Below are 57,671 nucleotides of genomic sequence, written 5' to 3'. Positions count from 1 at the left end.
TGGACGAATTTGGAGACGGCCTGGTACCCACCTCCACGCTCCGATGCCAGTGCCTGCAAGCGCAGGAACTCGCGCTGCTTGCGCTGCCAGCGCTTGTGCGTGTCACGCAGCATGCCCATGGACTCGATCACTTCGGCATTGCGCAAGGCGCCATCCGCATACTGCTGAGCTGCAATGGCCTGGCTGTTGGCCTGCATCAGTGGCGGCTTGGTGGCACGCTCATTGAACCAGGCCACTGCGACCTGGATGATGCCGAACACCAGGGAAGCCCAGCCCAGCCAGGGGCTGATCATGAAGAGCAGCACCATCATCACCAGCGCGATGGGCGCCTCCATGACCGCCAAGAGCACCGGGGAAAAAAGAAAATCGCGTATGGATCGAAAGTCGTTGAGCGGCTGCGCCGTAGCGCCTGGAATGCGCCGGAGATTGGCTTCAAAGATGGCGCTGAAGATACGGCCACTCATGGTGCGATCCAGTTCCACGCTGGCGGCACGCATGACTTCGCTGCGCGCCCACTCCAGCACCTCCATGACCACATAGGCGCCCAGAATGAGCAGCGTGAGCATCACCAGAGTGGTGTGGTTGCGCGTGTTCACCACCCGGTCATACACCTCCAGCATGTAACCCGAAGGTGCCAGGACAAGCAGACTCGAAAACACGCTGAACCACCCCGCGCGGACAAAATAGGGGCGCAAAGACGCTATCGCGTCACGCAACTCAGAATGGGGAACGTTGGGCTTCATACTGTCTCTTGAACCATGATGTATTCGGGAATTTCGCCGTTGGGCATGGACGTTTCAGCCTGGGTCTCCTTGCCATCGGGCTCATCGCCCAATAGAAAGGACAGCGCGTACACACCGTCGGAGCGGCGCGACAGCACGATCTCGCGCAGCTTCTTTTCGTGAAAGCTCGCCTCGTCCTCCGGGCGCAGCGCCAGTTCAAAGCGCATGCGGCCATCCAGGGTGAACATGGACAACTGCCCCGCCTTGACGCTCAGCGTGTGGCGGTCAAAATAAACCGGCAGCGTATCGGCGAACTGCAGCAAGGGCAGCGGCTTGTCGCCCAGGCGTGCCAGATTGAACGGGCTCGCGGGGTGCTGATAGACCAGGCGCCCCGTGCGCGATACGGAATAGATGGCATTGCAGACCATCTGCGAGCCCATTTCCGGGAATTGTTCGCGCAGCTGGCGGTAGGTGAGGTGGTGCAAGGCCACCCGGTTCCACACCTTCGTCTGCTGCACTACGGGCGCTATGGCATTGCAGACCTTGGCAAACCCCACCTGCAAGGCATGCAGCCGCTCCACCTGGTCAGGCGTCGCGTTGAGTGGAATGCGCAGGAGAGAATTCATATAGGAAACGGAGTGTACCAGTTCCTATATGAATTTTTCTGTCGCAACCGAGGACACGCATCCAGCCGGAGTGACCTGGATCACAGGCAGCAGAAGATGCGGCCCAGGCACGGGCCACCATGGGCGAAGAAAACCCGCCGTCAGGGCACCTGGCGCCCGGCGTGGTCAGGCGTAGTCAAGCCCTCGCGCGCTCAACCCCACCAGGTCGATATGGGCTGCGTTGATGTCCAGGTTGGCAACGGCCACGGCGAACGACGCATTGGTATAGGCGCCCGATTTGATCAGGCCGGCCAGTGACTGCACGGTGGCGGCGTCCGCAGAGGCTCCCACCACATTGCCGAACAGCAGTGCCACCACCTGCTCCGGCGTTGCCGAGGCGCCCAGCACCGCATTGAGGCCCAGTTGCGCCAACTGCAACTGCGACGCGCCCGAATCCACCACGCCCAACACTGCCCCCACCAGTTCTCGGCTGGCCACCCCTGCCGGACCGACCAGCGCCCCCAGCAGGCGCGCCGTCGTGCCGGCCGCACCGTCGAGGTCCAGCGCCACGGAGCGGTCCGAAAAGCGCACGCGCTCGACCTGCAGCAAGGTGTCGGTGCCGTCCCGGCCCGCCGTGCCATCCACCAGCTGCCAGCCGCCGTCCTTGCGGGTGAGTGAGTAGCCGCCCCGGGCACCGTGGGCCACCAGGGTGTCCACCCCCCCGGCGCCATTGAACGTTTCATTGGCCGGCGTGCTGGTGAACACATCCGGCCCCGCCGTGCCGCTGGGCTGGCTCGAAAAATTCAGCGTCGGGCCGTTCGTGGAATTCATGCCCCAGGTGCCGCCCAGCCCATCGCGGCCATAGATCCAGTCCAGGGCCAGCAGGTCGAACGCCTGGAACGTGGTCTTGTAAGGACCGGCGCGCGTGTACGACATGACGGTGTTGTTGGTGTTGTCCTGCGACGAAGGCAGCGGCCGCGAGGAATCGAACGGGTGCGCAAGCCCCAGTGCATGGCCTATTTCGTGCAGCAGCACCTCGTAGCCAACGCCGCCCGCCGTGGGCTGGCTGTTGATGCCGGCATGCTCCACGTTGTCCAGGTACACCACCGACTCCGCATTGAGCCGGGTCAGCGTCTGGCTGCCGTTGTAGCTGTAGTTGTAGAAGGTGGATGCCAATCCTGCCGTCGATGCCCCCGGAATATTGGTGGCCACGAAATGGAGGTCTGCCTGCGCCGAGCTGCCCACCTCGGTGAAGGTGATGCCCGTGACCGTGGCCGCGTACTGCAGTATCTGCCGCGTGGCCTGCTGCTGGGCCGCATTGAACGCCGTGATCGGACGACCCGCATCGGTAGCCGCCACGCTGCCGGGGCTGGCATCAAAGGTGTAATACAGCACCTTGCGGCCATCAGGGAAGAAGTTCCACGGCGACGGGTTGTCCAGCAAGGCATCGGCCTGCGGGTTGCCGGAGTACACGACATTCTGGAGATCGGAAACGGTGGCCATGGTCGGGCTTTCTTTCAGGCAGCCGCATCCTTCACAAACCCGATCAGCAGACCAAAGGCAGGCAGCAAATCAGGGGGCAGAAGAAGGGTCTGGCCGCAGGACAAACACGTGCTGCACCACTGTATCACCGGTGTTCATGCACCACCGATATGGAAAACCAATGGCTACCACTTTACAGTGGGCTGCCCGTATCGCATGGCCCGAAGGGCGGACTCCAAAAGCAAACGCCGCCCTCCCGCGATGCGGGCCGGCGGCGCAGGTGTGGTTTGGGCGGCTTATTTGCCAGCGGGCTTGTCGGTAGCGGCCTTGCCTTGCGGCGGGGCAGCCTTGCGGAGCAGGTTTTCCAGGTCGCTGCGCATCTTTTCAGCATCAAGACCGGATGGCGTGGGCGTAGGGGTTGGGTTCGGTGTGTTCATGCCCTTACGTTATCACCGGCGCCCCTGGCCTGCCCCATTAACCCTGTAAATGTCTCTATTAAACAGGGACTTGAGGGCCTGCATCCGGGCACCCACTTCGCGCACCAAAATCCCCGAAGCCCCTTGGAAAGCCCATACAACAGCACTGTATTGCTATCAAAAACGCACCCGCGAGCCGGGTATTGGACGGATGGGCCCTACAAACTGTCACTCCTCAGACCATCGCGACGCAATACCGCACGCCACGGCGCCCGCGCAAGGCAGCGCCTTCGCCTGCCTATTTGGTCAGATTCCGGAACACCGATGGGCTTTCCGCCTGGCCCAACCCGGTGCCTTCGGCGATCGGCAGTTCGCGCGCCACGCTGCCCGACGAGACATTCGCCATCACCGAATTGACCGGCGCCACGCCCACCGACCCGTCGGCCAGCACCGTCAGCTCGTACACCGTCCAGACGTTGTTGGCGCCGGTATAGGGCGCCGCCGGAGGCGTGAACGTGTAGGCCTGGCCATTGGAAAGCTCAAGCCGCACGTTGGCATTCGACGTGCCGAGGTTGCCCGAGCCCGCATAGTGGTGCACCGAGTAGCGGTAGACGCCCGGGCGCAACGCGCCACCCGTGCTGGCCGTGGGTGGGCAGGTCACCGTTTCCGGGCCGTAGGAGGAGATGTCGTCCACGTCCAGGGCGCACATGTCACCCGCATTCTTGGCAGCGAAGTACACATGCCAGCGCGCGGTCCCGCTGGCCGTGGGGCCCGTCAGGTGCGAATCCAGGTCGCGCGGGTTCTCGCCCCAGGTCAGTATGGTGCGGAACTGGCCGGCAGCCAGGCCGCCCGCGCTGCCGCTGGCGGGTGACAAGGCCACCGCCACCTGGTTGGGGGCAGCGCAGTTGAGCAGCACGGTCTGGTTGGCGGGCGAGTAGTTGGGTGCCGTCGTGGTCACCGTGAAGAAGCCCTGCGCCAGCCCCGCAAACGATGCCACGCCCTGGGCATTGGTGGTGGCCGAGCGCGTGCCCAGCGTCACCGACGCATTGGCCAGGGGCTGGTTCGCGCCCCGCAACGCATCAAACACCGTCACCTGGGCCGTGGCGCACTGCACCGAGCCCGACCCGCCGGTCTGCTGCAGACCCACCGGCACCAGGTGCAAGGTGACAGGGTCAAAGCGGAACAGGATGTTGTAGTTGGACTCCACCGTGGTCGTGGTGCCCGGCTGCTGCGGGTTGGCCACCGGCACCAGAAGGCGCAGGTTTTCCAGCAGCACGTCCGTCTGGTTGACGCCCGCGCCGCGGGTGCCGGAAAAATCAATGACCTGCGCCTGCGCACCCAGCGCCAGGGCGGCGGACGCAGTGACGATGGCGCCACGTGCCCAGCGGGCAATGCCGTATGTGTTCATGAAACCTGCCTCTCGTTGAATGGAACGCGAAGCGTAGGGGATATGCCTTACCCTACCCCTAGCCCACCAAATCAGCAAAGAGCGCTTTTAGAGCCATTAAGCCAACGAAGCAAACAAAACGATACAGAACCTGCATTTCAGCTTCGCTCGGTTGTTTCAACTTGATGGGTGGATCAACGATTGGGAACAATTTTGCGGCGCCCAGCCGTTCCGATTGGCCTCAACCATCAGGGCACCAGCTTGCCAGAGCGTGCTCTATTTTTACAAAGCACTTGCTTGCTAAAAATAAAGTGTTTTGCTATCGTGCAGAGCATGGAATCCCCCGCGACCCGGCGCAAACGTCCCTCCGCCCCCAAGGCCCCCGAAGCCCCCTTCACGCCTGCGACCCGCACCCGCAAGGCCCCGGCCGCTGTGGCCGCTGTGGCCGATGAGCCCCGGCGCCCCCGGGGCCGCCCGCGCAAGACGGCCGAAGAAGTCGATGACGGCAACCGCCGCCGCAAGCTCATGGACGGCGCTGCCCGGTTGTTTTTGACCAAGGGTTTTGCGGCCACCACCACGCGCGACATCGCGGCGGCAGCAGGCATGCACAGCGGCTCGCCCTTCTACCACTTCGAGAGCAAGGGGGCCTTGCTCCATGCCGTCATGAACGAAGGCATGGTCATGGCCCTGCAGAGCCAGCAGCAGGCGCTGGCCGCCCTGCCAGCGGGTGCCACGCCACATGAGCAGCTGCGGGTGCTGATCCGCCACCATTTCGAGATATTGCTCGGCCCGCGCAGTGGCTTCATCCCGGTGATGCTGTACGAATGGCGCTCGCTGACGCCCGCCCAGCGCAAGGGGATCGCCCGCGTCAAGGACGCCTACGAGGCCGCCTGGATGCCCACGCTCGAAGCCCTGTCACGGCAGGGCGCACTGCAGGCCACCCCGGCCGTGGCCCGCCTGTTTCTTTTCGGCGCACTGAACTGGGCCGTGCAGTGGTTTGCCCCCAAGGGCGGCAAGTCGCTGGACGAGCTGACCGGCGAGGCGCTCGCACTGTTCATACGGGAGGCCTGAGCCATGTACCAGAGTGTGTTTGCACCCGGCCTGCTCGCGGGGCAGGTAGTGATCGTCACCGGCGGCGGTTCGGGTATAGGCCGCTGCACGGCGCACGAACTGGCCCGGTTGGGTGCGCAGGTGGTGCTGGTCGGGCGCAAGGCCGACAAGCTGCAGGCCGTGCACGCCGAGATCACGGCGGACGGCGGACAAGCCTCCTGGCATGCCTGCGACATCCGCTCCGAAGAGGCCGTGGCCATCGTGGTGCAGCAGGCACTGGCCGAGCACGGCCGCATCGACGCGCTGGTGAACAACGCGGGCGGCCAGTTCATGGCACCGCTCGCAAGCATCTCCGCCAAGGGCTGGGAGGCGGTGCTGAACACCAACCTCACCGGCGGCTTTTTGATGGCGCGCGAGTGCCACCGGCAGTGGATGCAGGCCCAGGGCGGCGCCATCGTCAACATCGTGGCCGACATGTGGGGCTCCATGCCGGGCATGGGGCACAGCGGCGCGGCGCGCGCCGGCATGGTCAGCTTCACCGAAACTGCCGCGCTCGAATGGGCAGCAAGTGGTGTGCGCGTGAATGCCGTGGCACCCGGCTACATCGCGTCGAGCGGCATGGACAACTACCCGCCCGCTGCGGGCGACATGCTGCGCGCCATGCGCCAAACGGTACCGCAGGGGCGCTTCGGCACCGAGGCCGAAGTCTCTGCGGCCATCGTCTTCCTGCTCAGCCCTGCAGCCAGCTTCATCAGCGGAACCACCTTGCGCGTCGATGGCGCACGCCCCCAGGCGCGCCTGGGCTGGCCCATGCAGGTGCCCGACGAAGCCACGCAGCAGCGGCCCGCTGTCAAGCCATTCGAGGGCTTTCACCGCGCGCAGGTGCCACGCGTGTTTGCGGCGCAGCCACAGCAGCCATTGGAGGCAGCACCGTGACGGCCTTCGCCTCGCGTTTCAATGCCTTGGCGCCCGACGTGCAGCGGCGGCGCAGCGCCCAACTGGCGCGCCTGGAAGCCCTGCGGGCACTCGAAGACCGCGCTGCGGCCGCCTCGGCCCGCTCGCTGCCGCAGTTCGACAAGCGCGGCCAACTGTTGCCGCGCCAGCGCGTGGCGCTGCTGCTCGACACCGGAACGCCCTGGCTGCCCCTGGCCACGCTGGCAGGCTATCTGCAGGACACGAAAGACTCGGCCAAGTCCGTCCCTGGCGGCGGGATCGTGGCCGGCATCGGCATGGTGTCGGGCGTGCGCTGCATGGTGGTGGCCAGTGATTCGGGCATCGAGGCCGGCGCCATCCAGCCCATGGGCCTGGACAAGATCCTGCGCGTGCAGGAGATCGCGCTGCACAACCGCCTGCCCTTCGTGCATCTGGTGGAGAGCGCGGGCGCCAATCTCATGCGCTACCGGGTCGAGGGCTTCGTGCATGGCGGCAGCCTGTTCCGCAACCTGGCGCGGCTCTCGGCGGCCGGCATCCCGGTGGTCACCGTGCAGCATGGCTCGGGCACGGCGGGCGGTGCCTACATGCCGGGCCTGTCGGACGTGGTCATCATGGTGCAGGGCCGCTCGCGCGCCTTCCTGGCCGGGCCGCCGTTGCTCAAGGCCGCCACGGGAGAGATCGCGACCGAAGAGGAACTGGGAGGTGCCGAGATGCACACCAGCATCTCGGGCCTGGGCGAGTACCTGGCACTGGATGACCGCGAGGCCATTGGCATGGCGCGCGCCATCATCGAGGCATCGGGATGGGCGAACCCTCCTGCAACGTCTGCGGCCCCAGGCCCGACGCTGGGCGCAGATGACCTGCTGGCCCTGATGCCCGACGACCTGCGCCAGCCCGTGGACATGCGCGAGGTGATCGCGCGCCTCGTCGATGGCTCCGAACTGCTCGAATTCAAGGCGCGCTACGGCATGGCGACGGTGTGCGCGCAGGCGCGCATCGACGGCCGGCCCGTGGGCTTCATCACCAACAACGGCCCCATCGACGTGGCGGGGGCCAACAAGGCGGCGCACTTCATCCAGTGGATGTGCCAGCTGGGCCACCCGATCGTCTATTTGCAGAACACCACGGGCTACATGGTGGGCAAGGACAGCGAACAGGGCGGCATGATCAAGCACGGCAGCAAGATGATCCAGGCCGTGGCCAACGCCACGGTGCCGCAGATCACCATCCAGTGCGGCGCCAGCTTTGGCGCCGGCAACTACGGCATGTGCGGGCGTGGCTATGCGCCGCGCTTCCTGTTCAGCTGGCCCGGCGCCAAGACGGCCGTGATGGGCGGCGAACAGGCCGCACGCACCATGCAGATCGTGACCGAGGCAGCGCTGGCGCGCAAAGGCATCACGCCCGATCCCGCCGAGTCGCAGGCCCAGTTCGACAAGATCGTGGCCATGTTCGAGGCCCAGGCCGATGCCTTCTACACCAGCGGCCTGCTGCTCGACGATGGCGTGATCGACCCTCGCGACACCCGCGCCGTGCTGGCCCTGTGCCTGGCCACCTGCGCCGACGCCCAGGCGCGCAGCCTTCACCCCATGCAGTTCGGGGTCGCCCGCATGTAGACGCGCTTTCCCTTCCTCTTGCACTGGTCCACACAAAAATCAACGGAGACACACCATGCAGTTCACGCACGAGCACCGCGAGATCCAGAAGACCCTCAAGCGCTTCATCGACGAGGAGATCAACCCCCATGTGGACGAGTGGGAGGCGGCCGAGATCTTCCCCGCGCACGAGGTCTTCAAGAAGATGGGCAAGCTCGGCCTGCTGGGGCTGTGCAAGCCCGAGGAATACGGTGGCTCGGGCCTGGACTACTCCTACTCCGTCGCCATGGCCGAGACACTGGGCCATGTGCATTGCGGTGGCGTGCCCATGGCCATTGGCGTGCAGACGGACATGTGTACGCCGGCCCTCGCGCGACATGGCAGCGAGGAGCTCAAGCGCGACTTCCTCGCCCCGGCCATCGCGGGCGACACAGTGGGCTGCATCGGTGTGAGCGAGCCCGCTGCCGGCAGCGACGTGTCGGGCATCAAGACCACGGCACGCAAGGATGGCGACGACTATGTGATCAGCGGCCAGAAGATGTGGATCACCAACAGCCTGCAGGCCGACTGGATGTGCATGCTGGTCAACACCGGCGAAGGCCCCGTACACCGCAACAAGAGCCTGGTGATGGTGCCCTTGCGCGACGGCCCCGGCGGCCAGCTCACCAAGGGCGTGGAGGTGGCGCAGAAGATCCGCAAGATCGGCATGCACAGCAGCGACACGGGGCTGCTCTACTTCGACGAGGTGCGCGTGCCACAGCGCTACCGCATTGGCGCCGAGGGCCAGGGCTTCATCTACCAGATGCAGCAGTTCCAGGAAGAGCGGCTGTGGTGCGCCTCGAGCACGCTGGAGTCGCTGACCAACTGCATCGGCTGGACCATCGAGTGGGCGCAGGAACGCAAGCTCTTTGGTGGTGCGCTGGCCGACCAGCAGTGGGTGCAGTTCAAGCTGGCCGAGCTCAAGACCGAGGTGGAGGCCCTGCGCGCGTTGACCTACCGCGCCTGCGAACTCTACGTGGGCGGGCAGGACGTGCTGGAGCTGGCCTCCATGGCCAAGCTCAAGGCCGGGCGCCTGAACCGGGAGGTGCCCGACACCTGCCTGCAGTTCTGGGGCGGCATGGGCTTCACACTCGAGAACAAGGTTTCGCGCATGTACCGCGATGGGCGCCTGGCCTCCATCGGCGGCGGGGCAGACGAAGTGATGCTGGGCATCCTCGCCAAGACCATGGGCATCGCCAAGCGGCCCGCCGCCCACTGAGCCAGGACACCGCATGCCCGATGCCCTGCTGATCGACCGCGCACCGCTGGGTGTCGGCCTTTATTGCGAGACCTGGACCCTCAACGACCCGGCCAGCCGCAATGCGCTGACCGATGCCATGGTGGACGCGCTGCTGAACGCCTGCACGCACGCGCAGAGCGACGCCGCGCTGCGCGGTGTGGTACTGCGCGGCGCAGGCGGGCACTTCTGCGCGGGCGGCAGCCTGGGCGGCTTTGCCAAGGCCATCGGCCAGCCGCTCGATGCGGGCGTGCCCGACCCCCTGGTGCCGTTGAACCGCCGCTTCGGCGCCTTGCTGCAAGCGCTGTGCGGCCTGCCCCAGTGGCTGGTGGTGGCCGTGGAAGGTGCGGCTATGGGCGGCGGCCTGGGCCTGGCCTGCTGCGGCGACCTGGTGCTGGCCGATGCGGGCGCCCAGTTCGGCGCGCCCGAGGTCACGCTGGGGCTGGTGCCCGCACAGATCGCCCCGTTCGTGGTGCGGCGGCTTGGGCCGGCAGCGGCCCGGCGCTGGCTGCTGTCGGGTGCGCGCAGCGGTGCGGCTGCCGCACAGCAGGCCGGGCTGGTGGATGAGGTGGTCGATGGCGCGATGGACGAGGCCGTGCAGGTGGCGGTGCAGCGCCTGGCCAGCACCGCCCCCCAGGCGATTGCGGCCACCAAGCAGCTGCTGGCGCAGGTGCAAAGCGCCCTGCCGCTGCCCGCCCTGCTGGACGATGCTGCCCACCTGTTTGCCCGTGCACTGCGCGGACCGGAGGCACCACAGGGCCTTGCCGCCTTCACGGCCCGCAAGGCACCGCCCTGGAGCGCTGCGGCATGAAAAAAATACTCATTGCCAATCGCGGAGAGATTGCCAGGCGCATCACCCACACCGCACACGCCATGGGCATCGCCACCGTAGCGGTGTACTCCGACCCCGATGCGCTGGCCCTGCATGTGCGCGAGGCCACCCAGGCCGTGGCACTGGGCGGCAGCGCCAGTGCCGACAGCTACCTGCGCATCGACAAATTGATCGATGCCGCGCGCGCCACGGGCGCCGATGCCGTGCATCCGGGCTATGGCTTTCTCAGCGAGAACGCCGAGTTCGCACAGGCCGTGGTGGACGCCGGCCTCGCCTGGATCGGCCCACCGCCCGCAGCCATCCGCGCACTGGGCAGCAAGGCCGGTGCCAAGGCACTGGCCCAGGCGCAAGGCGTACCCTGCCTGCCCGGCTACGCGGGCAGCGACCAGAGCGGCGAGCGCTTTGCCGCCGAGGCGGCGCGCATCGGCTTTCCGCTGATGGTAAAGGCCGTGGCCGGCGGCGGCGGCCGCGGCATGCGACTGGTGACCGATGCCGCGCAGTTGCCCGCCGCATTGGTCAGTGCCCGCTCCGAAGCACTGGCGGGCTTCGGCAATGGCGACCTGCTGATCGAGCGCGCACTGCTCAGCTCGCGGCATGTGGAGGTGCAGGTGTTTGCCGATGCGCACGGCCACTGCATCCACCTGGGCGAGCGCGATTGCTCGGTGCAACGGCGCCACCAGAAGCTCATTGAGGAATCGCCGAGCCCCGCGGTGGACGCTGCGTTGCGCGAGCGCATGGGCGCCTGCGCTGTGGCACTGGCACAAGCCGCGGGGTACGTGGGCGCCGGCACCGTGGAGTTCCTGCTCGAGGAAGAAAACCCTGGTCAGCCCGGCAGTTTCTACCTGATGGAGATGAACACCCGCCTGCAGGTGGAGCACCCCGTGACCGAAGCGCTCACCGGGCTGGACCTGGTGGAGTGGCAGATTAGCGTGGCGCGTGGCGAGCCCCTGCCCCTTAGGCAGGACCAGGTGGCCTTGCAGGGCCATGCCATCGAAGTGCGACTGTGCGCGGAAGACGCCCACTTCACACCGCACACGGGGCGGGTACTGCATTTGGGCACTCCGCAAGCCACCGCATTCCAGCGTGCGCCGCTGGGCGGCCTGCGCTTTGACCACGCGCTGGAAGAAGGCATGGAGGTCACGCCCCACTACGACGCCATGCTGGGCAAGCTCATCGTGCATGCCGCCACGCGCGGCGACGCCATCGATGCGCTGGTGCGCGCGCTGACCGGCACCACGCTGCTCGGCCTGCCGAGCAACCGCGCTTTTCTGGCAGCCTGCCTTGAGCACCCGCAGTTCCGAGCAGGGCAGGCGCGCGTACCCTTTCTCGCACACGAAGGCGATGCGCTGCGCGCCACACTGCGCCAACAAGAGCAGGCCGCCCTGCTGCCCAGCGCCATGGCGGCCTTGTTCCCGCCCCGCACCACCACCCTGCCCTGCAGCTTTGCGCGCCCCATGCGGCTGCGCCACCAGGGTGACGTGCTGCCGATGGCCGTGCGTGAATTGGGCCGAGGGCATTTGCGAGTCGAGCAGACTGCTGCACTGGAGCCCACCACCATGCAGATGACCCCGTTGCCCGATGGCCAGGTGCAATGCGCCTTTGATGGTGTGGCGCACACGGTGCGCACGGTAGCGCTGGGGCCGCAGCGCTGGCACTGGCAAGCCGGCGGCGTGGATGGTTGGGTGGAAGACGCCTCGTGGGAGCCCGCGACACGGGCCGGCACGGCTGGAGGCGCCAACGAGCTGCGTGCCCCTTTCAACGGGCGCGTGGTAGCGGTGCCCGTCGCTGCAGGCGATGCCTTGCAGGCAGGTGCCACGGTGGTGGTGCTCGAATCCATGAAGCTGGAGCACAGCCTGGCCTGCCCGGCCGCCACCACGGTGGTCGAACTGCTCGTGGCGCCGGGCCAGCAGGTGGCGCCAGGCCAGGTGCTGGCGCGCTTTGCATAGCAGGAGGCCTGAGGCCATGCTTGCCCCCACGGATGATGATGGCCTGCGCGCAGACCGCGCGGCCCTGACCGACACGGTCACGCGCTTTGCACGCACCGAGATCGCCCCGCATGTGGACGCCTGGGATGCGGCGGGTGAATTCCCCCGCATGCTGTACCGCCGCGCGGGCGACCTGGGCCTGCTGGGCCTGGGCTACCCCGAGCACTACGGCGGCACGCCTGCCAGCTACGCGCTGCGCCTGCCGCTGTGGCAGGCCCTGTGCCGCTACGGCACCAGCGGCGGTGTGCTGGCCGGCCTGCTGTCGCACAACATTGGGTTGCCGCCGGTGCTGGCGCATGGCACCGATGCGGTGCGCGATGAGGTGATCCCGCCCGTGCTGGCGGGCGAGCGGATTGCGGCCCTGGCGATCACCGAGCCCGGCGGCGGGTCCGACGTGGCGCAGCTGGCGACCACCGCGCGGCGCGAGGGCGACGAGTATGTAATCAACGGCGAGAAGGTGTTCATCACATCGGGCATGCGCGCCGACTGGATCACCGTGGCCGTACGCACGGGCGAGGCCGGCAGCCGGGGCAGCGGCGGCCTGTCGATGCTGCTGGTGCCCGGCGACAGTGCCGGCCTGTCGCGCAGCGCGCTGGCCAAGATGGGCTGGCTGTGCTCGGACACGGCGCACCTGCGCTTTGACAATGTGCGCGTGCCCGCGCGCTACCTGCTGGGGGCCGAGGGCGATGGTTTCCGGATCATCATGGGCAACTTCAATGCCGAGCGCTTTGGCCTCGCCGCGTCGGCCTTGGGCTTTGCGCAAGCCTGCTACGACGAGGCCCTGGCCTGGGCGCGCCAGCGCAAGACCTTTGGCGCACCGCTAGTGGCGCACCAGGTGATACGCCACAAGCTGGTGGACATGCAGATGCGCATCCACTCCACCAGCGCCTGGCTCGAATCCGTGGCGGCGCAGGCCGATGCGGGCCACACAGGCCCCGAATGGGTGGCCCAGGTGTGCCTGCTCAAGAACCACGCCACGCAGACCATGCAGTTCTGCGCCGACCAGGCCGTGCAGATCCTGGGCGGCATGGGCTACATGCGCGGCACCGTGAGCGAACGCATCTACCGCGAGGTGAAGGTCATGATGATCGGCGGCGGTGCCGAGGAAATCATGAAGGACCTGGCGGCCAGGCAATTAGGCATTTGAGGAGCACGCCCCATGAACAACCACAACGACAAAGCCATCATCACCTGCGCCATCACCGGCGTGCTGACCGACCCCACGCAGCACCATGTGCCCGTGACGCCCGAACAGCTGGCGCGCGAGGCACGCCGCGCGGTGGATGCCGGCGCCGCCGTGGTGCATGTGCATTTTCGCCAGCAGGAGGCGGGCAAGGGCCACCTGCCCTCGTGGGACCCGCAGGTGGCGCGCGACTGCGTGCAGGCCATGCGCGAGGAATGCCCGGGCCTCATCATCAACCAGACCACCGGCGTGGTGGGCCCGCACTACCAGGGCCCCCTGGACTGCCTGCGCGCCACCCGGCCCGAGATGGCAGCCTGCAACGCCGGCTCGCTCAACTACCTCAAGGTGCGCAGCAACGGCAGCTGGGCCTGGCCGCCCATGCTGTTCGACAACCAGCCCGCCAAGGTGAAAGACTTCATCGACGTGATGCTGGAGACGGGCACCCTGCCCGAGTTCGAGTGCTTCGACGTGGGCATCGTGCGCTGCGTGGAGATGTATGTGCAGACCGGCATGTACACCGAGCGCCTGCCCGAATACAACTTTGTGATGGGGGTCGAATCGGGCATGCCGGCCGACGCGGATCTGCTGCCCATTTTGCTCAAGCTCAAGATCAAGGATGCACCGTGGCAGGCCACCGTGATCGGCCGCCAGGAGATCTGGCCCGTACACCAGCGCGTGGCCGAGCTGGGCGGCCACTTGCGCACGGGGCTGGAAGACACGTTCTATTTGCCCGACGGCAGCAAGGCCATATCGAACGGGCCGCTGATTGAACAGCTGGCCCAGGTGGCGCGCGATGCGGGGCGCAGCGTGGCCTCGCCACAGGAAGCACGGGAGCTGCTGGGTCTGCACACTGCCACCGCCTGATGGGGCTGGCCGGCCGTCAGCAGCCCGGCAGCGACACACACATCCCTCAGGCCAGCAAAGCCCCGGTGTCGACACCGACCAATTGCACGGCTGCAGCAGCCTCCGCCGGCTGGTGCTCCACGGCGGAACTCCAGCCTGCACTGGCTGCGAAGGCACCTTTGGGCGAAGGGCTGCCGTTGGCCGAGTTGGTGGAGTACATGTACGACTCGGCAACCTCCTTGGCCCAGGCGGCGGCGGGGGCGTTGAAGACCTCCATGTCGCCGGTGGCATGCTCCAGTCCCAGCAGGATGTGGCCCAGTTGGACGGCAACGATGCCTACATTCTCCTTGCCCACGGCGTCCAGGTACGAGAGCAGCGCGCCCTGCACGCCAAGGTTGGACCCCAAGCCCATGTTGGTCGCGATCTTCAACGCCAGCTCCCCCGACGTCAGGCTCTGGTAGCCCGTGCCGAACTTGAAAGCATAGTCCAGCCAGTTCTGGGGGGTGGAGCCGGCGGCCATCTTCTGCTGGTAGAAAGTCGTGCTCGAAGGGGATTGGTCATTGAACGCGCGGTTCAGAATGGTGACTTCGAGTTCGGCAGACATGACGGGGGTCGCGGGCATCACACAGCTCCAAGATGAGGGAAACGCGCAGAGCATAGCGCGTAGCCTGGCACGCGGCCGTGCAATGGATGCTTTCCATCACCCCACTTTTGGGGGATACCGCCCTCAAGCATCTTGGAGTTGGATTTCGGTTTCCGCGAACCGCGTTCACCTCGGCCGTCAGGCACCACGCGCTGTGGTCGCTCCGGGTGGCCCCACCCCGAAGACCGCTCTGCGCCCGGCAACCACAGGGGAGGAGATGTTGGCTCAGTCGCTGAGGCCACCCAGGATGGCTGTGTTGCCAATGGCGACGCCACGGGTACCCGGCGGCGTGGCACTGCGCCGGTCGAATGCCGGGCTCGTGAACGACTGGGTCGTTGCGAACTTGCCAGCGGTGGCGACACGCACGGTGGCACCAGGGGCTGCGGCCTCTTGGGCAATGCCCAGGATGGAGGACGCTTGCGGAATGGAGACACTTATCTGCGCTGCGCCCGATGAGGGCTGCCCACACGCCACGCTGGCCAGCATGCCGTTGGAAAGCACTTCGGCCCAGGCATAGGACAGCTGATACGAGCTAGAGCTACTCAGTACCAGCGTATTTTCCACAGCGGTCAGGTCGGTATTCCAGCTATAAAGGTAGGTGGTGAAGCCTGATCCAGCCGTATGCACCGCCATCAATGGGCCAGCTCCAGCCCGGTCGAACAGCATGACGGGCTGAGTTGTGGCCAGCATTGACTGCCGCAGACTGTTGCCGGCATTGTCGAATTCATACAACTGCCCGCCTACAGTGAGCCAGAAGCCGCCAAATTGGCGCGGACAGATGCACACGGTGTTGGGCATGCCTGCAGCCCCCGTGGCCACGAGCAACGTGGAGAGAAAATTGCCGGATGCATCGTACAGGCGCACTGCGGCACTGGTGTTGCTGGACGGGTCAACAAAAGCCAGATTGCCATTGGTCAACTCCATGGCATTGCGCTCTGAGGGGCTCGCTGTGCGATTGGGAGAGCCGGCCGCCAGTGTGGTCAGCGCCCCTTGCAGCGTGCCATTGGCAGCATACCGCGCAAACTTGTAGGCCGGGCTGCCCGCAGCATAGCGGTAGTAGTGCACCAAAAAACCGCCCGCCTTCAGCGCCAGCAGTCCGACATAGGCAGGGGAGGCGCCGGCTTCCACAAGCGCCTCGCTGCCTTGGGGCACGCCAGTCGCATTGAAGCGCTTGAAGACAAGGTCATTGGTACCCGTCTTGCCATAGGCCAGCACGAAATCGCCGTTCGCCAGGGTGACCACATTCCAGCCCTGCACGTCGCTGCTCGCCAACGCAGCCACGGTGGTCTCTGGCGCCACCACGGCCCCGCTGCTGGCGGAGTGGATGGCCAGCTTGAGCACCGCGCCTTCTGTCCACACCACAGCAATGTTGTCGCCCCCGGCGCGCGCAAGGCGTGTACCCACGACGCCCGTTGCGGCAGCCACCACCACGCGGCCCGATACAGGCACGCGCATGGGGCTGTAGATGCGCAGATTCACCCCCGTATCAGACAACGAGCCATTGCCACTGAAAACGACGGCGAACTGCCCGCCGTCCAGCGCCAGCACCGAACGAAAGAACTGGGCGCTGAAACTGCCGCGCCCCCAGGCGCCGCCCCCTGTGTCCACCGAGGCAGCGGGCGCCAGGGCCGTCACCCCCGATGCCGCGTTTTGCAGCGCCAGGGCAATGCCGTCGGCCGCTCTACGGACGTAGCCGCCAGAACCGACTTTGGCAAAATCGCCGCTGGCGAGCGCTGTTTCCGCCACCGCAGAGATGACCTGGCCTTGTGCGTCGGTCCCCGACACCAAATGACGTCCCATTCTGTATTCCCTTCCTCGGGCGCTGGCCCGGCTACCCAGGCACATCGCCTGTGGAACCAATGTCTGCGGGAGCCAGATAGAAAGGAAGGCGTGGCATATATGCCAGTAGGGGGGGCGAGGGCGACATCAGCGCCAAAGCAGTGGCCTGGCACACCAATGCAAACGGCCAGCCCATCAGACCGCATGCCAAGTCGTGCATGGCCCGACCTTTATGCCTGGGAAAGATCGTCCAGCCAGGCCCACAGCCACTGCGCCAAAGGGCACACGTTCAGATGCAAGTGTCTGGCGGTGAACCCCCAAGAAAAGCCGACTGAGCGCCTGAGGAGGCGGTGCGCCTCAAGAAGCGATCATCAATGCTTTGAGCACCGGCAACTGCTTTTTCTGGAAAGTGACGGCCCGGCGTGTCAGCTCCTCGATGTTTTCTTCTGGGCTCTCCAGGTTTTTACCGTCCTTGATGATTCTGCGTCCATGCAAAAGCAAAACCTTCCAGACTTCGGCAGCCCATTCCACGGGCTGTGTCTTTCCTTGGGAAATCGCCAGCAGGAAGAGCTGAAAGAACTGGTCCAGCGCAACCCCGCCTCCTGTCAGCGGGCTGGCCAGAAAGCCGATATCGCCCCCATTGCGCGCCTTCGCGAGAATATGGGCATTGAGCTTGTCGGTATGCACCCGCGCCTTGGCGACGACATCCTCCTCCTGCACCAGCGACACAGAGCCCTGACCTGCAAGCACCAGCACAGCCTGCCACAGCTGCGCAAAATTGATGCCTTTGCCGGCCACGGCCGTTTCGATCTGCCCCAGGGCCCGGGGCTGGTAGTCCGCCAGGAGATCCAGAATGGGAACATAGATCTTCGCGCTCAGATCGGCTTCACCCATGGGAATGCTGAGTTTCAGGCCCACATTCTCGCGTGGCACCACCAGCATGATTCTCTGCAGGCGCTGCTGTTCGGCCTGGTCCATGGGACTGAGCTTTCGCACGCCTTTCACCCAGTAGTCGCGCCGGAATTGCTGGTTCACGATGAAATCGCGTGCCGTCTGGCGCAAAGTAGGATTCTCGATAGTCGCCAGCAGCTCCTGTTGCGCCGCATTCAAATTGAGCATGTCCAGATGGTCGATATAGTGCGCCGAGCAAGCGAAATCCAATTTCGCAGGGGCAAGCCATTGTTCCAACGTGGCGAAGTGCATCGGCAGCCAGTCGCGGTTGAAATACTCGTGCGCCAGGTAATGGCGATCCTGGGTTTTGACCTTGTCGAAACGCTCCCTCGCCTGCGGGTTGGCACGCACATAGGCGGGGTCTGTCGCGAACAGCTTGTCCGCAAAATCGAAGGCACCCGCTATGCGCGTGACGGTGCCCTGCCCCGGCGCGCCCTGAAGTTCTGCATGCAGGGTGAGCAGATGGCGCATGGGCGTGAATGCGGCCCAGCCCGGTTGTGTGTTGTAGCTGATGTAGACCACACCGCCCACTTTCAGCCGGGTGCGGATGAACTCTACGATGGTGGTGCGATTCTCGTCACTGACCCAGCTCCAGATGCCATGCAAGCCGATGAAGTCGAACTGGGGCAGGTCCGAGCGCGCCGCGAACTCGGCAAAGGATTCGTCGTACAACCTGGCACTGGCACCCGAGGCCGTTGCCAGCTCCTGCGCAAAACCGGCCTGGGCGGGATTGAAATCGGTACCAGACCATTGCGTCACCGAGGCTGCGGCATGCACATTGGCGCTGAGCCCCTGCCCAAAACCCAGTTCGCAGGCAGCGCCGTTGTCCGGAAACACCAGCCCCTGGTTGAGAAAAGCGAGCCGGACCCTTAGGGGATTGAGTTCTGTGTAATAACCAAAGGTGTACCCGATATCTGCCACATAGCCAGAACTCCAATCGTGCATTCAGAACGTCCTTAGAAAGCATGCCGTAGAAAAATACCCGGCCCCTCCCAGCTGCTCGAAGAGGCGTCTAAGCCACCCAGCGATGGGCATTTTGATTGTAATGACGGCCCCATGAAAAAAGCCCCCCGAACTTTCGTCCGGAGGGCTTTTGTGCTTGGCAGCGCCAGGGGCGCTGCCAATCGAAGGGCAATTAAGCCACCACGATGTCGCCAGCAGCGATGTTGGCCAGGTTGTTCACACCAGTCAGCTTGACAGCGAAGTCAGAGCCGTTGGTGTTCAGCAGGTGGTCGCCATTGCCGTCGAAGAACACGAAGGTGTCCACGCCGTCAGTCACTGCCACGTACTTGATGTCGGTGCTGGCAGCCAGGGCGGTCAGCGCGGCCGAACGGGCAGCCACGAAACCGGTGGAGCTGGCCGTCACTTCGACGTAGTTGGTCGCAGAAGCAGCAGGGCCGCCAACGAAGATCAGCGTGTCCACTGCGGTCGTGAAACCAGCAGCAGCAACCGTGTCGAAGCCCAGGTCTTCGATCGTGCTCGTTTCGATCGAGAACGAATCGGTACCGCCACCGGTGTAGGTGTCAGCACCCATGCCGCCAACGTACTTGTTGGTGCCAGCAGCAGCGCTGATGGTGTCGTTGCCGGCACCGGTGGTGACGGTGTCGTCGCCAGCGCCGGTCGTCACGGTGTCGTTGCCCGAACCGGTGGTCACGGTCTTGCCAGCAGCGCCAGCCAACACGTAGGTGTTGTTGCCATTGGCAGCCGAAGCGGTCACCGTCTTCAGAGCAGCCGAAGCCGTGGTGATGTTCGAGTTGCCGTCGCCCGTCACGGTCAGGGTCTTGACCGTGTTGAAGTCGGCGTTGTTGAAGATCACGATGTCGGCGGCGTTGTTGCCGGCCACGCTGGTGCCCGACTTGGAGCCGTTGGCAGCGATGGTGATGGCTTCGAACGTGGCGGTGTCAGCCGTGCTCTGGATCGTCATGGCGCTGCCGTTGTTGTTGCCCAGGGCAACCTTCAACGTGTCAGCGGCGCCAGCGGTCGAAGCCGTGAAGTCCACGTCGATCGTGCCAACAGCCGTCGACAGGCCCGTGCCGATCACGGTGTCCAGCGTTGCCACGCCATTCAGCGTCACCACCGAAGCAGCGTTGGTGGATGCCACGTTGATAGCGGTGATGCCGGTGGAGGCGGACAGGTTCAGAATGTCCGTGGCGGCAGCACTGGTGATGTCAATCTTTTCGATGTTCTTCAGGATGGGGGTAGCACCTGCCACGACCAGGGCGCCAGCCGAGATGGCCAGCGTGTCGTTGCCAGAACCGCCGTCCAGCACGTCAACGGTTTCCAGGCTCAGAGCGGTCACGGCACGGATCGTGTCGTCGCCAGCGGAGGTCTTGTTGGCAACCACGGCCGAGTTAGGGGCCAGGTTGTCGGCGCCGACCACCAGGGTGAACGTGGTGCCAGGCTGGGCGTTGCCGGAATCCGAAGGACCGGTGTTGGCTGGGTTGGCCGAGTAGTTGTACGAAGCGGTGACTTCGTTGTTCCATGCCACAGCAGCGGCGGCGAAGCCAGCTTGGTCGCCCGTGGCGTTTTCCAGGCCCGACAGGATCTGGCCCAGTTGCAGAGCGATGATGCCCACGTTGGACACGCCAGCAGCCGTGATGTAGTCCTTCAGTGCGGTTTGCAGAGCGGCGTTGGGCAGCACGCCCAGGTTGCCCAGCAGCTTGGTCGACAGAGCGTCAGCAGACAGGCCAGCGAAGCCAGCGCCGAATTGCTTGGCGAAAGCCATTTGGCTGTCGGTCGTGGTGCCAGCAGCAGCCACTTGGTTCATGAACACAGCGTTGGATGGGGAGACGTCGTTGAACGCGCGGTTCAGCATGGTGACGACTGCGTCGGTGCCAAAAATTTGTGCAGGCATTTGAAACTTCCTATTTACAGTTAAGAAATGAAAACAAGTTGCTAAAGCAAGGCCAGCCTGTGTGTGCACCACGCTTGTCTGCCGTGCATGCCAGTTCAGCCCCATCTTTACAAGTTTGCTCTGGCATTATCACACGCACTTTTAAAAAAGTGCCAGCGATCAAGAGCAATGCCTAGCCAACTTGGGATGAAGTGTAGCAAGCAACCCACCGGGGGGGGCGTGATGCGGATCACAACTACCGCGCGCTAGTTGGCGAGGCCCGCCTGCTGCATCCAATGTTGTAACAAGCCAACATCCACTCCAGGGCCAAGCGCTACCACTGCCCCCGGATGGCCAGGTAGGGCCCGCTGCTGCGGATGGCGAACAGGGGCAGGTTGGCGGTTTGCCTGAAGCCCTCGAAACCGAACACCGCCACGGCGCCTGGCGCCAGTTGGCGCAGGGGGTGCTGGTACTCGGCCCGCATGGACAGGCGGGTGGTGTTGCGCACACGCCCGTTGTCCAGGATGGGGCTGTAGGCGGTGGTATCGCGGTTGTGGCCCAGCTCGGCATCGAGGTACCAGCGGGGCCCCAGGTGGGCGGCCATGCGCAGGCTGTACTGCTGCTGGCGGCCGCCGGGGCGGGTGGCGTCGGTGGGCATGTCCACCCCGGCGCGCAGGCCGATCTGCCACTGGCTGAGGGCCAGGCCCGAACTGTCTGCCAGCACCTGCTGGGGCTGGGCATTGCAGCTCCACAGCCACGCCAGGCCCGCATAGCGGCCCGACAGCACGGGGTTGCTGTACAGGTTGCGCAACTGCGCCTCTGCCCCAACGCGGGTGTTGCAAATGGACGACATTTCCGATTTGCCGAGCAGGCCCGCACCGTTGGCGGGCATGTATTTGTCTTGCAGTTGCAGGCCCGTGCCCAGATGAAAGCTTGCGTAACGTGTGCCACCACGTGTGTGCAGGCTGGCTACGGCAGCGCTGGTGTAGTGCTGCAGCAAGGTGGTGTTGCCTGCCGAGCCGATTTCTCCGGCCACGCGGGAATATTCGCCGGCCAGTTCGGCCTGGGTGGTTTCGGTCTGTGGGGCACGGGGGCTGGTTCGCGAGAGCACGGCAGCGGCCACCTCCACGCGCTGGCCGTCGGCCCATTGGCGCGCCAGGTCCATGCGCACATCGGCGCGGGTGTAGGTGCCGGGGCGGGGCAGGCTGCTCTCTTCCACCGGCAGGGTGATGTTGCCGGTGGGCAGGGTCAGCGTGAGGCTGGTGATGCCGGGGGCGCCGGCGAGGTTGCTGTCGCGCCCCAGCCGCAGGCCGGCATGGCGGCGCCACTGCCAGCCGGTGCTGGCACGGCCTGCGGCGGCATAGCGCTGCTGCGCCTGGGCCAGGCTGGCGCGCAGGGTGTCGGGCAGGTCGGGGCGGGCCAGCCACTGGCCCAGCAACTGGGTGGCGCTGAGCAGGTCGCCCACGCCGGCCAGGGCCACGGCGTAGTCGAGCCCGGCCTGGATCTGGTCGGGATCGAGCATGAGCGAGCGCTCCAGGTGCTCGGCGGCCTCGTCGTAGCGGCCTTCCTTGTTGAGCAGGGCGCCCAGTTGGGCGAGCCATTCGGGCACCCGCTGGCAGGTGATCACATAAGGGGTCAGGCGGTCGGCAGGGGTGCCATCGGGCACCGGGACGCACGCGGCCGCCACGGCGGCCTGTGCGGCGCTGGGTTCTGCGCCTGCCGGTGGCACCTGGGGAACGTTGAAAGCGGGTGCTGTCTCTTGCGATGGGGCGGCCAGGGGAGGCAGGGCACTGCCTTGGCTGTTGGCCAGGGGCGCCTGGTGTTGCGCTTGCGCGGCCGTAGCCGCGCACAGGGCCATGGCAAGCAGCCACACCGTGCGGGGCATTGAACCCGAAGGGGTGGATGCTGCGCAGGATTCGGCAGAAAAATGGTAGTGCCGCCTACGCTGTGCCATGGGCTGTGGGTTGGGCCGCCTGGCTGTCCCTTGGTGCAGGCGGGTGCTCGGCCGCCAGGGTGTCCAGGGGCACAGCATATATATGGTGGGGCACGCGCAGGCCTTCCAGCAGGAAGGTGCCCATGGACTGCAGGTGCTGTGTCTCCAGCGCGCCGCTGCCATCGGTGCGCGCGCCCACGGAGAACTGCCCACCCAGCTGCGCCGCCATGCCCTCGCCCACCAGGATGGGGTGCGCAAGGTCCACCGTCAGGTCGACCAGGCGACTGGCAATGGTGATGGTGCGGCCCATGACGGTGTGGGTGCGGCGGCTGGCCAGGCCAAAGGACCCGACCATGGCGGGGCCTGTCTCCAGGCCCAGGCCCAGGCTCAGGGGCTCCAGGCCGGCGGGGGCGGGGTCGGGCAGCAGTTTGAAGGATTCCGTGAGCAGGTCGAGCGCGGCGGCGACGGCCTGCCGTGAATGGACCTGCGCGTGCTGGTCGTCGGCCACCGGAGGCAGGGGCACATCGTCCGCACCGTTCCACACGGCCACCACGGCATCGCCCTGGAAGGACTCGATGACGCCGCCGTGCGCCTGCACAATGCGGCTGGCGGCAGAGAAGAAGGCGTGCAGCACGGCGGCCGCCTCTTCCGGCGGGCGGGCTTCGCAGTAGGCCGAGAAATTGCGGATGTCTGCCAGCAGCACGCTGACCTGCCGCGTGCTGGCGCGGATGGCGCTCGATGGCGGCTGCAAGGCCAGTGCCGCCGCCACGGGCGCGGGCAGATAGCTGGCCAGGTGCTGGTAGAGGCGATCGCGCTCGCTGCGGCTGCGGGCATGCTCGATGGTGCCGGCAAACACCCCGGCCAGCAGCACGAAGAGTGCGGGCAACAGCCACCCCACCCACACATCGGCCAGCCACAGCGCCAGGGCGTGCGCGACCACCAGCGCCAGCGCAAAGGCCAGGGCCGCCAGGGGCAGCAGGTACACCGGCATGCGCAGCATGGGCGAGGGCGTGAGGGCCTGGGCATCGCGCGCAGCCCCGCCGCCCTGCCCGGCAAGCCGTACCAGCAGCCACAACAGCAGCGCCCCCAATGCCGCGGCGGCGGCCTGCACAGGCAAGGCGGCGCGCGGGGTATAGGGCGTGTGCCCGTCCACCAGGGCGCTGAGGATCTGGGCGTGCGCGAGCAGCCCGGCACTGGCACCACTGTAGGGGGTGGCGATGGTGTCGTTCATGCCGAAGGCACTGGCCCCCACCAGCACCCAGGCGCCCGCCATGATGTCGGTCGGCACGCGGCCCGCCAGCACGTCGGCGGCAGGAATGCTCACGAAACTGTCGGGGTGCAGGCGCCAGGCGACGCGCATGTTGCCCCGCTCGTCCAGGGGCAGCGCAGGCAAAGCCTGTCCGGCGCTGCCCAGGGTCCAGGGCGCATCCCACCAGCCGCCGCGCTGCAGCAGCAGGCTGGTTTCGGAGGTGGCGCGCAGCAGCGAGGCGATGGCCAGCGAGGGGTAGGACTTGCCTTGCCAGCAGATGATGGCAGGCTGGTGGCGCACCACGCCGTCGTCCGCGATGCGGGGGCTGATGTGGCCGGTGCGCCCCTGGGGCATGTCACCCAGCGCAGCCAGCGCAGGAAAATTGGACAGATGCCCCAGGGCCTCGGAGAAGGGGGCCGGGCAACTGGCCCAGTCGAGCGCACCCGAGGGCTGGCCCACGCGCGGTGCCGCCTGCTCGCTGAGCTGCGGCAGGCCCGTGCCCGGGCCGGAAGCGCCCAGCGCAAACACCTGCGCCAGGACCGGGCGGTGCTCGGCCACGGCGGCAAGCAGCGCGGCGTCATCGTCACGCGGGTCGGTGAAGACGACATCCAGGATCTGCTCGCGCGCACCCAGTTGGGCGATCTGTTCGATCAGTCGCGCCTGCGTGCTGCGTGGCCAGGGCCAGGGGCCGACTTCGGCGAGTGACTTTTCATCGATGTCGACGACGAGGACGCGGCGTTCCTCGGTCTTCTGGGAACCCAGGCGCCAGACCCAGTCACCGGCCCGCTCTTCAACCGCCTGCAGTGCAGGGCCAAAAAGCAGCGACAGCAGCAGGCTGACAACGGCAGCAACTGCCAGTCCTGCCAGCAGCGCCCGGTGTCGTCCTACCGGACGTCTGTCCGCTGGCGGCTGGCGTGGCGTCAATCAGCGCCCCCAGAGGGTTACGCCGCTGAGCGAACCTTGGGGCAGGCTTTTCTCGAAAGCATAGGCAGCTTCGGTGCCGCTCGCATTCAGGCCGCCGGTGATGTTGGCATTGGATGCAGTGGGAGTGAACTGCCCTGTCGCACCGATATTGCCCGTTGCCTGGATGTTTTGCGAGCCCAAGCTCTTGCTGGCCATGTACAGGGATGTCTGAAACAGCGAGCGGCCAAAGTCCACCTGCAAGGCGCCACCCTGCACTGCCACCGACTCGATGGCGGTTTGGGCATCCTTGTAGAACTGGGCGCTGGCATTGGCCAGGCGGAAGTTGACGATACCCTCCTGGGGCAGCTTGCCCTGGGCGTCCGGGTTCTGGAAGAGCGCATAGGATGGGTTGCCGATCACACGGTTCCAGCCCGACTTCAATGCAGTTTCGTAGTCCACCACGAAGCTGTCGCCTTCGGCCCGCGAGGTCCAGGGATTGCGCGCCCATGCCAGCTGGGTCACCTGGGGCGGCAGCACAGGAACCGTGGGCTCAACTACCACGGGCGGGGGGGCAGGAGTGGGCGCTGGCGCCGGCGTGGGCGCAACCGTCACTGGCGGCTCTGGAGCAGGCGCGGGTGGAGGGGCCACCGGCGCTACAGGCGCTACTGGCGGGGTGTAGACCGCCACTTCCACCGCCTTCTGTTCGCTCGTGAGCGATTTGACGGGGGTAGGCTCGGCGCGCAGGTCGTCCAGCGCCTGGGACTGCGTCTTGTCCGTGCGGGCCGCCGTGATTTCCACGGCGCGGGCATTGCGCGTCACGGTGTCGGTGGCCACCAGCAGGGGGGTGGCGTCGCGGCGGCTGTACTCGAGGATCTGGCCCTTCATGTCGTCCGACAGCAACTTTTCGTGGCCGCTGATGCAGGGGCCGACGCTCGCGCCGCAGCCGTTGTTGGCCAGCGGGGTGAGCGTGATGGCACCGGTGTACACCGATGCGGCCGTGCGCTCCATGTCGGAGCGCACCACGAAATCCGTGCCCTTGACGCCAATGGCGGCCACGGGCGTGTTCAGGCGAAAGCGCTCGCGCGCGGCCTCGCCCCAGCTGCCGGTAATGGAGCGCACCACGCCTTCATCGAGGCGGAACTTGATGGCACCCAACTGCGGCTGCTGCGCAGAGTGGCTGTAGCTTTCGATGTGCAGCCGGCTGGCGGGCCGCACGCTCAGGCGCCCACCATCCACAAAGCGCAAATGCACATGGCCGCCGGCCTTGGTTTCGATGCGGTCGCCGACACGCACGGCGGCGCCACGGTCCAGCGCGCGGCTGCTGCCGTCTTCCTGGAGGATGGAGGCCGCCCCGATGACAAACGTGGCTTCACCCACGACCGCACCCAAGGGTTGCCCGGGCGTGGAGGCAAGCGCGAAGCCCCCCATCCCCATCAAGGGGAAGGCAAGGCAGGCGGCAATGGGGTGCAATCGGTGGTTCATGGTGTGCCTTTCGGACAGCAGAGAATGCCTGGCGGCGCCAAAACGGGCGCAGGTCAGGAAATAGCTCTGGTCCCTATTTTCGCTCATGTCTGTTTCACAGTGTGTGAGCACGGTCACACACCACTTGCCGCAGCGCTGGCAATATGCTGGGAGCGTTGCCAGTGGTGTAATGCCGCAGTGCGCTGCTGGGCGCAGCCCGGCGACACCCCGTGGGTGCATGGCACGATCCGACCCCGGATCTGCGTCTCCTGGCGCCTGTTGGGCGCCGTTTTCAGCGGCTTCGTATTATCGGCTCAAGCCGCGTTTTTCCCTACCTATGCCCGTTTCCGTTCAGTTGTTGAGCCAGTTTCCTTTGCTGCAGCCATTGGCGCGCGAAGCCCTGGAACCACTGTCGGCACGCATGGGGCTGCGCTCGTTTGCCCGCCGCGCCATGGTGATGGGCAAGGAAAACCCGACCCAGGAGCTGGGTTTTCTGGTGGAAGGACGGCTGCAAGGCGTGGATTTCACGGTGGACGGCCGCAGCGTGGGCATGTATTTCGTGGACCCCGGGGACTATTTCGGTGAGCTGGCGCTGGTGGATGGCAAGCCCCCGTCGGAATTTGTCATTGCCGCCGTGAAGTCCACCGTGGCATTTCTCGACGGTGCCGCAGCGCGCGAGCTGATCCTGGGCCACCCCGCGCTGGCGCAGGCCGTGATGGCGCGGCTGGCGCAGCGGGTGCGCACGGTGATGGCGCAGCGCACGCTGCTGAGCCTTCCCAACCCCTTCCAACGGCTTTGCGTATTGCTTTTACAATTGCCGCAGCGCCCGGTTGACGGGGTGGCCGAGGTCGCACAGGCCCCCACCCACCAGGAGTTGGCCATCATGATCAATGCCAGCCGGGAGACGGTGACACGGGCGTTCCAGGTGCTGTTCCTGCACAAGGTGCTGGTGCGTGAAGGCAACATCCTCAAGCTGATGCAGCCCGAGCTGATGCGCGATATCGCAGAAGGACGCGCGGACCCCCCCAAAGCCTGATACCTCTTGCCATGGGCGCCTCCACCGGGCCGCCGCTGGCGCTCTTCCTTGTTTTACGGTTACTGCCTTGAGATTCCTGCTGTCCTATCTGTGGCCCTGGCGCCATCTGTCCCTGGTGATGCAACTGGCGCGCCGCGAAGTGCATGCCCGCTATCGCCAGTCGTGGCTGGGCATGGTGTGGGTGGTGCTCACGCCTTTGCTGATGCTGGGGGTGTACACCCTGGTGTTCCGCCATGTCATGCGGGTGCGCTGGCATGGCGTGGACGAGGGCAACCTGGCCTTTGCATTGCGCATCTACGCGGGTCTGGCGGTGTTCGGATTCTTCGCGGAGTGCGTGAATCGCGCGCCCAATCTGGTGCTGGAGCAGCCCCATCTGGTCAAGAAAGTCGTCTTTCCGCTGGAGATCATGCCCTGGGTGAACGCGACCAGCGCCAGCGTGGGCCTGGCGGTGTCGGCGCTGCTGCTGCTGGCCATGGCGGTGTTGAGTGGCCACGGGCTGTCCATCACGGCCCTGGCATTGCCCCTGGTCTGGCTGCCGCTGCTGCCGCTGGTGCTGGGCCTGGGCTGGTTCCTGGCCGGAGTGGGTACGTATGTACGCGATGTGGCGCAGTTGCTGGGCATGGTGGTTGCGGCACTGATGTTTCTGAGTCCGATCTTCTTTCCGGTAGAGGCCCTGCCCGAGGCGGTGCGCCCCTGGTTGTTGCTCAACCCGCTGGCCTGGGTGATGACGGGCACGCGCGAGGTGCTGCTCAATGGCCGCTGGCCCGACTGGCAGGCCCTGGCGGTGCTGCTGGCGGCCTGCACCGCGGTGGCAGCAGCAGGCGCGGCTTTCTTCCACAAGGTTCGCACGGGGTTCTCCGATGTCGTTTGATACCCCTGCCGGCGACACCACACTGGCGATCGAGGCGCGTGGCGTAGGCAAGCGCTTTTCGCTGTTTTCGCAGCCCAGCGACCGCCTCAAGCAACTTCTCTGGGGCCGCTACAAGCAGTACAGCCGTGATTTCTGGGCGCTGCAGGAGGTGAGCTTCGACATCCGCCGCGGCGAGGTGGTCGGGCTGGTCGGCCGCAACGGCGCCGGCAAGTCCACGCTGCTGCAGATGGTGTGCGGCACGCTCACTCCCACCCATGGCACCCTGGCGGTGCGTGGGCGCGTGGCCGCGCTGCTGGAACTGGGCGCCGGATTCAGCCCCGATTTCAGCGGGCTCGAGAACGTGTACATGAATGCCGCCATCCTGGGCATGGGGCGGGCGCAGGTGGACGAGCGGCTGGACAGCATCCTGGCGTTTGCCGATATCGGTCAATTCATCCACCAGCCGGTCAAGACCTACTCCAGCGGCATGTTCGTGCGCCTGGCGTTTGCCGTGGCCACCAGCGTGGACCCGGACATCCTGGTGATCGACGAAGCCCTCTCGGTGGGCGATGGCGCGTTTGCGCGCAAGTCCTTCGACCGCATCATGGACATGAAAGACCGGGGTGCAACCATTCTGTTCTGCTCGCACTCCATGTACCACGTGCAGGCCCTGTGCTCGCGCGCGCTCTGGCTCGAAAGCGGGCGCATGCGCATGTGGGACGAAGCGCCCAAGGTGACTGCAGCGTACGAGACTTCGCTGGTGATGGAAGACGCGCCGCGCAGGGAGGCCGATACCCGGCCTGCCGCTACGGACGCAGGCCCGAATGCGGCGGCGGACACCTTCGAGGCCGACTCCGTGGCCCATGGCGCCAGGGTGCGCAAGGCGCCCGACGGCACAGCCGTGATCACCGATATCCAGGCGCTGGCCGATGGCGTGGCGGCGCGCGAGCTGGCCATCCACTCCGGCCGCACGACGCTGGAACTGCGCGTGCAGTTCGACAGCGACCCGGCCCTGCCCTGCCCATCGGTGGCCATCGGCATTGCCCATGCCAATGGCACCGTCGTGGCCAGCGCCGGCAGCGCCAACGATGGCGTAGAGCTGTCCCGGGACGCCTTCGGCTCCGGCGTCGGCACACTCACGCTGCCTCGCCTGCCCTTGCTGCAGGGCGACTACAGCATCTCGGTGATCCTGGCCTGCGAGCGCGGCTTGCATCCCTATGAAATCGTGGAGCGCGCCATCACGCTGCGCGTGGTGCAGACCGGCCTGGAGCAGGGCCTGGTGAGCCTGCCTCGCCAGTGGACGGCGAAGGTGGCGGCATGAACGCAAGGTCCTGGCACGCCGTCAACCTGGGGCCCGCCGAGTCGCCCGAGGTGCGCGCCCTGTTTGCCCAGGTGTTCGGCGCCCCCATGAGCGATGCGCTGTGGCACTGGAAATACGCGGACGGCCGGGGCCAGGCCACCGGCACACGCAACCTCGAAGGCCAGCTGATCGCGCACTACGGCGGCACGGCCCGCACCTTGCTGTGGGATGGCCAGGAACGCCCTGCGGTACAACTGGGCGACGTGATGGTCATGGAGCAGGCGCGGGGGGTGCTGTCGCGCAACGGCGCCTTTGCCACGGCGGCCCAGTCGTTTTTGCAGCAGCACATCGGCGCGCAAACCCGCTTTGCCATCGGCTTCGGCTTCCCGAACGAGCGTGCCGCCCGCCTTGGCAAGGCGCTGGGCTTGTATGAAACGGTGGGCGAGGTCCTTGCCCTCGCGTGGCCCAGCCCACCAGCCGGCCAACACGGCGGCGGGCTTCGCCAATGGGCCACGGCACCTCTGGACTGGACGGACCCGCACACGCAGCGCCGGTTGGATACGCTTTGGCAGGAATTGCGCAGCGACGCGCAAGACTTCGTCTTGCCCCGGCGCGACGCCAATTGGTGGCGCCACCGCTTCGCCAACCACCCCGATGGGCCTTACCGGACCTGGTGGGTGCGCCACCGGTTCACCCGGCGCATCCTGGGCGCAGTCGTACTGCGGCCGGGCGCGGCCACCTGGGAAATCGTGGACTGGCTGGCGCCCTTGCGCCACACCGCAACCGTGCTGGTGGCGGCCCGCGCCCTGGCAGTATCTGCCGGTGCCACGGCGCTCACCGGGTGGTTCAGCGCACCGCTGGCGGCGCGACTGGGGGCCATGCCGGCACTGGCGGACGCCAGTTCGCAACTGGCATGCACCAACTGCGTGACGGTGGCCCGCGACCCTGCGATCACCGGCGATCTGCTCAAGCGCCCTTGGTGGCTTACCGGAGGGGATACAGATTTTCGCTAAGCTTGGCCTCTGAGGCCTGCGCGCAGCTGTTGGCCCCCTGTGGGACCCTGCGCTGATTTCCACGATGATGGACAAGAGCCCCCGCAACGGGCCCGTGCCATTCCTTTTTACCGAGTTTTATGCACAGCGTACACGAAGTTTCAGATTTTTACGCCCAGAACCGCGACTACTGGATCGCCCTGGGCAGCAAGGCCGCTGCACCGCCCACCGTGATGCTCAACTTCGGCTACTGGTCGAACGGCGTGGACCATCTGTACGAGGCCCAGCAGTCCCTGGTGCACCGCATCATCACCTCCATTCCCAAGGACGGGACCCAGGGTGTGGAGGTGGGTTGCGGTATCGGCGGAATCAGCATCAACGTGCTCAAGCAACTGCCGCACGCGCGCATGACCGGGGTGGACATCGCCGAAGGCCAGTTGGCCCTGGCACAGGCCAATGCCCGCGCCCATGGAGTGCAGGACCGCTTCCAGGCGCAGCAGGGCGATTCCATGGCCCTGCCCCTGCAGGACAACGCGTTCGACTTCGGGCTGTGCATCGAGTCGTCCTTCCACTACGACGACAAGCCTTCGTTCTTCGGCGAGATCTTCCGCACGCTGCGGCCGGGAGGCTGCGCCGTGGTGGCGGACATCACCTGTTCACGCGTGGAGGGCGTCCGCTTCCGCCAGGGCAATTACTACGAGAGCGCCGCGACCTACCAAGGGCTTATCCGCGACGCCGGCTTTGAACTGGTGTCGACCGAAGACATCGGACCCCAGGTGTACGGTCCGCTGTACCAGCATGTGCATGAGTTCAATGCAGGGCAGCCCAACAACCGCAGCCGCATCTCCAAGTACTGGTCCCTGGTGCTGAACAACTACCGTGAACTGGCCCAGGATGGCGACATGGGGTACCACATCTTCGTGATGAAGAAGCCGGAAGCCCCGGCGCCAAGCCGTTGAAGCAGTTTCCACGCTGGCTTTCGCGGGGCGTGGCGCGGCTGGACTACGGCCTGGTACTGCCCCTGCTGGCGCGGTTGCCACGCTGGCTTGCCCGCCCGCTGTGGATGCTGCGCGGCTGCATCAACTACGCGATGGACTGGGACTGGCGCACCTTGTCGCTGGGCCATGGCTACGTGCGCGAGGCCACGCAGCACGCCATGGCGCAATTGCGCATGCAGGCGAGGGAAGGCACGCTGCCACGGCGGCTGACCCTGCGGCGCTTCCTGTGCATGTCGCGCGAGGAGGTCGAGGCCGTGAGGCTGACCCGCCTGGAGCGCAGCACCATCCGAGCCACGATCAGCGGCCTCGCGCCCCTGCTCAAGGCGCGCGACAGCCAGCAGGGCGTGGTGCTCATGACGGCGCATTTCGACAGCCTCTATGTGGGGTTGGCGGCGCTGGCCGGGGCGGGCCTCACGGTCAACCTCATGTCCACCAAGCTCACGGACGATGCCATGGTGCCGCCGGCCATCAGCCGGCACTTTGCCACCAAGGCCGTGGCGCTGAACCGGCTGCTGGCACCCGGACGGGTGACCCATTTCGAGGACAGCATGCGCTTTTTCGTGAGTGCGCTGCGCCGGGGAGAGATCGTGGTCATCGCCTGCGATGGCCCCTCCACCTCGCAGGAGCGGTCGCAGCCCGTGGACTTTCTGGGCGCGCAACGCCGAATGGCGTCGGGCCCGCAATTCCTGGCCCGGGCGGGCCATGCGCCGCTGGCGCTCTACACCTGCCAGGAAGGACCGGGCGGGCACTTCACCGTGGAAGTCACCGAACCCATCACCCTCGACAACGGCGGCTTGCAGCAGGCCTACTCGGCACTCGAACGCCATCTGCTGGCCCATCCCTGGAAATGGTGGGCTGCCGACCTGTACCGAACCTATGTGGCCGCCGAGGCCACGGGCGCATGATGGCGGCTGGTGCCCTTCCAAGGATTGTTGACCGTGTCTGATTTTCTGTTTGTCAGTGCCGTGAGCAGCTTCGATGTCGTGCGGGAGCGCTTGTTGACGTCCCCCTGCATGGCAGCTGGCAAGCGGCCCCTGGTGCTGCGCTGGAACGCGCCCTCCGCAGCCCAGGCGTTCAATGCCGTGATGGATGCGCGCCCGGCGCAGGAGTGGGTGGTGTGGGTACACCAGGATGTGGTTCTGCCCGAGGGCTGGGACACGCTGTTCGCCCAGGCCATCGTGCAGGCCGAGCAGCAACTCGGGCGCCTGGCCATCGTCGGCACCTATGGCGTGGCTGGCGCAGGTGCCACCGCTGTCCATGCAGGCCATGTGCTGGACCGGGGCCAGGTGCTGCGCGGCCCGGCGCCGCTGCCCTGCCTGGTGGACAGCCTGGACGAACTGCTGGTGGCCGTGCGCAGCGACAGCGGCTTGCGCATGGACCCGGCGCTGGGCTGGGATTTCTATGCCACCGACCTGGTGCTGCAGGCCCAGGCCGCGGGCTTGCAGGCTGCCGCCGTGGATGCTTTTTGCGAACACTGGTCCAACACCCCTCAGCACCCGCCCCTGCCCCGGCCCACGGCGCAGCGCATCGCGCGCAGCGGGGCGGCGTTTGAAGCCAAGTGGGCGCTGCAATTCCCCCTCACGACGACGTGCGTGGCCATCCACCAGCGCGGCGATGTGCGCGCGCTGGCGCAATCGATGCTCGCGGCAGATGCCCAGCCCCTGGACCAGGACGCGCCATGACGCCGATCGCCTTGGTCATCGTCTCCACCGCATCGAGCCCGCTGTCGTCGGAAGAATTCCGCCATGGCTGGGACGCGTTGCACCGCGTGCTGCCACCCCCTACCGTGTGGCTGGAAACGCCGGCTCCGGCCAGCCCACAGGCGTGGTGCCAGGCCCTGGACCACGCGCCGGCCGCAACACCGCTGGGCGCGAATGCCCGCGTGCTGCTGCTGCGCCATGGCCACGTCATGATCGGCCCCGATGTGCTGGAGCGGCTGGGCCATGCGCTGGACGGTGTGCATGGCGATGCGCCCACGGCCGTGCATGCATTTGACCCGGGCTTTGCGCCCACCCTTGCCCCCGACTACTGCACTGTGCGCGGCATGGAGCGCTACCTGGAACAGCTGGGAGCCAGCGAACTCCCGCTTCTTGCGGACACCGGCCAGCATGCACCGCTGGTGACGCTGACCACCGTGGCCGCAGTGCGTGGCGACACGGTACGCAGCCGCGCCCGCTGGGTACCCGGTGCCTTTGTGCATGACTTTGCCAGCTACCACCAGGCGCGGCGCGAGGACATGCTGCCCCTGCTCCCTGCCGGGGTAGGCCGCGTGCTGGACGTGGGTGGGGGAGAAGGCGGCTTCCTGCAGGCCATCAAGGAGTTGCGCGGCTGCGAGACGCATTTGGCCGAGTATTCGCCAGAGGCTTGCCGCACCGCGCGCACCCAGGTGGACCATGTGTGGCAGGGTGACTTTCTCACCCAGCCATTTGCCGGCTTGCCGAGCCAGGGTGAAGGCGCATTCGACTGCATCAGTTTTCTGGATGTGCTGGAGCATGCCAATGACCCGCACGCCTGGCTGGCCAGGGCCCGGGGCCTGCTGGCACCGGGTGGATCGGTCCTCATCTCCATTCCCAACGTGGGCCACTGGGGTGTGATGGCCGACCTGCTCGAAGGGCGTTGGGACTACTGTCCGCTGGGCATCCACTGCGTGACCCATGTGCGCTTCTTCACCTGGAAGACCCTGCAGGACCTGCTGGCCGGCGCGGGGTTCCAGGTAAAGCACCTGGAGCGCGTACAGGTGCCCGCCCCGGACGATTGGGCTCGCCATTGGGCCCAGAGCCCGCGCCTGAAAGCGGACCCGGAGAGCTGGAACACCTATGCCTTCCTGGTGCGCGCGACCCCCCTCAAGGAGGGTCCATGGGCCTGAACTGCTGCGCCATTCTGGTGAATTACCGGGATGCCGCCGAGATTGCGGCGGCCGTGGCGTCGGTGCTGGCCGATGCGCCTGGCCTCGAGGTGCGCGTGGTCGACAACAGCGATGACGACGGTGAATGGGCCTTGCTGCGATCATTGCTCCCGCAGGCGGTGCACTGCCATCGCGCCGAGGGAAACATCGGGTTCGGCCGAGGCTGCAATCTGGCCGTGCGTGCTTCTTCCGCAGATTGCTTCTTCCTGGTGAACCCGGATGTGCGCCTGGTCAAGGGATGCACGGCGACACTGACCGAAGTGCTGGCCAGTGACGTCACCCTGGGAGCGGTCGCCCCCCGGCAGTTCCTCGATGCCGCCCTGCAATGGCGCCTTCCACCCAGTTGGTTGCCCACCGCTGTGCGGGCATGGGCCACCGAACGCGCCCGCAGGGAGCCGCCCATCCAGAAGCGGGTGCGCCACGCCACAGGGGCAGAGGCCTTGCGCTACTGGCAGGCCTTTGCACCGCTGCGCCAGCGGGCACTGTCAGGCGGAGCGGTCATGGTGCATCGCCGCGCCCTGGACGCCGGCGGAGATTTGTTCGACCCCCGCTTTTTCATGTACTTCGAGGACTCGGATCTCTGCATGCGCTTGCGCCGCCTGGGCTGGGGCATGGCCATGGCACCCGAGGCACGGGCCGTGCATGCATGGCGCAACGCCCCCCACAAGCAGGGATTGATGGAAGCCGGTGCCGCCATCTACTTCGCCAAGCACTATGCCGACGACCGCTGGCTTCACAAGGCCCAGCGGCTGCAGCACACCCCACCCGGTTCTTTGGGGGACGCTCTTGAGCACAGTGCACGGACTGCCGAGGGCATCGAACTGGCGGTACCGGATTCAATCCAGGCGGACTGGGTGCTGGAACTCAGTCCCGACCCTTTGCGGCAAATCTGCATCGGACACCTGGGAACCGGGCCGCGGGCATTCGCCTCTTACCAAACGCTGGAGCATTTCGGAGCGGGCCCGGTGTTTGTGCGCTTGCGCAGCAGCCGCCAGGACAGCCATGGGACCCAGGTGATGGCCCAGCTCGACCCGCCCCATGCAGCACCCCGGGAGACAGGAACGAAAGCAGCAGCCTGAGTGGCGCCCCCGCCACGGGACGACACATCCTGTAGCGCGAAGACCACTCGCCACTCTGCGAAAATCCTGCCTACAGACAGAGGGAGGGCGCGCTGCAGGCGCTGCCTGCAACCCCTTGCCGCACAACATATCCTTGTGCCATCCGCCCTGCCGGGCGGGTGGCAGCAGCGCTGCTTGTTTTTCGCCAGGCTCGCCTGGCATTTCGATTTCTTGGGAGTGAGTACATGCCTACTCTTGGTTTCCTTTCCACCCCTGCGGCCAAGCAGTCGCCATGCGCCGTGGCATTGGCGGTGGCCGCCGCAGGCATCGCGCTCGGCGGACAGGCGCTGGCACAGGCCCCACAGGGGGCAGCGCCTGGCGCTGCAGCACGTCCTGCTGCAGCCGCTACGGCGGCGACAGCCCCCTCGCCTGCCGCTGCGGCTGCGGCCACTCCCGCTCCCGTTCACATGGGCGCAGCCAACCCCTTCGATTCCCAGCGCAAGGCATGGCCAGATCGCGTCCCCCCCGTCCCACCACCGCCACCACCGCCACCGCCCGCCGTGGTCACTGACCAGGATCTGCAGCTGTACGGCGTGGTGATTGCGGGCAGCGTCAAGATGGCCAATGTGCGCCTGGGCCCCCGCTTCGCCAGCGCCGCCACAGAGGGTCGTCCCTTCTCGACCTTTCGCGAAGGGCAGGCACTGGGAGAGTTCACGTTGGCGCAGGTCCACCCCACCCATGTGGTGCTGTCGGCGCCCGGTGGGCAGCAGAGCATCTATTTCACCAAGAAGACGGACCGGGCCTCCGGCCCGGGGGCGCCGGCCCCTGTGGCTCAAGGCCAGCCCCCCGTTCAGGGCGCGACGCCGGTGGTGCAGGCGCCGGCAGGAGGAGATCCCGCCACCCAGGCCGCGGCCACGTCGGGCACACCCCCATCCACCGCCAGTGTCGCACAGGCTGTAGCCCCACAGCAGGCAGCGGCGGCACCAGCAGCAGCACCGGCCGCCAACTCACCGAACGCCGCCAACACGGTGTTCAACAGCCTGTCCGAGGCATTGAATGCTGCACGCAACAATGCCAATATGCAGCAGAACCAGGGAGCCAACCCCTTCCAGGTTCCCAGCGCACCCCGGCAATGAGGTGCTGCCGGTCCCCCGCGCTGTGCGCGGGGCTCGGCAGCGATCGACGATGGTGGGACAGGAAAGGCCGCTGGCAATCCATCTGACCAGCCCACTGCGTTCACAGGAATGAAAAAAGGCCCCGAGGGGCCTTTTTTCATCTGGGCAAAGCGCCTGCTTGCTGGCGCTTACCAGATCTTGCCCTTGCTGATGAAAGAGCCATTGCTGTTCTTGAAGCCGAAATAGATTTCGACGTTGAACGCGCGCAGGTCTTCGGCCGTCAGGTCCATCGAGGGTGTGAACTTCAAGGTGGCTGCATTGGTCATCTTGCTGGAGTACGCAACCGTCTCGGGGTTGGGCACTACCAACTGGGCCCAGCCGTCCACCTTGCGGAAGAACCAGACATCGGTCGTGAAGAACAAGCCATTGGCCGGGATGCGCGCCGCGATCCACACACTGGTCTTCTCACTGGCAGTCACTTCTGCAGGGGTCTGGGTCAGCGTGATATCCAGCTTCAAAGGTTGGCCAGCCGTGGACACCACGCTGGAGGTCACAGACCCAGCCGTGCCAGGCGTCGTCGGAGTGGTGGGCGTGGTAGGTGTCGTCGGCGTGGTGGGCGTCGTCGGGGTCGTCGGGGTCGTAGGCGACGCGGTGTCCACGGGATCCGGGAAGGGACTGGTGGTCCAGGTGATCGCGTTGTAGCCGGCTGCGTACTTGGGCATGTCCACGTCCAGGGCGCCCTGGTAGTCGAACAGCACAGCACCGCTCAGCTGGCGCACGTAGAGCCACTGGCCCTGGTTGGTGCTGCTGCGGTTGGCGTCGAGCTGGCCACCCACGAAGCGCAGCGTGCCGCCACCATCGTGCACGACGAAATGGTCGACGTCCTGGGTGACCAGGCGCGCAAACGAGGTGTCGATGCGCTCGCCGGTCTGAGCGGATTGGTACTCGCTGCCACTCAGGGCGGCAACGCGGGTCGGCTCCTTGCCGTAGCGCAGCACGAAGGCCGACTGGGTGCCCTGGGGAGCGTAGCCCGAGAACAGGAACGAACGGGTTCCTGCAGGAATGAAGATCTTGAATTCCTGGCTCTGCATCTGGAAGCCGGTGAATTCAGGCAGGGAGAGGGAACCACCGCCAGGGAAGGCGCAGCCGCCGGTACCAAAACCGATCGCGCAACCCGTCACACCGGTAGGTGCGTACTGCTCCTTGAAGCCCACCTTGGTGTCAAAGGTGTAGTTGAAGCTGCCAGCCGGTGGTGGCAAGGCAATCTTGTGCGCAGACTGGTGCATCGAAACGAAGTTCGCAGCCTGGGCAAATGTACCCATCGCAGCCAAAAAAATAACAATTAGATACCGCATTGCATCCGCCCAAAAAAAAAGGCCGCGAGCTCTCGCCGGCGGCCTTTTTTACTAAAGTCGCAACTTCTTAGTTAGAAGGAGCGTAGTGCCACGTGACTTCTGGGCCAATCGTGTTGATGTAGGTAACAACGCCAGGACCGCCCGACTTGCCCAGGTTCACAGAAGGAGCCGAGGTTTGGCCAACGGAAACCGTTGGGTTTGCGTAGCGAACGTTAGCCCAGCCAGCCGTGAACGAACCCACGCTGATCTGGCTACCGAAGGCCAGCCAGTCGTGTTCGAACACGCTGGTAACCGATGCGGCAGGCAGAGGCGAGATGTTGAACGCTGGACCGGTGATGCGGTTTTCGCTGTAATCGAACACGTCAGCAGAGATAGCAACCTTCTGTTGGAAGGGGTACTGGCCGCTGATGACGTTACGGTACGTCAGCTTCGTGGGGAACGTGAAGGACACCAGCGAAGATTGCGAACCGCCGACCACGTAAGGCACGACGAAAGAGGTCTTCCACAGTGCGTCTTCGATGTCAGCAACGGTAGCTTGCGAACGTGGGGCGCCCAGGCTGGAGTCAACACCGATGTTTTGCTTGATGCGGTTGTTGTAGTCAGCCAGTGCCAGGGTAGGCAGCGAGGCGTTCTGGCCGTTCAGAGCGTTGGAGATGGTCAGGAAACCAGCCAGCACGTTAGGCGTGTTGGTGTCGGCCACCACTGCTGGAGCAGCGTCGAATGCAGCCTTGATGGCAGCCTTGGACACGCCAGGAGCGTTAGGAGCGATGTCGAATGCTTGCGATTCGATGATCGTGATGTAACCGATGTTGGTCAGGGGCGAGCGGCCTTCGCCAGCACCGCTAACGATCACTGCTGGGGTAGCAGCGGTAGCGAAGTTGTTGGAGTTAGGCAGCAGGATCGAATCGTCGCTGGACGTCACGACCGAGCGGGTCGTTTGGCCATTGGCGCCGGCAGCTTGGCTGGCCAGGGTACCGACCCACACGTCGCCAGGCGACAGGTAGATCAAGAAGTCCAGACGTTCTTCGGAGCGCTCGTTGTCGTGAATCACGACCTTGGCAACCACGGATTGCGTCAGGCTCGTGTTGATAACCTTCAACTCACTTTGCCATCCCCCACCGATGAAATACGAGGGAGCGACCAGCAAATCACCCAAACCAGCGTGATTCACGGTCACAGCGTTTGCAGCACCAGCAGCGAGCATGGCGCCCATTGCTACAGCAAGAAGTTTCTTCTTCATCACAGATTTCTCCATAAAAATTAAAAAAAGCACCTGAGCAAGCCCACACTCATAGCTTTACAAGTTTACACCAGATACTTCAACAATCCGCCCCGCGTACACAATCTAGACAAGCGGACTCTATGGACTGTTGATTCGCATCCTACACAATCGCCCCCCGGTTTGCGCAGGGGGGCGTAGATAAAATGTGTTTGGTGTCACAACTAGGGCGAAGGATGTTGCACCTCAGCAACAAGCGCCCGTTGTCCTTTTCCGGCGCCCGACACGGCAAGCCTGCGGCCTGCCCTTCTGCGGCACAGTGGGCCAGAGGCCAGTCGCCAGAGGGCCGGCGGACCCACCCGCCTGACCCTTGCGGCGCTGCCACGGCCCCTCATCAGCGCGACTTCAGAACCGCGTCGAGATTGACGTGCTTCCACTGCCCATCCACGGTCTCCCAGATATCGGAGGTGCGGAAGTTGGAGTCCGGCTTTTTCCCGGTCGGATCGACCAGCGTGAGTTCCACTTCCATGCTGGCATTCTTGCCATCCTGGGTGACATCATGCACCTTGAACGATTTCAGGATCCAGGCTTTCGCATGGTAGTCCGCATAGAACTTGGAATCCGTCCGCTTGGGGTCGATCCCATGCTCGAGATCGTAGCGCACACCCCAATTGCGGTCCACATGGGCTTGCCAATAGCGTTTGAAGTTGGTAAGCACACCAATCTGTACCATCTTCGACTCCAGGGCCGCCGACTCGAACACGATGTTCAGCGGGGCGGATGCCGCCTGGGCAGTCCCCGCGCCGGCAGCGGGCTGCTGGGTGGCGCAGCCAGCAAGCCATGGAACCGCCGCGACCATGGCGGCGGCGAGCGTGATCTTTCGTGCAATGTTCTTCATAGGTCTAGCGAGATAGTGTGGATCTTCAACGCATCACAGGGATGTGACGCGCACGGAATGACTGCTCTTGCAACAGGTGAAAGAGCACCAATGGGATATGGGCTACCTGGCGATAGTTCAAGTCAATGATGGTACCCGCACCATTTCGGCGCAACGCGTCACCTGCCAGCAGCACGCAAGGCGCGAGGACGGAAAACGAACAATCGGCCTGAGGCACCGGCGCGCTCAGACAGCGTGCGGGCGGCATCACGTCATCGCGCCCCAGAACGGCAACGTAGTCGGCCATGATGGCCTGGGTATCGGGCCGTGCCTTGACCAGCGTGAACACCTCCTGCAAGGCGTTGAAGGCGAGCGTGGTGCCTTCCTGCAGCACCAGCCGGTACTGCCCGCGCCAGGCATACGCGTCGGCAGTCTCCGGCCGGGGGACGATGGTCAGCCGCGAGTCCAGCCGGGCAAAGTCCTCCATGGCCCGGCGCACTGCAGGGGACTGGTCGGGGTGCCCCAGCAGCAGGAGCTCCCAGCCCGTGTAGGTCTGGCGCACCAGCGAAAAGAAGGTGGCGGTAAGGGCTGCCACGTCGAATGGCTGCACTACCGCGGAGACGAATGGCGCGGCCACCGGCTGGGATGGTTTTGCTTGCATGCCCCCCTGCGCCGCGCCTGCGCCAGACAACGAGCGCCAGCCATCCCTCATGGAGCGCCACAGGCCTGGCGGCACCACGGCGCGCACCATGTTCTTCGCGTGGAACAGGGCATGCGCTCGCCGCCCCGCTGCCAGGGGGGCATCTTCGCCCGCATCGGCGATGAGCCGGTAGTACTGCGCCAGGTAACGCGCCTGGTCGTTGGCGAGCAACTGCTGTTCACGCACCATGCCCAGTTCCGCGCGAAGATGCTCGATGTCCATGCGCGCGGCAGCCAGCTTGCGATCCAGGTCGGTGGCCACGACAGATGCTGCGCCTGCAAGCGCAGGTTCCGAAGCACAAGACAGCGTCTTGGGGGGGTTGACCGCACGGATGGAAACCCCCGCAGCCAGCGTACGCAGATGGTGTTCCGGCAGCGCAGCGAGTGCATCCATGATGGCGGCATCCTGCGGCTGTGCCGCCCCCGTGCCGGAGCGCTGCAAAGCATCCACCACCTCGCCCAGCGGCGTGGCACGCAGCAGCGCGGCGGCATCGGCAGGCAGACGGTCCAGGTAGACACCCAGAAACCAGCTCAGCGACCACCTTGGATGCTGGTGGGGCTCCACGCCGCTCCAGCGCAGGTCGAACTCGCGGAACCACTCGCGCAGGCCGGTCTCGGTGGCGTTGTAGAAATGGTGGGGGTAACCGTGCTCTGGCTGGAGGAAGGCGGTGTCGATCTTGACCACCCCACCCGGCTTGAGCACGCGGCGGATCTCCTCCACCGCCGCCTGGGGGTACTGCAGGTGCTCGAACACCGCCTGGCTGATCACTGCGCCAAAACTGTTGTCCCGGAACGGCAGCCGGTCGGCGGAGCCGACCACGTCCGTCATGGGGTAGCGGAAGATGTCGATCTGCACCACGTTGTCCCAGCGCTGCAGCTTGCCACCCGCACCCAGGTCCAGCACCCATTCGCCCCGGTGCTCCTCGATGATCCTGAGCGACTCCTGGCTGTAGGGATGGCGCGAGACCGGATCGTCCACCGACGCCTCGCCCGTGCCCGCTTCCTCGATGGTTTCCGGCAACAGCACGGGCACCCCATTGCGCAGGGGATAGGCCGTGCCGCAGCCACCGCACACCACCTGGCTCGGGTGCTGGTTCAGCCTGGAACCGCAACGCGGGCAGGCCAGCAGCGGCAAAAGAGAGTCAAGTCGGCTCATACGATGGTTCAAGGAGGAAAACGGTCATGGAGCAGGGACGGCGACGGGCACCGCCTCAGGAAACCCGGGGCGGCCAGGCCAGCGAAAAGTCTTCGGCGTCGATGGTCAGGTTGGGGTTGTAGCAGGGGTCGTTGGCCAGCAAGGCGGGCCAACGGGTCTGCAGGATCTTCACTTCCGAGTTGAAGCGCTTTTGCTTCTCGGGCGTGTCCTCGTAGCCGCGCGAGACGGACTCGTGGTGGATCAGCTCGGCATAGGGCGTCCAGTGGTTGCGGTAACCCGCCTCGCGCACGCGCAGGCAGAAGTCCACGTCATTGAAAGCCACGGCCAGGCTCTCGTCCAGGCCACTGACCTCTTCGTAGATGGACTTGCGCAGCAGCAGGCAGGCCGCCGTGACGGCCACGAAGTCCTGCGCCAGCACGGCGCGGCCCATGTAGCCGTGCTGGCCGCGGGCCAGCAGCTTGTGCGCATGGCCGGCCACGCCGCAGACCAGCACCACGCCCGCGTGCTGGATGCGGCCATCGGGGTACCACAGCCGTGCGCCCACGCAGCCCACGCCGGGCTCCAGCGCCGGGCCCACCATCTCGTCGAGCCACTCGGGGTGGGTGGCCTCGATGTCGTTGTTCATCAGCAGCACGAACTCGCCGCGCGTGGCTTCGTGTACCGCACGGTTGTTGATGGCCGAGAAGTTGAACGGCCCATCGTCGCGCAGCACCCGGATCTGCCCCGATGCCGTGCGCTCGGCCAGCAGCTGCAGCGAAGCGGCTTCGTCGCTGCCGTTGTCCATCACGATGATTTCGTAGTTGGGGTAGCGGGTCTGCACCAGGCTATCGAGGCACTGGCGCAGGATCTTCTCGCCGTTGCGGGTGGGGATGACGATGCTCACCAGCGGCGGGTTGGCGGGAATGCCCCAGCGCACGCGGTACATGCCCGATGCCTCGGGGGCTTCCAGCACCTCGCCCTGCAGGCCGCGGCGCTGCAGGTGCTCCTGCAGGGCACGCCGGCCGGCTTCGAAGGCATAGCTCTTGTTGCCGTGGCCCGAAGCCGTGCTGCCGGTCGCCGTGCGCCAGTGGTAAAGGATCTGCGGCACATGGAGTACGGCCTCCGGCGCCACGCTGTCGACGGCGCGCAGCGCCAGGTCGTAGTCCTGTGCGCCCTCGAAGCCCACGCGCGGGCCACCGAGCTGGCGCATGAAGTCCGCGTCATAGACCGCGAAGTGGCACATGTAGTTGTGCGAGCGCAGCAGGCCCAGGTTGAAATCGGGCTTGAAGTAGGGATCGAAGCGCCGACCGGTCTGGTCGATCTTGTCCTCGTCGGAGTACAGCACCTTGCCCTGCGGGTTGCGCGCAAAGGCCTGCATGGCGCGCAGCAGCGCATGCGGCGTGAGCTCGTCGTCGTGGTCGAGCAGGGCGATGTACTGGCCCTTGGCCAGGGCGATGGCCGTGTTCGTCGCCGCCGAGATATGCTGGTTCTTTTCGTGGAAGGCCAGGCGGATGCGGGGCTCCTCGGCAGCTGCCGCCTCCAGCAGAGCGCGCGTGCCCGCCTTGGTCGATGCATCGTCGCAGATGCACAGCTCCCAATGCGGGTAGACCTGGTTCTTCACCGAGGCAATGGCGCGACCCACGTCCTGCGGATCGGGGTTGTAGACCGGCATGATGATGGAGACCAGGGCCTTGCGCGGCAGTTCGGCCACTTCGGCCACCAGCCGCGAAAGCCTGACCGGGTCCATGGTGTCGTATTTCGCCACCCAGTCGGCATAGCTGCGTGGTGCGGCACCGGCCACCGCATCCGGCACGGGCGCACCGGTATCCAGCGCTTCCAGTTCGTGGCCCGAGCCATGCAGCATGCGCCGCAGGCGCTGGCGCACACCCTGCACGCCCTGGGTGCGCAAAACCGACGCCGTGCGCTTGACCAGGTGCGACAGGCCCACACCCCGGCTGCGCGCGACCGAATAGGCCGCCACGACGCTCCTGGCGTAGCGCGGCAACCGGACCACCAGGCGCAGCGGCCGGGTGACCTTCCATGAGCGCGAGCCCGTCACCAGGCGCAACTGGTGTTGCGTAGCGTCCAGCATGGTCTGCAGGTTGTGGGCATGGTTGCGCGCCAGCGCGATCTCGGCACCCAGCGCGGCGGCGGAAGCCTCCAGGGAACCGATGTGCGCCTGGGCGTCGGTGTACAGGTCCAGCACGTTCGCGCCGTGCTGGTTGGCCAGATCCCGCTCACGCATCACAGCATGGAGTTCCGCGATGGTGGCGTCGCGCTCTTCCTGAACCAGGTCGCGTGCGGCGCAGGCCAGCTCGTGCGCTTCGCCCAGGTGGTGCGCGTCCTGGCGGGCCTTGTCTGCCGCCTGCTGCGCGGCCAGGGCCTGCTGCTGCTGACCGACCAACTCCTGGGTCAGGCGCTGGCGTTCGTCGGCCAGGCGCGTCACGTCCTTGGCACGCTCCGCCAGTTGGGACAGAAGGCTGCGCCGAGACAGAGAACGCGTCACCAGCTCTTCGAACGTTTGCTTCGACTGCAGCACCTGCCACTTGGCATAGAGCTGCGCCGTGGCATCGGCTGCGCGCTGGCGGTCGGCCTGCACGCCCTCACCCGCTCCGGCATGGATGCGGTAGGCGGCCGAGACGCCGGGCACGAACTGGAACGGCGTGCTGCGCTCCACCTGCAGCCAGAAATCCCAATCCTCGTACAGATCGAAGCGCTCGTCGAAGGCGGCGCCACCGGCCTGCACCAGGCTGCGGTGGAACAGCACCGCGTGGATGGGCATGAAGTTGCCGTAGCGCAGCTCGCCCGAGGCATAGGAGAACTGGAAGATCTCGCCCACGGGTTCGCTCTGGGCATCGACGCATTCCACGGCCGTATGCACCGCCTTGACGGTGGTGCTCTGGCGCACGGCCAGCACCAGCTTGGCAATGTGGTCCGGGTAGAACCAGTCGTCGTCGTCCAGGAAGATGAGGTACTCGCCGGTCGCCGCCGCCATGCCGGCATTGGCCGCCAGCGCGCGGCTGAGCTTTCTGCCCTGCGAGACCAGGCTCACGGGCACCGGGCCACCGGCCCACGGCGTACCGGGCAGGCCGTCGCCGGCAGCGTCCACCAGCACGATGTTCAGGTGCGGGTAGGTCTGCAGTGCCACCGACCCGAGCGCCTTGGCCAGCGTGGGGCGGCCCATGGTGCGCACGATGACCGACACCAGCGGCACATCCTGCGGCAGCACGGCCACGCCGCGGCCCAGCAGGCGCTGCTTTTCACCCTCGATCAGCAGTGGGCCACCGGCACGCAGTTCTGCCGAGGTATAGCTCTCGAAGGCCTCGGCATATTCCGCCGCGGGGAACAGCGTGAGCGCGCGAAAGCGGTTGAGCGCGGAGATGAAGCTCGCGTAGGGAAGTTTCTTCTCCTGGCTGGCAAAGACCTGCATGGCCTGCTGCTTGAGCGCCCAGACGGGGGTGATGTCCAGCAGCCGGTTGGGCCGCAGCGGCGCACTCACCTCGTACAGGTGCAGGCCCACGCCCTCCAGCCGGCGCACGGCCTCGATGGCGCACAGCGCCGTGGCGCGGTGGTCGGGGTGCAGCTCCCAGGGCGACGGGGCATACACCACGTCGGCACCAGTATCGCCAATCGCCTGGATGATCCTGTGCACCAGCGCTTCGCCATAGGTGATTTCGCGGTCCGGCAGGTCCCAGCACTGGGGTGGCGGCAGTCCCAGCACGCGGGCTGCCTCGGCACTTTCGGACAGACGGGTATCCGCATAGCTGTTGCCGGCGCCTTCTTCACCGTGCCCGCCGGCGGTCAGCAGGACGACATGCACGGGATGCCCCGCCTGGAGATGCCCGGTGATGGCTCCGCCGCATCCGAAAACCTCGTCATCGGGATGCGGTGCCAGTACGAGCACGCCCCCCGGGGCGGGAGGCACGGGAGAGGCGTGGTAGGGAATGATCTCAGCCTCGCTAGGGTGCATGTTGTGCATTCAGATCAGGAAAGGAACGTGGGGACGGTCTGTGGCGCATGGAAACCACCGGCGTGCATCCGCAAAAAAGGCGCAGGCACGGCAAGGGCCGGGCCCTCGCTGGCGGCAGCCACACCTTCGATGAAGGCCAGGCCATCGCCAATGAAAAGGACCGCCGTGGATGCCAGGGCAGAGACCAGGTCTGTGGGATTTATTGCCTGAGGCCCGCCGCAGCGGCCCTCAAAGCGGGTCTGCAATTCTATATTCTGTCGTATGCAGCCACGATCATGCGCTTACCCACGCAACGGCAACGGATTGTTGCACCACAAAGCCCTCCTGCATCCGGAATATTGCGCATTGCTGCGGCACCGGTCACACCCATGCGGCATCTTTCCAGCGCCCCGCCTACCCAGGCGGGCGTCGCAACAGCCCATGCACCGCACCCCGGACCACGGCGATCACGCGCGCCAGCCGCTGGTCGGGCAGCAGGGGTTGCAGCAGCAGCTTGCGCGCCAGCGGGGCGAGCAAGCTGCGGCGCCAGCCCCTGGGTACGCTGCGCGAACGCAACAGCCACAGCGTGTTGCGGACCTGGAAGTAGATGCGCTGCGGCGGATGCGCCAGCACCTGGCGCCCCAGCACCGCTACGCCCGCCTTGCCGATGGTGTGCTGCAGCACGACCGCCCCGGTTTGCTGCACCGTCCAGCCCCGGTGGCGGGCACGCCAGCACCACTCGGTATCGACCATGTCCACGAACCAATCCCCCCTGAACGGCCCCACGGCAGACAGGGCTGCCACCGGGTACAGGCAGCCGGAGGTGATGACGTGGTCCACCGCCACTGTCTGCTGCACGGACCAGGGGTCCGCAGACACCACCAGGCCCAGGCACGGATCCACGCGCCGAACAGGCAATGGCCTTGCCGTGGCTTCGTCGCGGATGGCGGGCCCGAGCGCGGCCCAACTGCTGGCGGCATCCCCCGCATGCGACCACACCGCCAGCAGTCCAGCCACATACCCTGCGGGCGGCAGAGAGTCCTGATCGAAGGTCAGCAGGAAATCGCAGGGGCCATCCAGCGCCCGCTGGCGGGCCAGGTTGAGCGCCGCCCCGACCCCCAGGTTGCCTGGCGCCAGATGCCACTGCACGGCGGCCATGTCCGACCAGGGCGCCGCTGTGGGGTCAATGGACTGGCCGTTGTCGACGACCAGCACATCCGCCACCTCCTGCTGCAGGCGCGCAATCAGCGCCGACAGCCGGTGGACATCCGGGTGGTAGGCCACCACGCAGGCCAGGACGCGCGGCTTCATGGAGCAGCCGCCCCGCAGCACAGCGCCTCGTAGGCATCGGCAATCGCCTCCCAACGGTAGCGCCCCGCCAACGCCGGCCCTGGCAGCCACGCTTGTTCCTGCGGGGCCTGCAACTGCCGTGTGAGCGCCGGTACATCGGCAAAATAGCCCCCCTGGTTGTCCAGCGTATGGCGATTGAAGCTGCAATCAAAGGCCAGCAGCGGCCGTTGGTACGGAAGCATCTCGACCAGCGAGGGATTCGTGCCTCCCACGCTGTGCCCGTGCAGATAGACATGGCAGCCGGCGCGCAGGGCTGCCAGCGCCTCGGGGTCGAACAGGGAGTCGATGAAGCGCACACGCGGCTCACCGTGGTAGCGCGCCAGCAGCTCGCGCCCCAGCGGCGTGGCGCTGAAGTTGCCCACCAGCACATACAGAAGCAGGGGCGATGCGAGGAAGGCCTGCAGCATCTCGGCGATGTGGTTTTCGGGTTCGATGCGTGCCACTGTGAGCAGATAGCCTCCAGGCGCCAGTCCGAAGCGCTCTTTCAGCAGCGCATGCGCCTGCCCCTCAGGCAACTGCAGCACATGGTCGCAGCCATAGGCGATGACCGTGCTGGCGCGGCCGTACCGGGCCTGCACCATGTCGGCAATGCCCTGGTTGTCGCTGACCACCACGTGCGCGCAGCGCACGGCCAGGGCCTCGCTGCGCTCGAGGAACCAGCGTTTGAACCCGGTCCATTTGTCGCGCCGGGTCTCCAGCCCGTCCACGTTCACGATGATGCGCCGCCGGCCGGCCATGCGGCGCAGCAAGGGCAGGAAGATGCCGCCCGACACGCCCATCACCAGCATGGCATCCACCCTGCGCCAGCACACCAGGAAGTTGAGCAGGTCGTAGGGCACCGACCACAAGCCGTTGGCGCGCAGCGGCAGGTAGCGATGGGTCAAGCGCTCGCTATTCGCGGCGAATGCCGTGCGGCCCACCGCCGAGCCGAAGACCAGGGTGGCATGCCCCCGTCGCGCCAGCCGGGGCGCAAGTTGTTCGACGCAGGTCTCGAAGCCGCCATAGCGCGCCGGCAGGCCATCGGTACCGATGACTGCGATGCGAAGCCGCCCCCTGGAGGAATCGCTCATGGGCTGGTGCCCCGGGGTACCGGGCGCAGCGCCTGCAGCAGCAGGAAGAGCCCCATGGCCCGGCGCCGCAGCGTGGGCCCCGACACCAGCGCATGCCATGCGAGGTGCAGCGCCACCCGCGCCCGACTGCGGCCGGCCCAGGGCTGCGACAGCCAGCCGGGCACTCGGGCCGCCGGGGATGCGGCTGGCAGCAGGCCGCCCGGCTGCGCCCGCGCCCAGGCCATGGCCTGCCCCAGCACACGCTCGGCCAGTTGCATGCCGCGCCGCAGCTGCTCGCCCAGCGAGCGCTGGCGCGCTGCGCCCAGCAGGTTGGCGCCATGCTGGCGGTACAGCGACAGGCACTGCGGCACGCAGACCAGGCGCTGCATGCGCTGAGCCACCAGCGCCACCGCCCAGTCGTGCATCACATAGGCCGACGGCTCGGGCAGGCGAACCACGCAGGCCAGCATGTCACCCGAGAGCACCAGCGTGTGCCCGATCACCGGGTTGACCAGCAGCAGGCGCCGGACGTCGAGGTCACGGGGCACGGCATAGGGGTTGCCGGTATAGAAAGTGGGCTGCAGGGGCGCAAGCGCTTCGTCCACCACCTGCACGTCATGGAACAGCGCCCAGGGCTGGGGCTGCCGGTCGGCAGCCTCCAGCATGGCTGCCACCTTGCCGGGCAGCCAGACGTCGTCCTGGTCGGCCAGAAAGAGCTTGTCACCCGGAGCGACCCGGGGCGCCAACTGCGCCATGGCGTTGAAGAAGGACATTGCCGGGCCGGGAGCGGCGTCAACCCAGTGCAGTTCGAGCGGCGCCCCGCCAGCTTCCTGTGCCAGCTGCGCCAGCACCGTACGGGTGCCGTCGTCCGAGGCATGGTCGAAGACGTGGATCACATCCACCGCCCGCGACTGGGCCCGGATGGAGGCAATCTGCTGTGCAATGAAGCGTGCCCCGTTGTGGCTGCACAGGAGCACATGCAGGGTCATGCCGGGCTTTTCAGGTGCGCCACGGGCCGCCGTCAGCGGGCGGCAGCAGCAGCGAAGACTTCCGCATTCTCCAGGGTCAGGCCCTGCTGGTCCTTGGCCGACAGCAGCGGATTGGCGCCGATGTCGGGCCATTCGATGCCGATGGAGGGGTCGTTCCAGATGATGCAGCGCTCATGCGCCGGCGCGTAGTAGTCGGTGGTTTTGTACAGGAACTCCGCCGTCTCGCTGAGCACCAGGAAGCCGTGCGCAAAGCCCGGCGGCACCCACAGCTGGCGGTGGTTGTCTTCGCTCAGTTCCTCGCCGACCCACTGGCCGAAGGTGGGCGAGCCCTTGCGGATGTCCACCGCCACGTCGAACACGGCGCCGCGCACCACACGCACCAGCTTGCCCTGGGGCTGCTGGACCTGGTAGTGCAGGCCGCGCAGCACGCCGCGGGCGCTGCGGCTGTGGTTGTCCTGCACGAACTGGTGGTCGGTACCGGTGGCCTCGTTGAAGGCACGCTGGTTGAAGCTCTCGTAGAAGAAGCCGCGCGCATCGCCGAACACCTTGGGTTCGATCAGCACGACATCGGGAATGGCCAGTCGGGTTGCTTGCATGGGGAGAGCGATTTTCAGTAGATTTTTTCTTTGAGCACGCGCATCAGGTACTGGCCGTACCCGTTCTTGGTCAGCGGCTGGGCCAGCCGCTCCAACTGCGCGCTGTCGATCCACTGGCTGCGCCAGGAAATCTCTTCAGGGCACGCAATTTTGAGGCCCTGGCGGTGCTCCAGCGTGGCGATGAACTGGCCGGCCTCAAGCAGACTCTCGTGCGTGCCGGTGTCGAGCCAGGCATAGCCCCGGCCCATGATCTCCACATTCAGCTGGCCGCGCTCCAGGTACAGGCGGTTCAGGTCGGTGATCTCGTACTCGCCCCGGGCCGAGGGCTTGAGCCCCTTGGCCAGCTCCACCACCTGGTTGTCATAGAAGTACAAGCCCGTCACCGCATAGCTCGACTTGGGGACCTTGGGTTTCTCTTCGAGCGACAGCACCTTGCCGTTGGCATCGAACTCGGCCACGCCATAGCGCTCGGGGTCATGCACGTGGTAGGCGAACACGGTGGCACCATCGGTGCGCTCCGCCGCGCTGCCCAGCAGCTCGTGGAAGTCGTGGCCGTGGAAGATGTTGTCGCCCAGCACCAGGGCACTGGGTGAACCATCGAGGAAGGACTCGCCGATCACGAAGGCCTGGGCCAGACCGTCCGGGCTCGCCTGCACCGCGTACTGCAGGTTGATGCCCCACTGGCTACCATCGCCCAGCAACTGTTCGAAGCGCGGCGTGTCCTGCGGAGTGCTGATCACCAGGATGTCGCGGATGCCCGCGAGCATCAGCGTGCTCAGCGGGTAGTAGATCATGGGCTTGTCGTACACCGGCAGCAATTGCTTGCTGATGGCCAGGGTGGCCGGGTGCAGCCGGGTACCGGAGCCTCCAGCGAGGATGATGCCTTTGCGTGCCGTCATGGGGTATTTTTTCAAAGAATCTCGGTGAGCATGCGCGCCACGCCCGTCTGCCAATGGGGCAGGGTCAGGCCAAAGGTGCTGCGCAGCTTGGTGGTGTCCAGGCGCGAGTTGTGGGGGCGCACGGCCGGGGTGGGGAAGGCGCTGGTCGGCACAGGCGCCACTTCCTTGGCGATGATCTTTTCAGCCACCGGGTGCCGGGCCGCAACCGACAGGACGTACTTCGCGTACTCGTTCCAGTTGGTTTCGCCGGCCGCCACCAGGTGGTACAGGCCCGCATCTTCGGGGCGCTGCTGCAGGTGGCGGATGGCATGGGCCGTCACATCGGCCAGCAGGTCCGCGCCGGTCGGGGCGCCCCATTGGTCGTCGATCACCGTCAGGCGCTCGCGCTCCTGGGCCAGACGCAGCATGGTCTTGGCGAAATTGCCGCCGCGTGCGGCATACACCCAGCTGGTGCGCAGGATCAGGTGCCTGGCACCGGACTGGGCAATGAGCTGCTCGCCTTCGAGCTTGGTGCGGCCGTAGACGCTCAGGGGCGCGGGCGCATCGGTCTCCACCCAGGGGCGGCTGCCGCTGCCGTCGAACACATAGTCGGTGCTGTAATGCACCAGCCAGGCGCCGAGCTTCGCCGCCTCCTGCGCAATGGCGCCGGGGGTGGTGGCGTTCAGCGTGCGCGCGAAGTCCGCCTCGCTCTCGGCCTTGTCCACGGCGGTGTGGGCGGCAGCATTGACGATGACGTCAGGGCGCAGGGCGCGCACCGTCTCGGCCACGCCGGCCGGGTTGGAGAAATCACCACAGTGTTCCGCGCTGTCGAAATCCAGCGCCGTCACGGTACCGAGCACGGACAGGCTGCGCTGCAGTTCCCAGCCGACCTGGCCGCCTTTACCCAGGAGCAGGATGTTCATGCGCTGGCGTCCGCAACGGCTGCGGGCTCCTGCGCGTACTGGGTCTGCACCCAATCACGGTAGGCGCCTGTCTGCACGCTGGCCACCCAGTCGGCATGGTCCAGATACCACTGCACCGTCTTGCGGATGCCAGTGTCGAAGGTCTCGGCGGGCTTCCAGCCCAGCTCGCGCTCGATCTTGCGCGCGTCGATGGCGTAGCGCCGGTCGTGGCCGGGGCGGTCCTTCACATAGGTGATCTGGGTGCGGTAGCTCTGGCCGTCGGCACGGGGGCGCAGCTCGTCGAGCAGGCTGCAGACCATGTTCACGATCTCGATGTTGGGCTTCTCGTTCCAGCCGCCCACGTTGTAGGTCTCGCCAGCGGTACCGGCCTCCAGCACACGGCGGATGGCGCTGCAGTGGTCCTTCACGTAGAGCCAGTCGCGCACCTGCATGCCGTCGCCGTACACCGGCAGGTTCTTGCCGGCCAGGGCGTTGACGATCATCAGCGGGATCAGCTTCTCGGGGAAGTGGTAGGGCCCGTAGTTGTTGCTGCAGTTGGTGGTCAGCACCGGCAGGCCATAGGTGTGGTGCCAGGCGCGCACCAGGTGGTCGCTGGCCGCCTTGCTGGCGCTGTAGGGGCTGTTGGGCTCGAAGCCGCGCGTCTCGGCGAAGGCCGGATCGGTCGGCGCGAGCGATCCGTATACCTCGTCGGTGGAGACGTGCAGGAAGCGGAAGGCCTCGCGGTCATCGTCGGGCAGCGCGCTCCAGTAGGCGCGCACGGCCTCCAGCAGGCGGAAGGAACCGACGATGTTGGTCTGGATGAAGTCCTCGGGCCCATGGATGGAGCGGTCCACATGCGATTCGGCCGCGAAGTTGACCACCGCACGCGGCTTGTGCTCGGCCAGCAGGCGGGTGATGAGGGCGGAATCGCCGATATCGCCCTGCACGAAGACATGGCGTGCATCACCCTGGATGCTGTCCAGGTTGTGCAGGTTGCCCGCGTAGGTGAGCTTGTCGAGGTTGACGACGGGCTCGCTGGAGGCAGCAAGCCAGTCAAGAACGAAGTTGGCGCCGATGAAACCCGCGCCGCCGGTAACCAGAATCATAGGGTGGGCTGTGTGAAATGCCTGCTCGGCAGAACCCGCGATTATCCCACCCCGCCCGGTTACCCGGTAACAGAGTTCAACACGGGCCTGCCGGGGCGGGTGAAAAGGCCATCAGAAATGGATGCCGCGCATCATCTGCTGCAGGGCCACCGCCTCGGCCGACAGCTGCGGCTTGGCGTCCTTGCTGCCCTTGGCGGCGGTGGAATCCGGGAACATGCGAAAGCTGGTGTTCATCGTGATCTGCGCCACGCGCGGCACCAGCGCATGCAGGATCTGCCCGGTGATGCCCAGGCGCGTGGCGATGCGCACCGGCTTGAAGATGCAGGCCTGGGCGATCATGTCGGCCGCCTCCTCGGGGCTCAGGGTGGGCACGTTGTTGTAAATCTTGGTCGGTGCGATCATGGGCGTGCGCACCAGCGGCATGTTGATGGTGGTGAAGGTAATGCCCTGGTCGGCGAACTCGCTTGAGGCGCAGCGCGTCCAGGCGTCCAGGGCCGCCTTGCTGGCCACATAGGCCGAAAAGCGCGGCGCATTCGTCAGCACACCGATGGAACTGATGTTGACCACATGGCCCTTGCGCTTGGCCACCATGCCGGGCAGAAAGCCCATGGTCACACGCAGGCAGCCGAAGTAATTGAGCTGCATGGTGCGCTCGTAGTCGTGGAAGCGGTCGTAGCTCGACTCGATGGCACGGCGGATGGAGCGACCCGCGTTGTTGATCAGGAAGTCCACGCCGCCGTGCTTGTCGATCAGGAGCTGCACGAAGCGGTCGCAATCGGCCATGTCGGCGATGTCGGCGGCATAGGCGATGAATTCGTAGCCTTTGGCCCGAGCTTCGGCGCAGGCTTCGTCGAGCTTGTCCTGGTCACGCCCACAGATGACGGTGGTGGCGCCCGCCTCGGCGAACTTGTGCGCCGTCGCCAGTCCGATGCCCGACGATCCCCCCGTGACCAGCACCACCTTGCCGGCCACCGTGCCCTTGAGGCTGCGGTCGATGAACAGCTCGGGGTCGAGGTTGCGCTCCCAGTAGTCCCACAGCCGCCAGGCATAGTCCTTGAGGTTGGGGCAGGTCACGCCCGAGCCCTTGAGCGCCGCCAGGGTCTCGCGGCAGTCGAAGCGCGTGGGGTAGTTGACGAAGGTCAGCATGTCCTCGGGCAGGCCCAGGTCCTTCAAGACAGCGTTGCGCACCCGGCGCACGGGTGCCATGGCCATCAGGCTCTTCTTGATGCTTTTGGGGATGAAGCCCAGCAGCGCGGCATTGATGAACAGGTTCATGCGCGGCGCATGCGCGGCGCGGCTGAAGATGTCGAGCACGTCGCCCACGCGGTAGCCGACCGGGTCGACCAGGTGGAAGCACTTCTTGCCGATGTCCTTCTGGTGGCTGATGACGTTGAGCGCGTTGACCACGAAGTCCACCGGCACGATGTTCACGCGCCCGCCTTCCAGACCCACGGTGGGCATCCAGGGCGGCAGTAGCTGGCGCAGGCGCTGGATCAGCTTGAAGAAGTAATAGGGGCCGTCGATCTTGTCCATCTCTCCGGTCGTGCTGTCGCCCACCACCATGGCCGGGCGGTACACCGTCCAGGGCACCTTGCAGTCCTCGCGCACGATCTTCTCGCTCTCGTGCTTGGTCTGGAAGTAGGGGTGGTCCAGGCCCTCGGCCTCCTCGAACATGTCCTCGCGGAACACGCCCTCGTACAGGCCGGCAGCCGCGATGGACGAGACATGGTGGAAATGCCCGGCGTCGATGGCCTTGGCCAGGTCCACCGTATTGCGCGTGCCCTCGATGTTCACGGCCACCTGGGTCTCTTCGTCGGCACCGAGGTCGTAGACCGCTGCCAGGTGGTAGAAATGGTCGATCTGCCCCTTGAGCTTCTTCACGTCCTCGGAGGCCACGCCAAGCTTCTTGGCCGTGAGGTCGCCGAACACCGGCACGGCCCGTGCGGCCGACACGCCCCAGTAGCTGCGCAGGTCGGCCACCTTGTCCGCGCTTTCGCGCCGGATCAGGAAGTGCACCACGGCGCCCTTGCGCTCCAGCAGCTTCTTCACGAGCCGCTTGCCAATGAACCCCGTCGCTCCCGTCACGAAATACTGCATGAAAAACTCCTGTGAGATCTGTTCATTCTTGCCCAAGCGCATCGCCGACCGATTCAGCACAAACCCGCGCAGCCTTAGACGCTGCGCTCTACGTTTTTAGGAGCGCGCGCCTACACCTGGCCTGCCGCGCGGCGTACAGTTCGGCCATGCGCCAAAGCCACCCGGCACTGGCAACCCCCAACACCCACCCGCATACCGGAGGCCCCATGGTCAAGAAACTGCAGAAACTCAGCGCCGACAACAAGAAGAGCAATGCCCAACTGTCGAGCACCGTCAAGGACTCGGCCCAGCAGATCTGGCTGGCGGGCCTGGGTGCCTTCTCCAAGGCCCAGGAAGAAGGCGGCAAGGTGTTCGAGTCCCTGGTCAAGGAAGGCCTGTCCATCCAGCGCAAGACCCAGGCCGTGGCCGAAGAGAAGATTTCCGAAGCGACGAGCCGCGTGACCACCATGGCCAGCGACATCGGATCCAAGGCCCAGGGCCAATGGGACAAGCTCGAGAACATCTTCGAAGACCGCGTGGCCAAGGCCCTGTCCAAGCTCGGCGTGCCCTCGGCGCGTGACCTGGAAGCCCTGACGGCGCGCGTGGACGCGCTGACCAAGGGCACCGGCAAGGCCGCTTCGACCAAGGCACCAGCCAAGGCCGCAGTGAAGGCAGCCGCCCCCGCGAAGAAGGCCGCCGCCAAGAAGCCCGCAGCGCCCCGCAAGGCCGCAGCCAAGCCGGCCACCAAGGCCGCTCCTGCCAAGAAGGCAGCAGCCCCCGCGAAGAAGGCCAGCGCCAAGGCCGCCTCCCCCGCCTCGGCACCTGCCGCTTCCAACTGATCGTCCCCTGCCAATGGGCCGCCCCGACCGGCCCGTTGCTGCCAACGGCTGACACGCCCAGTGCGTGCCAGCCGTTTTTTCGTTGGGGCCCCTTGCCGCAGGACATGGAAACAGGTTCTAAGGACATGCCAATATTGATGCAGTGCAGCATCTGCGGCTCGGTTAGAGTAGCCCCCAGAGACATCCCAACACCGATCCCAAACGACGCGAAGAGGGCCCGCACACATGGTGAAGAAAGCGCCGCGACGCACCGCAGAACGCATTCTGGAAGTCACGCTGGACCTGTTCAACCGGTTCGGCGAACCCAACGTCTCCACCACCCTGATCTCGGCCGAGCTGCGCATCAGTCCCGGCAATCTGTACTACCACTACCCGGCCAAGGACGAGCTGATCAATGCGCTGTTCGACCGCTATGAACAGTCGCTGACCGAGCTGCTCGCCGCCGCCGACGGGGTGCGCAACGTGGAGGACGCCTGGTTCTTCATGCACACGCTGTTCGAGCTGATCTGGCAGTACCGCTTCCTGTACCGTGACCTCAACGACCTGCTGTCCAAGAACCGGCGCCTGGAAACGCATTTCCAGGCCATCCTCAAGAACAAGACCCGCGCGGTGCGCGCCATGCTGGACGGCATGGGCCGCTCCGACGCGCTGCACATCGACACGCGCGAGCTGGAGGCCACCGCGACCAGCATGGTGGTGGTGCTGACCTACTGGCTCAGCTTCGAGTACGTGCGCGACCCGCGCCGCGCGCTGGAGCCCGAGAGCGCCCAGGCGGCCCTGCTGCGCGGAGCCCACCACGTGCTCAACCTGCTGATGCCCTACCTGGAAAGCGGGCAGCGCGCGCACCTGCTGGAACTCGTCGGCGCCTATGCCACGGCACCGGGCTGAGCACCAGCGCGCCCATCCCCCCACACCCGACCCCAAGAACCACAGGAGACGCACCATGGCCAAATGGACCCCTTTTCCCCATGCGGGTGACTACAGCTTCGATGCCACGAGCGTCAAGAAGCACTGGGCCCGACTGCACAGCGGCGACGCCGAACCCTGCCCCAAGGACACTGCCGTGCTGCAGGCCTGGGCGCTGTTCCACAGCGGCGACTTCGAGAAGGCAACCGCCGCCGGCCTGGCAGCGGGCGGCCCTGGCATCACCGTGGCCAACAAGGCCACGGCCATCTACGCCAACTACCTCGAACAAAAGGAAAAGACCCGCCTGGACCTGTTCACCCAGGTGGCCGAGCGCGCCGAAGCCCAGGCCGGCGAAGACCCGGGCAATGCCAACGCCTGGTATTGGCATGCCTATGCCCTGGGCCGCTACAGCCAGGGCATCAGCGTGGCCAAGGCCCTGGCCCAGGGCCTGGGCGGCAAGGTCAAGGAATCGCTCGAAAAATCCATCGCCCTGGCACCCAAGCACGCCGATGCCCGCATTGCCCTGGGCGCCTTCCACGCCGAGGTGATCGACAAGGTGGGTTCGCTGATTGGCGGCATGACCTATGGCGCCAAGAAAGACACGGGTCTCAAGCTGTTCCAGGAAGCGCTCAAGCTCAACCCCGGCTCGGCCATCGCCATGGTCGAGTACGCCAACGCGCTGGTGATGCTCGAAGGCGACAAGAAAATGAAGGAGGCGACCCAGCTCTACGAGAAGGCCGCTGCCTGCGAGTCTGCCGATGCGATGGAACGCCTGGATGTGGAGATGGCGCGCGCCGAGCTCGAAGATTGATTCTGCCGAGGGCTAAGAGCCGGCAAAGCGCCTGGAGGCGATCTCCAGCAAGCCGTCGAAGATCAGGTTGTCCACCAGCTCGAAAGGGCGGGTCATGCTCGGTGCCATCTTCCAGCCCGCGCCACCGGTCATGATGCAGGCCGGCTCCTCGCCGCAGTGCTGGATGACATGCTGCACCATGCGCTCCACGGCACCGGCGATGGCGTAGGTACCGCCGCTGGTCAGTGCATCGCTGGTGTTGGTGGGGAACATGCGTACATCGCCCGTGGGCACGTGCAGGCCGGCGGTGCCGGTCTCCAGCGCGCGCAGCATGATGCCGTGGCCCGGCAGGATGAGACCGCCCAGGAAGCGCCCGTGCGCATCGATGCACTCCACAGTGACCGCCGTGCCCACCATCACCACCACCAGCGGCCGCGCAGGCCCCTGGGCCAGCACGTGGTGGCGCGCACCGATCATGGCCACCCAGCGGTCCGAACCCAGGCGCGAGGGGTGGTCGTAGCCGTTGACCAGCCCCGCCTCCTCGCCCGAGGACACCACCCACTGGGGGCCCACGTCCCACAGTTCCATCTGCTCCTGCACGCGGCGCTTGGCGGCATCGCCCGCCACCACGCAGCCCAGCATGC

The 57,671-nt window shown here is 66.1% G+C and carries 47 protein-coding genes (2 of these 47 cut by a window edge); 21 read left to right on the top strand and 26 right to left on the bottom strand.

What is annotated here, in order from left to right:
- The 5 genes from AC0IZS_RS12735 to AC0IZS_RS12715 form a co-directional block, all read right to left on the bottom strand.
- On the bottom strand, positions 1-743 hold the start of the coding sequence (locus AC0IZS_RS12735) for a type I secretion system permease/ATPase (protein ID WP_471635950.1). Its footprint begins 1,018 nt before the window's first position; only the first 743 of its 1,761 coding nucleotides appear in the window; it begins with the start codon at positions 741-743; its stop codon lies off the left edge, out of view.
- A complete protein-coding gene (locus AC0IZS_RS12730; RefSeq protein ID WP_471635949.1) occupies positions 740-1,348 on the bottom strand; it encodes a hypothetical protein in 609 nt (202 codons plus the stop codon). Before AC0IZS_RS12730 ends, AC0IZS_RS12735 begins: the two co-directional genes overlap by 4 nt.
- 165 nt (positions 1,349-1,513) lie before the next feature.
- Positions 1,514-2,830 carry a M12 family metallo-peptidase gene (locus tag AC0IZS_RS12725; RefSeq protein WP_471635948.1) on the bottom strand — a complete coding sequence of 439 codons (1,317 nt, stop codon included), beginning with the start codon at positions 2,828-2,830 and terminating at the stop codon, positions 1,514-1,516.
- 275 nt (positions 2,831-3,105) lie between these two features.
- Positions 3,106-3,246 (bottom strand): hypothetical protein, encoded by a 141-nt coding sequence (locus AC0IZS_RS12720; RefSeq protein ID WP_471635947.1) that lies wholly within the window; start codon positions 3,244-3,246, stop codon positions 3,106-3,108.
- A 277-nt stretch (positions 3,247-3,523) separates the two neighbouring features.
- Positions 3,524-4,633, bottom strand: a complete 1,110-nt coding sequence (locus AC0IZS_RS12715) for a carboxypeptidase regulatory-like domain-containing protein (RefSeq protein WP_471635946.1) — start codon at positions 4,631-4,633, stop codon at positions 3,524-3,526.
- Between the two features lie 312 nt (positions 4,634-4,945).
- Here AC0IZS_RS12715 and AC0IZS_RS12710 point away from each other — a divergent pair, with 312 nt between their 5' ends.
- The 8 genes from AC0IZS_RS12710 to AC0IZS_RS12675 are packed head-to-tail and all read left to right on the top strand — an operon-like array spanning position 4,946 to position 14,327.
- Positions 4,946-5,683, top strand: coding sequence for a TetR/AcrR family transcriptional regulator (locus AC0IZS_RS12710; RefSeq protein WP_471635945.1), 738 nt, complete (start codon positions 4,946-4,948; stop codon positions 5,681-5,683).
- 3 nt (positions 5,684-5,686) lie between these two features.
- Positions 5,687-6,598 carry an SDR family oxidoreductase gene (locus AC0IZS_RS12705; RefSeq protein WP_471635944.1) on the top strand — a complete coding sequence of 304 codons (912 nt, stop codon included), beginning with the start codon at positions 5,687-5,689 and terminating at the stop codon, positions 6,596-6,598.
- The gene (locus AC0IZS_RS12700) at positions 6,595-8,208 is read left to right on the top strand and encodes an acyl-CoA carboxylase subunit beta (RefSeq protein WP_471635943.1); all 1,614 of its coding nucleotides are present in this window, start codon (positions 6,595-6,597) and stop codon (positions 8,206-8,208) included. Before AC0IZS_RS12705 ends, AC0IZS_RS12700 begins: the two co-directional genes overlap by 4 nt.
- Before the next feature lie 55 nt (positions 8,209-8,263).
- Positions 8,264-9,445, top strand: a complete 1,182-nt coding sequence (locus tag AC0IZS_RS12695; RefSeq protein WP_471635942.1) for an acyl-CoA dehydrogenase family protein — start codon at positions 8,264-8,266, stop codon at positions 9,443-9,445.
- Positions 9,446-9,458: 13 nt separating this feature from the next.
- Entirely contained in the window at positions 9,459-10,274 is an 816-nt protein-coding gene (locus AC0IZS_RS12690) for an enoyl-CoA hydratase/isomerase family protein (RefSeq protein ID WP_471635941.1), read from the top strand.
- Positions 10,271-12,241 (top strand): acetyl/propionyl/methylcrotonyl-CoA carboxylase subunit alpha, encoded by a 1,971-nt coding sequence (locus AC0IZS_RS12685; protein WP_471635940.1) that lies wholly within the window; start codon positions 10,271-10,273, stop codon positions 12,239-12,241. The genes AC0IZS_RS12690 and AC0IZS_RS12685 overlap by 4 nt, the downstream gene beginning before the upstream one ends.
- A 16-nt stretch (positions 12,242-12,257) precedes the next feature.
- Positions 12,258-13,427, top strand: a complete 1,170-nt coding sequence (locus AC0IZS_RS12680) for an acyl-CoA dehydrogenase family protein (protein WP_471635939.1) — start codon at positions 12,258-12,260, stop codon at positions 13,425-13,427.
- A gap of 12 nt (positions 13,428-13,439) precedes the next feature.
- On the top strand, positions 13,440-14,327 hold the full coding sequence (locus tag AC0IZS_RS12675) for a beta-keto acid cleavage family enzyme (protein ID WP_471635938.1): 888 nt from the start codon (positions 13,440-13,442) through the stop codon (positions 14,325-14,327).
- A gap of 46 nt (positions 14,328-14,373) precedes the next feature.
- On the opposite strand, the gene AC0IZS_RS12670 is transcribed toward AC0IZS_RS12675, so the two are convergent.
- From AC0IZS_RS12670 to AC0IZS_RS12640, 7 genes are all read right to left on the bottom strand, one after another.
- Positions 14,374-14,928, bottom strand: coding sequence for a hypothetical protein (locus AC0IZS_RS12670; RefSeq protein WP_471635937.1), 555 nt, complete (start codon positions 14,926-14,928; stop codon positions 14,374-14,376).
- A 246-nt stretch (positions 14,929-15,174) separates the two neighbouring features.
- Positions 15,175-16,497, bottom strand: a complete 1,323-nt coding sequence (locus tag AC0IZS_RS12665; RefSeq protein ID WP_471635936.1) for a hypothetical protein — start codon at positions 16,495-16,497, stop codon at positions 15,175-15,177.
- Between the two features lie 588 nt (positions 16,498-17,085).
- Positions 17,086-18,624 (bottom strand): methyltransferase regulatory domain-containing protein, encoded by a 1,539-nt coding sequence (locus AC0IZS_RS12660; RefSeq protein WP_471635935.1) that lies wholly within the window; start codon positions 18,622-18,624, stop codon positions 17,086-17,088.
- Positions 18,625-18,814: 190 nt separating this feature from the next.
- Positions 18,815-20,533 (bottom strand): hypothetical protein, encoded by a 1,719-nt coding sequence (locus AC0IZS_RS12655; RefSeq protein WP_471635934.1) that lies wholly within the window; start codon positions 20,531-20,533, stop codon positions 18,815-18,817.
- Between the two features lie 313 nt (positions 20,534-20,846).
- Positions 20,847-22,397, bottom strand: coding sequence for a tetratricopeptide repeat protein (locus tag AC0IZS_RS12650; RefSeq protein WP_471635933.1), 1,551 nt, complete (start codon positions 22,395-22,397; stop codon positions 20,847-20,849).
- Between the two features lie 55 nt (positions 22,398-22,452).
- Positions 22,453-24,618 (bottom strand): CHASE2 domain-containing protein, encoded by a 2,166-nt coding sequence (locus AC0IZS_RS12645; protein WP_471635932.1) that lies wholly within the window; start codon positions 24,616-24,618, stop codon positions 22,453-22,455.
- A complete protein-coding gene (locus tag AC0IZS_RS12640; RefSeq protein ID WP_471635931.1) occupies positions 24,619-26,079 on the bottom strand; it encodes a FecR family protein in 1,461 nt (486 codons plus the stop codon). It abuts the gene before it with no gap.
- 316 nt (positions 26,080-26,395) lie between these two features.
- Between AC0IZS_RS12640 and AC0IZS_RS12635 the strand changes: the two genes are divergently transcribed.
- The 10 genes from AC0IZS_RS12635 to AC0IZS_RS12590 all read left to right on the top strand — a co-directional run bounded on the left by AC0IZS_RS12635 (position 26,396) and on the right by AC0IZS_RS12590 (position 36,333).
- Positions 26,396-27,094 carry a Crp/Fnr family transcriptional regulator gene (locus AC0IZS_RS12635; RefSeq protein WP_471635930.1) on the top strand — a complete coding sequence of 233 codons (699 nt, stop codon included), beginning with the start codon at positions 26,396-26,398 and terminating at the stop codon, positions 27,092-27,094.
- Between the two features lie 67 nt (positions 27,095-27,161).
- Positions 27,162-27,965, top strand: coding sequence for an ABC transporter permease (locus tag AC0IZS_RS12630; RefSeq protein WP_471635929.1), 804 nt, complete (start codon positions 27,162-27,164; stop codon positions 27,963-27,965).
- On the top strand, positions 27,955-29,265 hold the full coding sequence (locus tag AC0IZS_RS12625) for an ABC transporter ATP-binding protein (protein WP_471635928.1): 1,311 nt from the start codon (positions 27,955-27,957) through the stop codon (positions 29,263-29,265). Before AC0IZS_RS12630 ends, AC0IZS_RS12625 begins: the two co-directional genes overlap by 11 nt.
- Positions 29,262-30,257: a GNAT family protein gene (locus AC0IZS_RS12620; RefSeq protein ID WP_471635927.1), complete on the top strand. Its 996-nt coding sequence runs from the start codon at positions 29,262-29,264 to the stop codon at positions 30,255-30,257. Before AC0IZS_RS12625 ends, AC0IZS_RS12620 begins: the two co-directional genes overlap by 4 nt.
- Before the next feature lie 119 nt (positions 30,258-30,376).
- Positions 30,377-31,195 (top strand): class I SAM-dependent methyltransferase, encoded by an 819-nt coding sequence (locus AC0IZS_RS12615; protein WP_471635926.1) that lies wholly within the window; start codon positions 30,377-30,379, stop codon positions 31,193-31,195.
- Positions 31,192-32,139 (top strand): LpxL/LpxP family acyltransferase, encoded by a 948-nt coding sequence (locus tag AC0IZS_RS12610; protein WP_471635925.1) that lies wholly within the window; start codon positions 31,192-31,194, stop codon positions 32,137-32,139. The genes AC0IZS_RS12615 and AC0IZS_RS12610 overlap by 4 nt, the downstream gene beginning before the upstream one ends.
- A gap of 33 nt (positions 32,140-32,172) precedes the next feature.
- A complete protein-coding gene (locus AC0IZS_RS12605) occupies positions 32,173-32,916 on the top strand; it encodes a hypothetical protein (protein WP_471635924.1) in 744 nt (247 codons plus the stop codon).
- Positions 32,913-34,100, top strand: a complete 1,188-nt coding sequence (locus AC0IZS_RS12600; RefSeq protein ID WP_471635923.1) for a class I SAM-dependent methyltransferase — start codon at positions 32,913-32,915, stop codon at positions 34,098-34,100. The genes AC0IZS_RS12605 and AC0IZS_RS12600 overlap by 4 nt, the downstream gene beginning before the upstream one ends.
- Positions 34,091-35,218, top strand: a complete 1,128-nt coding sequence (locus AC0IZS_RS12595) for a glycosyltransferase family 2 protein (protein ID WP_471635922.1) — start codon at positions 34,091-34,093, stop codon at positions 35,216-35,218. Before AC0IZS_RS12600 ends, AC0IZS_RS12595 begins: the two co-directional genes overlap by 10 nt.
- A gap of 539 nt (positions 35,219-35,757) precedes the next feature.
- On the top strand, positions 35,758-36,333 hold the full coding sequence (locus tag AC0IZS_RS12590) for a hypothetical protein (RefSeq protein WP_471635921.1): 576 nt from the start codon (positions 35,758-35,760) through the stop codon (positions 36,331-36,333).
- Between the two features lie 167 nt (positions 36,334-36,500).
- On the opposite strand, the gene AC0IZS_RS12585 is transcribed toward AC0IZS_RS12590, so the two are convergent.
- From AC0IZS_RS12585 to AC0IZS_RS12525, 13 genes are all read right to left on the bottom strand, one after another.
- Positions 36,501-37,598: a hypothetical protein gene (locus tag AC0IZS_RS12585; RefSeq protein WP_471635920.1), complete on the bottom strand. Its 1,098-nt coding sequence runs from the start codon at positions 37,596-37,598 to the stop codon at positions 36,501-36,503.
- A gap of 136 nt (positions 37,599-37,734) precedes the next feature.
- Positions 37,735-38,907, bottom strand: a complete 1,173-nt coding sequence (locus AC0IZS_RS12580; protein WP_471635919.1) for a hypothetical protein — start codon at positions 38,905-38,907, stop codon at positions 37,735-37,737.
- 373 nt (positions 38,908-39,280) lie between these two features.
- On the bottom strand, positions 39,281-39,784 hold the full coding sequence (locus AC0IZS_RS12575; RefSeq protein ID WP_471635918.1) for a hypothetical protein: 504 nt from the start codon (positions 39,782-39,784) through the stop codon (positions 39,281-39,283).
- A 25-nt stretch (positions 39,785-39,809) separates the two neighbouring features.
- Entirely contained in the window at positions 39,810-41,618 is a 1,809-nt protein-coding gene (locus AC0IZS_RS12570) for a methyltransferase domain-containing protein (RefSeq protein WP_471635917.1), read from the bottom strand.
- 55 nt (positions 41,619-41,673) lie between these two features.
- Entirely contained in the window at positions 41,674-45,567 is a 3,894-nt protein-coding gene (locus AC0IZS_RS12565; protein WP_471635916.1) for a glycosyltransferase, read from the bottom strand.
- Positions 45,568-45,960: 393 nt separating this feature from the next.
- Positions 45,961-46,857 carry a glycosyltransferase family 2 protein gene (locus AC0IZS_RS12560; RefSeq protein WP_471635915.1) on the bottom strand — a complete coding sequence of 299 codons (897 nt, stop codon included), beginning with the start codon at positions 46,855-46,857 and terminating at the stop codon, positions 45,961-45,963.
- Positions 46,854-47,966 carry a DUF1972 domain-containing protein gene (locus AC0IZS_RS12555; RefSeq protein WP_471635914.1) on the bottom strand — a complete coding sequence of 371 codons (1,113 nt, stop codon included), beginning with the start codon at positions 47,964-47,966 and terminating at the stop codon, positions 46,854-46,856. The genes AC0IZS_RS12560 and AC0IZS_RS12555 overlap by 4 nt, the downstream gene beginning before the upstream one ends.
- Positions 47,963-48,934 carry a glycosyltransferase gene (locus AC0IZS_RS12550; protein ID WP_471635913.1) on the bottom strand — a complete coding sequence of 324 codons (972 nt, stop codon included), beginning with the start codon at positions 48,932-48,934 and terminating at the stop codon, positions 47,963-47,965. The genes AC0IZS_RS12555 and AC0IZS_RS12550 overlap by 4 nt, the downstream gene beginning before the upstream one ends.
- A 32-nt stretch (positions 48,935-48,966) precedes the next feature.
- On the bottom strand, positions 48,967-49,530 hold the full coding sequence (rfbC, locus tag AC0IZS_RS12545; RefSeq protein WP_471635912.1) for a dTDP-4-dehydrorhamnose 3,5-epimerase: 564 nt from the start codon (positions 49,528-49,530) through the stop codon (positions 48,967-48,969).
- Between the two features lie 14 nt (positions 49,531-49,544).
- On the bottom strand, positions 49,545-50,429 hold the full coding sequence (gene rfbA / locus AC0IZS_RS12540; RefSeq protein WP_471635911.1) for a glucose-1-phosphate thymidylyltransferase RfbA: 885 nt from the start codon (positions 50,427-50,429) through the stop codon (positions 49,545-49,547).
- 11 nt (positions 50,430-50,440) lie between these two features.
- Positions 50,441-51,331 (bottom strand): dTDP-4-dehydrorhamnose reductase, encoded by an 891-nt coding sequence (gene rfbD, locus AC0IZS_RS12535; RefSeq protein WP_471635910.1) that lies wholly within the window; start codon positions 51,329-51,331, stop codon positions 50,441-50,443.
- Positions 51,328-52,416: a dTDP-glucose 4,6-dehydratase gene (gene rfbB / locus AC0IZS_RS12530; protein ID WP_471635909.1), complete on the bottom strand. Its 1,089-nt coding sequence runs from the start codon at positions 52,414-52,416 to the stop codon at positions 51,328-51,330. Before rfbB ends, rfbD begins: the two co-directional genes overlap by 4 nt.
- Before the next feature lie 111 nt (positions 52,417-52,527).
- Positions 52,528-54,513 carry an SDR family oxidoreductase gene (locus AC0IZS_RS12525; RefSeq protein ID WP_471635908.1) on the bottom strand — a complete coding sequence of 662 codons (1,986 nt, stop codon included), beginning with the start codon at positions 54,511-54,513 and terminating at the stop codon, positions 52,528-52,530.
- Between the two features lie 206 nt (positions 54,514-54,719).
- Between AC0IZS_RS12525 and AC0IZS_RS12520 the strand changes: the two genes are divergently transcribed.
- The 3 genes from AC0IZS_RS12520 (at position 54,720) to AC0IZS_RS12510 (ending at position 57,048) form a co-directional block, all read left to right on the top strand.
- Positions 54,720-55,331 carry a phasin family protein gene (locus AC0IZS_RS12520; RefSeq protein ID WP_471635907.1) on the top strand — a complete coding sequence of 204 codons (612 nt, stop codon included), beginning with the start codon at positions 54,720-54,722 and terminating at the stop codon, positions 55,329-55,331.
- 225 nt (positions 55,332-55,556) lie between these two features.
- Entirely contained in the window at positions 55,557-56,219 is a 663-nt protein-coding gene (locus tag AC0IZS_RS12515) for a TetR/AcrR family transcriptional regulator (protein ID WP_057200023.1), read from the top strand.
- A 55-nt stretch (positions 56,220-56,274) separates the two neighbouring features.
- Positions 56,275-57,048, top strand: a complete 774-nt coding sequence (locus AC0IZS_RS12510) for a hypothetical protein (protein ID WP_471635906.1) — start codon at positions 56,275-56,277, stop codon at positions 57,046-57,048.
- Between the two features lie 12 nt (positions 57,049-57,060).
- On the opposite strand, the gene AC0IZS_RS12505 is transcribed toward AC0IZS_RS12510, so the two are convergent.
- On the bottom strand, positions 57,061-57,671 hold the 3' portion of the coding sequence (locus tag AC0IZS_RS12505; protein ID WP_471635905.1) for a type III pantothenate kinase. It continues 160 nt past the right edge of the window; 611 of the gene's 771 nt are visible here — the last part of the coding sequence; the start codon falls outside the window, past its right edge; its stop codon occupies positions 57,061-57,063.

This window comes from Acidovorax sp. AC410 (assembly GCF_979253235.1).
This window is presented reverse-complemented; position numbering and strand designations above follow the sequence as displayed.

Bases quoted from the DNA above. Each gene is read 5' to 3' on its own strand.
- AC0IZS_RS12560 (WP_471635915.1), bottom strand. From the start codon at position 46,857: ATGAAGCCGCGCGTCCTGGCCTGCGTGGTGGCCTACCACCCGGATGTC.
- AC0IZS_RS12685 (WP_471635940.1), top strand. From the start codon at position 10,271: ATGAAAAAAATACTCATTGCCAATCGCGGAGAGATTGCCAGGCGCATC.
- AC0IZS_RS12675 (WP_471635938.1), top strand. From the start codon at position 13,440: ATGAACAACCACAACGACAAAGCCATCATCACCTGCGCCATCACCGGC.
- AC0IZS_RS12570 (WP_471635917.1), bottom strand. From the start codon at position 41,618: ATGAGCCGACTTGACTCTCTTTTGCCGCTGCTGGCCTGCCCGCGTTGC.
- AC0IZS_RS12695 (WP_471635942.1), top strand. From the start codon at position 8,264: ATGCAGTTCACGCACGAGCACCGCGAGATCCAGAAGACCCTCAAGCGC.
- AC0IZS_RS12660 (WP_471635935.1), bottom strand. From the start codon at position 18,624: ATGCACGATTGGAGTTCTGGCTATGTGGCAGATATCGGGTACACCTTT.
- AC0IZS_RS12625 (WP_471635928.1), top strand. From the start codon at position 27,955: ATGTCGTTTGATACCCCTGCCGGCGACACCACACTGGCGATCGAGGCG.
- AC0IZS_RS12730 (WP_471635949.1), bottom strand. From the start codon at position 1,348: ATGAATTCTCTCCTGCGCATTCCACTCAACGCGACGCCTGACCAGGTG.
- AC0IZS_RS12615 (WP_471635926.1), top strand. From the start codon at position 30,377: ATGCACAGCGTACACGAAGTTTCAGATTTTTACGCCCAGAACCGCGAC.
- rfbB (WP_471635909.1), bottom strand. From the start codon at position 52,416: ATGATTCTGGTTACCGGCGGCGCGGGTTTCATCGGCGCCAACTTCGTT.
- AC0IZS_RS12680 (WP_471635939.1), top strand. From the start codon at position 12,258: ATGCTTGCCCCCACGGATGATGATGGCCTGCGCGCAGACCGCGCGGCC.
- AC0IZS_RS12705 (WP_471635944.1), top strand. From the start codon at position 5,687: ATGTACCAGAGTGTGTTTGCACCCGGCCTGCTCGCGGGGCAGGTAGTG.
- AC0IZS_RS12640 (WP_471635931.1), bottom strand. From the start codon at position 26,079: ATGAACCACCGATTGCACCCCATTGCCGCCTGCCTTGCCTTCCCCTTG.
- rfbC (WP_471635912.1), bottom strand. From the start codon at position 49,530: ATGCAAGCAACCCGACTGGCCATTCCCGATGTCGTGCTGATCGAACCC.
- AC0IZS_RS12620 (WP_471635927.1), top strand. From the start codon at position 29,262: ATGAACGCAAGGTCCTGGCACGCCGTCAACCTGGGGCCCGCCGAGTCG.
- rfbD (WP_471635910.1), bottom strand. From the start codon at position 51,331: ATGAACATCCTGCTCCTGGGTAAAGGCGGCCAGGTCGGCTGGGAACTG.
- AC0IZS_RS12565 (WP_471635916.1), bottom strand. From the start codon at position 45,567: ATGCACCCTAGCGAGGCTGAGATCATTCCCTACCACGCCTCTCCCGTG.
- AC0IZS_RS12655 (WP_471635934.1), bottom strand. From the start codon at position 20,533: ATGCCTGCACAAATTTTTGGCACCGACGCAGTCGTCACCATGCTGAAC.
- AC0IZS_RS12600 (WP_471635923.1), top strand. From the start codon at position 32,913: ATGACGCCGATCGCCTTGGTCATCGTCTCCACCGCATCGAGCCCGCTG.
- AC0IZS_RS12575 (WP_471635918.1), bottom strand. From the start codon at position 39,784: ATGAAGAACATTGCACGAAAGATCACGCTCGCCGCCGCCATGGTCGCG.
- AC0IZS_RS12720 (WP_471635947.1), bottom strand. From the start codon at position 3,246: ATGAACACACCGAACCCAACCCCTACGCCCACGCCATCCGGTCTTGAT.
- AC0IZS_RS12515 (WP_057200023.1), top strand. From the start codon at position 55,557: ATGGTGAAGAAAGCGCCGCGACGCACCGCAGAACGCATTCTGGAAGTC.
- AC0IZS_RS12580 (WP_471635919.1), bottom strand. From the start codon at position 38,907: ATGAAGAAGAAACTTCTTGCTGTAGCAATGGGCGCCATGCTCGCTGCT.
- AC0IZS_RS12715 (WP_471635946.1), bottom strand. From the start codon at position 4,633: ATGAACACATACGGCATTGCCCGCTGGGCACGTGGCGCCATCGTCACT.
- AC0IZS_RS12650 (WP_471635933.1), bottom strand. From the start codon at position 22,397: ATGCCCCGCACGGTGTGGCTGCTTGCCATGGCCCTGTGCGCGGCTACG.
- AC0IZS_RS12525 (WP_471635908.1), bottom strand. From the start codon at position 54,513: ATGCAGTATTTCGTGACGGGAGCGACGGGGTTCATTGGCAAGCGGCTC.
- AC0IZS_RS12710 (WP_471635945.1), top strand. From the start codon at position 4,946: ATGGAATCCCCCGCGACCCGGCGCAAACGTCCCTCCGCCCCCAAGGCC.
- AC0IZS_RS12595 (WP_471635922.1), top strand. From the start codon at position 34,091: ATGGGCCTGAACTGCTGCGCCATTCTGGTGAATTACCGGGATGCCGCC.
- AC0IZS_RS12670 (WP_471635937.1), bottom strand. From the start codon at position 14,928: ATGCCCGCGACCCCCGTCATGTCTGCCGAACTCGAAGTCACCATTCTG.
- rfbA (WP_471635911.1), bottom strand. From the start codon at position 50,429: ATGACGGCACGCAAAGGCATCATCCTCGCTGGAGGCTCCGGTACCCGG.
- AC0IZS_RS12635 (WP_471635930.1), top strand. From the start codon at position 26,396: ATGCCCGTTTCCGTTCAGTTGTTGAGCCAGTTTCCTTTGCTGCAGCCA.
- AC0IZS_RS12510 (WP_471635906.1), top strand. From the start codon at position 56,275: ATGGCCAAATGGACCCCTTTTCCCCATGCGGGTGACTACAGCTTCGAT.
- AC0IZS_RS12690 (WP_471635941.1), top strand. From the start codon at position 9,459: ATGCCCGATGCCCTGCTGATCGACCGCGCACCGCTGGGTGTCGGCCTT.
- AC0IZS_RS12725 (WP_471635948.1), bottom strand. From the start codon at position 2,830: ATGGCCACCGTTTCCGATCTCCAGAATGTCGTGTACTCCGGCAACCCG.
- AC0IZS_RS12550 (WP_471635913.1), bottom strand. From the start codon at position 48,934: ATGACCCTGCATGTGCTCCTGTGCAGCCACAACGGGGCACGCTTCATT.
- AC0IZS_RS12520 (WP_471635907.1), top strand. From the start codon at position 54,720: ATGGTCAAGAAACTGCAGAAACTCAGCGCCGACAACAAGAAGAGCAAT.
- AC0IZS_RS12555 (WP_471635914.1), bottom strand. From the start codon at position 47,966: ATGAGCGATTCCTCCAGGGGGCGGCTTCGCATCGCAGTCATCGGTACC.
- AC0IZS_RS12585 (WP_471635920.1), bottom strand. From the start codon at position 37,598: ATGCACCAGTCTGCGCACAAGATTGCCTTGCCACCACCGGCTGGCAGC.